The sequence below is a fragment of the Pseudochrobactrum asaccharolyticum genome, from assembly GCF_003314995.1.
Classification (GTDB): Bacteria; Pseudomonadota; Alphaproteobacteria; order Rhizobiales; family Rhizobiaceae; genus Pseudochrobactrum; species Pseudochrobactrum asaccharolyticum.
Map to the genome: position 1 here is coordinate 461,374 of NZ_QNRH01000001.1, position 56,858 is coordinate 518,231.

General features: G+C 50.5%; 58 protein-coding genes and 1 pseudogene (2 of these 59 only partly in view). 24 read left to right on the plus strand and 35 right to left on the minus strand.

Annotated elements, in window-relative coordinates; genetic code table 11:
- From DFR47_RS02060 to rpsF, 6 genes are all read right to left on the minus strand, one after another.
- Positions 1-209 carry the 5' portion of a hypothetical protein gene (locus DFR47_RS02060; protein WP_113942737.1) on the minus strand. Its footprint begins 295 nt before the window's first position, so 209 of the gene's 504 nt are visible here — the first part of the coding sequence; the start codon lies at positions 207-209; its stop codon lies off the left edge, out of view.
- Between the two features lie 155 nt (positions 210-364).
- The gene (locus DFR47_RS02065; RefSeq protein WP_113942738.1) at positions 365-1,654 is read right to left on the minus strand and encodes a cyclopropane fatty acid synthase; all 1,290 of its coding nucleotides are present in this window, start codon (positions 1,652-1,654) and stop codon (positions 365-367) included.
- Positions 1,655-1,998: 344 nt separating this feature from the next.
- On the minus strand, positions 1,999-2,568 hold the full coding sequence (gene rplI, locus DFR47_RS02070; RefSeq protein ID WP_113942739.1) for a 50S ribosomal protein L9: 570 nt from the start codon (positions 2,566-2,568) through the stop codon (positions 1,999-2,001).
- Between the two features lie 42 nt (positions 2,569-2,610).
- Positions 2,611-3,570: a DUF2232 domain-containing protein gene (locus DFR47_RS02075; RefSeq protein WP_113942740.1), complete on the minus strand. Its 960-nt coding sequence runs from the start codon at positions 3,568-3,570 to the stop codon at positions 2,611-2,613.
- Positions 3,571-3,719: 149 nt separating this feature from the next.
- Positions 3,720-3,968 (minus strand): 30S ribosomal protein S18, encoded by a 249-nt coding sequence (gene rpsR, locus DFR47_RS02080; protein ID WP_022712184.1) that lies wholly within the window; start codon positions 3,966-3,968, stop codon positions 3,720-3,722.
- On the minus strand, positions 3,968-4,393 hold the full coding sequence (gene rpsF / locus DFR47_RS02085; protein WP_113942741.1) for a 30S ribosomal protein S6: 426 nt from the start codon (positions 4,391-4,393) through the stop codon (positions 3,968-3,970). Before rpsF ends, rpsR begins: the two co-directional genes overlap by 1 nt.
- 484 nt (positions 4,394-4,877) lie before the next feature.
- Here rpsF and fabD point away from each other — a divergent pair, with 484 nt between their 5' ends.
- The 6 genes from fabD to DFR47_RS02115 all read left to right on the plus strand — a co-directional run bounded on the left by fabD (position 4,878) and on the right by DFR47_RS02115 (position 11,928).
- Positions 4,878-5,822: an ACP S-malonyltransferase gene (fabD, locus tag DFR47_RS02090; RefSeq protein WP_113942742.1), complete on the plus strand. Its 945-nt coding sequence runs from the start codon at positions 4,878-4,880 to the stop codon at positions 5,820-5,822.
- A gap of 85 nt (positions 5,823-5,907) precedes the next feature.
- The gene (gene fabG / locus DFR47_RS02095; protein ID WP_113942743.1) at positions 5,908-6,645 is read left to right on the plus strand and encodes a 3-oxoacyl-[acyl-carrier-protein] reductase; all 738 of its coding nucleotides are present in this window, start codon (positions 5,908-5,910) and stop codon (positions 6,643-6,645) included.
- Positions 6,646-7,197: 552 nt separating this feature from the next.
- A complete protein-coding gene (locus DFR47_RS02100) occupies positions 7,198-7,434 on the plus strand; it encodes an acyl carrier protein (protein ID WP_113942744.1) in 237 nt (78 codons plus the stop codon).
- Between the two features lie 309 nt (positions 7,435-7,743).
- Positions 7,744-9,006: a beta-ketoacyl-ACP synthase II gene (gene fabF, locus DFR47_RS02105; RefSeq protein ID WP_113942745.1), complete on the plus strand. Its 1,263-nt coding sequence runs from the start codon at positions 7,744-7,746 to the stop codon at positions 9,004-9,006.
- 634 nt (positions 9,007-9,640) lie between these two features.
- A complete protein-coding gene (gene mltG, locus DFR47_RS02110; protein WP_113943190.1) occupies positions 9,641-10,882 on the plus strand; it encodes an endolytic transglycosylase MltG in 1,242 nt (413 codons plus the stop codon).
- 122 nt (positions 10,883-11,004) lie between these two features.
- Entirely contained in the window at positions 11,005-11,928 is a 924-nt protein-coding gene (locus tag DFR47_RS02115) for a YicC/YloC family endoribonuclease (RefSeq protein WP_113942746.1), read from the plus strand.
- 63 nt (positions 11,929-11,991) lie between these two features.
- Here DFR47_RS02115 and DFR47_RS02120 read toward each other — a convergent pair whose 3' ends face one another.
- Entirely contained in the window at positions 11,992-12,387 is a 396-nt protein-coding gene (locus tag DFR47_RS02120) for a PRC-barrel domain-containing protein (protein ID WP_113942747.1), read from the minus strand.
- 375 nt (positions 12,388-12,762) lie between these two features.
- Between DFR47_RS02120 and gmk the strand changes: the two genes are divergently transcribed.
- On the plus strand, positions 12,763-13,422 hold the full coding sequence (gene gmk / locus DFR47_RS02125) for a guanylate kinase (protein ID WP_113942748.1): 660 nt from the start codon (positions 12,763-12,765) through the stop codon (positions 13,420-13,422).
- Between the two features lie 48 nt (positions 13,423-13,470).
- Here the strand turns inward: gmk and rsmA are convergent, their stop codons facing one another.
- From rsmA to lptF, 6 genes are all read right to left on the minus strand, one after another.
- Complete coding sequence (gene rsmA, locus DFR47_RS02130; RefSeq protein WP_113942749.1) at positions 13,471-14,298, minus strand: 16S rRNA (adenine(1518)-N(6)/adenine(1519)-N(6))-dimethyltransferase RsmA; 828 nt, start codon at positions 14,296-14,298, stop codon at positions 13,471-13,473.
- A 54-nt stretch (positions 14,299-14,352) separates the two neighbouring features.
- Positions 14,353-15,396: a 4-hydroxythreonine-4-phosphate dehydrogenase PdxA gene (gene pdxA / locus DFR47_RS02135; RefSeq protein ID WP_113942750.1), complete on the minus strand. Its 1,044-nt coding sequence runs from the start codon at positions 15,394-15,396 to the stop codon at positions 14,353-14,355.
- Positions 15,397-15,549: 153 nt separating this feature from the next.
- Positions 15,550-16,503, minus strand: a complete 954-nt coding sequence (locus DFR47_RS02140; RefSeq protein WP_113943191.1) for a SurA N-terminal domain-containing protein — start codon at positions 16,501-16,503, stop codon at positions 15,550-15,552.
- Between the two features lie 467 nt (positions 16,504-16,970).
- Positions 16,971-19,325, minus strand: coding sequence for an LPS-assembly protein LptD (locus DFR47_RS02145; RefSeq protein WP_113942751.1), 2,355 nt, complete (start codon positions 19,323-19,325; stop codon positions 16,971-16,973).
- A complete protein-coding gene (gene lptG, locus DFR47_RS02150) occupies positions 19,325-20,413 on the minus strand; it encodes an LPS export ABC transporter permease LptG (RefSeq protein WP_113942752.1) in 1,089 nt (362 codons plus the stop codon). The genes DFR47_RS02145 and lptG overlap by 1 nt, the downstream gene beginning before the upstream one ends.
- Complete coding sequence (lptF, locus tag DFR47_RS02155; protein ID WP_113942753.1) at positions 20,410-21,615, minus strand: LPS export ABC transporter permease LptF; 1,206 nt, start codon at positions 21,613-21,615, stop codon at positions 20,410-20,412. Before lptF ends, lptG begins: the two co-directional genes overlap by 4 nt.
- A 279-nt stretch (positions 21,616-21,894) precedes the next feature.
- Here lptF and DFR47_RS02160 point away from each other — a divergent pair, with 279 nt between their 5' ends.
- The 4 genes from DFR47_RS02160 to DFR47_RS02175 all read left to right on the plus strand — a co-directional run bounded on the left by DFR47_RS02160 (position 21,895) and on the right by DFR47_RS02175 (position 25,334).
- Positions 21,895-23,382, plus strand: a complete 1,488-nt coding sequence (locus DFR47_RS02160) for a leucyl aminopeptidase (RefSeq protein WP_113942754.1) — start codon at positions 21,895-21,897, stop codon at positions 23,380-23,382.
- Between the two features lie 210 nt (positions 23,383-23,592).
- Positions 23,593-24,201 (plus strand): hypothetical protein, encoded by a 609-nt coding sequence (locus DFR47_RS02165; RefSeq protein WP_113942755.1) that lies wholly within the window; start codon positions 23,593-23,595, stop codon positions 24,199-24,201.
- Between the two features lie 129 nt (positions 24,202-24,330).
- Positions 24,331-24,780, plus strand: coding sequence for a DNA polymerase III subunit chi (locus tag DFR47_RS02170; RefSeq protein WP_113942756.1), 450 nt, complete (start codon positions 24,331-24,333; stop codon positions 24,778-24,780).
- Positions 24,777-25,334, plus strand: a complete 558-nt coding sequence (locus DFR47_RS02175) for a hypothetical protein (RefSeq protein ID WP_113942757.1) — start codon at positions 24,777-24,779, stop codon at positions 25,332-25,334. The genes DFR47_RS02170 and DFR47_RS02175 overlap by 4 nt, the downstream gene beginning before the upstream one ends.
- A gap of 72 nt (positions 25,335-25,406) precedes the next feature.
- Here DFR47_RS02175 and DFR47_RS02180 read toward each other — a convergent pair whose 3' ends face one another.
- Entirely contained in the window at positions 25,407-27,314 is a 1,908-nt protein-coding gene (locus DFR47_RS02180) for an ABC-F family ATP-binding cassette domain-containing protein (RefSeq protein ID WP_113942758.1), read from the minus strand.
- A 78-nt stretch (positions 27,315-27,392) separates the two neighbouring features.
- A complete protein-coding gene (locus DFR47_RS02185) occupies positions 27,393-27,905 on the minus strand; it encodes a DinB family protein (protein WP_113943192.1) in 513 nt (170 codons plus the stop codon).
- Positions 27,906-28,259: 354 nt separating this feature from the next.
- On the opposite strand from DFR47_RS02185, the gene ndk reads away from it, so the two are divergent.
- A complete protein-coding gene (ndk, locus tag DFR47_RS02190; protein WP_075654638.1) occupies positions 28,260-28,682 on the plus strand; it encodes a nucleoside-diphosphate kinase in 423 nt (140 codons plus the stop codon).
- A gap of 188 nt (positions 28,683-28,870) precedes the next feature.
- Here the strand turns inward: ndk and DFR47_RS02195 are convergent, their stop codons facing one another.
- From DFR47_RS02195 to DFR47_RS02220, 6 genes are all read right to left on the minus strand, one after another.
- Positions 28,871-29,665, minus strand: coding sequence for a YbaY family lipoprotein (locus DFR47_RS02195; protein WP_113942759.1), 795 nt, complete (start codon positions 29,663-29,665; stop codon positions 28,871-28,873).
- Positions 29,666-30,081: 416 nt separating this feature from the next.
- A complete protein-coding gene (locus tag DFR47_RS02200; RefSeq protein ID WP_113942760.1) occupies positions 30,082-30,561 on the minus strand; it encodes a molybdenum cofactor biosynthesis protein MoaE in 480 nt (159 codons plus the stop codon).
- A 4-nt stretch (positions 30,562-30,565) separates the two neighbouring features.
- Positions 30,566-30,823 carry a molybdopterin converting factor subunit 1 gene (gene moaD, locus DFR47_RS02205; RefSeq protein WP_113942761.1) on the minus strand — a complete coding sequence of 86 codons (258 nt, stop codon included), beginning with the start codon at positions 30,821-30,823 and terminating at the stop codon, positions 30,566-30,568.
- A gap of 8 nt (positions 30,824-30,831) precedes the next feature.
- The gene (gene pgsA / locus DFR47_RS02210; protein WP_113942762.1) at positions 30,832-31,410 is read right to left on the minus strand and encodes a CDP-diacylglycerol--glycerol-3-phosphate 3-phosphatidyltransferase; all 579 of its coding nucleotides are present in this window, start codon (positions 31,408-31,410) and stop codon (positions 30,832-30,834) included.
- A 274-nt stretch (positions 31,411-31,684) separates the two neighbouring features.
- Positions 31,685-33,781, minus strand: a complete 2,097-nt coding sequence (uvrC, locus tag DFR47_RS02215) for an excinuclease ABC subunit UvrC (RefSeq protein ID WP_113942763.1) — start codon at positions 33,779-33,781, stop codon at positions 31,685-31,687.
- Positions 33,778-34,560: an SDR family oxidoreductase gene (locus tag DFR47_RS02220; RefSeq protein WP_113942764.1), complete on the minus strand. Its 783-nt coding sequence runs from the start codon at positions 34,558-34,560 to the stop codon at positions 33,778-33,780. The genes uvrC and DFR47_RS02220 overlap by 4 nt, the downstream gene beginning before the upstream one ends.
- Positions 34,561-35,111: 551 nt before the next feature.
- On the opposite strand from DFR47_RS02220, the gene DFR47_RS02230 reads away from it, so the two are divergent.
- Positions 35,112-35,762, plus strand: coding sequence for an outer membrane protein (locus DFR47_RS02230; protein ID WP_113942766.1), 651 nt, complete (start codon positions 35,112-35,114; stop codon positions 35,760-35,762).
- Positions 35,763-36,201: 439 nt separating this feature from the next.
- The gene (locus tag DFR47_RS02235) at positions 36,202-36,855 is read left to right on the plus strand and encodes an outer membrane protein (protein WP_113942767.1); all 654 of its coding nucleotides are present in this window, start codon (positions 36,202-36,204) and stop codon (positions 36,853-36,855) included.
- A gap of 110 nt (positions 36,856-36,965) precedes the next feature.
- Here the strand turns inward: DFR47_RS02235 and DFR47_RS02240 are convergent, their stop codons facing one another.
- From DFR47_RS02240 to DFR47_RS02255, 4 genes are all read right to left on the minus strand, one after another.
- Complete coding sequence (locus DFR47_RS02240; protein ID WP_113942768.1) at positions 36,966-37,568, minus strand: glutathione S-transferase family protein; 603 nt, start codon at positions 37,566-37,568, stop codon at positions 36,966-36,968.
- A gap of 23 nt (positions 37,569-37,591) precedes the next feature.
- Positions 37,592-38,221, minus strand: a complete 630-nt coding sequence (locus DFR47_RS02245) for a ribonuclease T2 family protein (RefSeq protein ID WP_374788363.1) — start codon at positions 38,219-38,221, stop codon at positions 37,592-37,594.
- 229 nt (positions 38,222-38,450) lie between these two features.
- Positions 38,451-38,888: a phage portal protein gene (locus DFR47_RS02250; RefSeq protein ID WP_113942769.1), complete on the minus strand. Its 438-nt coding sequence runs from the start codon at positions 38,886-38,888 to the stop codon at positions 38,451-38,453.
- Positions 38,889-38,993: 105 nt separating this feature from the next.
- Complete coding sequence (locus tag DFR47_RS02255) at positions 38,994-39,878, minus strand: 23S rRNA (adenine(2030)-N(6))-methyltransferase RlmJ (protein WP_113942770.1); 885 nt, start codon at positions 39,876-39,878, stop codon at positions 38,994-38,996.
- Positions 39,879-40,059: 181 nt separating this feature from the next.
- On the opposite strand from DFR47_RS02255, the gene DFR47_RS02260 reads away from it, so the two are divergent.
- The 3 genes from DFR47_RS02260 to DFR47_RS02270 all read left to right on the plus strand — a co-directional run bounded on the left by DFR47_RS02260 (position 40,060) and on the right by DFR47_RS02270 (position 43,708).
- A complete protein-coding gene (locus DFR47_RS02260) occupies positions 40,060-40,908 on the plus strand; it encodes a DMT family transporter (RefSeq protein ID WP_113942771.1) in 849 nt (282 codons plus the stop codon).
- 191 nt (positions 40,909-41,099) lie between these two features.
- Positions 41,100-43,244: a molybdopterin oxidoreductase family protein gene (locus DFR47_RS02265; RefSeq protein WP_113942772.1), complete on the plus strand. Its 2,145-nt coding sequence runs from the start codon at positions 41,100-41,102 to the stop codon at positions 43,242-43,244.
- A gap of 17 nt (positions 43,245-43,261) precedes the next feature.
- Entirely contained in the window at positions 43,262-43,708 is a 447-nt protein-coding gene (locus DFR47_RS02270) for a GNAT family N-acetyltransferase (protein WP_113942773.1), read from the plus strand.
- Between the two features lie 66 nt (positions 43,709-43,774).
- Here DFR47_RS02270 and DFR47_RS02275 read toward each other — a convergent pair whose 3' ends face one another.
- The 3 genes from DFR47_RS02275 to purM form a co-directional block, all read right to left on the minus strand.
- Positions 43,775-44,287 (minus strand): DUF992 domain-containing protein, encoded by a 513-nt coding sequence (locus DFR47_RS02275; protein ID WP_113942774.1) that lies wholly within the window; start codon positions 44,285-44,287, stop codon positions 43,775-43,777.
- Between the two features lie 231 nt (positions 44,288-44,518).
- Positions 44,519-45,160 carry a phosphoribosylglycinamide formyltransferase gene (purN, locus tag DFR47_RS02280; protein WP_113942775.1) on the minus strand — a complete coding sequence of 214 codons (642 nt, stop codon included), beginning with the start codon at positions 45,158-45,160 and terminating at the stop codon, positions 44,519-44,521.
- The gene (gene purM, locus DFR47_RS02285) at positions 45,157-46,257 is read right to left on the minus strand and encodes a phosphoribosylformylglycinamidine cyclo-ligase (protein ID WP_113942776.1); all 1,101 of its coding nucleotides are present in this window, start codon (positions 46,255-46,257) and stop codon (positions 45,157-45,159) included. Before purM ends, purN begins: the two co-directional genes overlap by 4 nt.
- 448 nt (positions 46,258-46,705) lie before the next feature.
- Between purM and DFR47_RS02290 the strand changes: the two genes are divergently transcribed.
- Entirely contained in the window at positions 46,706-47,770 is a 1,065-nt protein-coding gene (locus tag DFR47_RS02290; protein WP_342633945.1) for an AI-2E family transporter, read from the plus strand.
- A 220-nt stretch (positions 47,771-47,990) separates the two neighbouring features.
- Entirely contained in the window at positions 47,991-48,719 is a 729-nt protein-coding gene (hdaA, locus tag DFR47_RS02295; protein ID WP_113942778.1) for a DnaA regulatory inactivator HdaA, read from the plus strand.
- Between the two features lie 13 nt (positions 48,720-48,732).
- Here the strand turns inward: hdaA and DFR47_RS02300 are convergent, their stop codons facing one another.
- Complete coding sequence (locus DFR47_RS02300) at positions 48,733-49,575, minus strand: hypothetical protein (RefSeq protein WP_113942779.1); 843 nt, start codon at positions 49,573-49,575, stop codon at positions 48,733-48,735.
- A gap of 301 nt (positions 49,576-49,876) precedes the next feature.
- Between DFR47_RS02300 and DFR47_RS02305 the strand changes: the two genes are divergently transcribed.
- From DFR47_RS02305 to DFR47_RS02315, 3 genes are all read left to right on the plus strand, one after another.
- Positions 49,877-50,308, plus strand: coding sequence for a COG4315 family predicted lipoprotein (locus DFR47_RS02305; RefSeq protein WP_113942780.1), 432 nt, complete (start codon positions 49,877-49,879; stop codon positions 50,306-50,308).
- 106 nt (positions 50,309-50,414) lie between these two features.
- The gene (locus DFR47_RS02310; RefSeq protein WP_113942781.1) at positions 50,415-50,870 is read left to right on the plus strand and encodes a GNAT family N-acetyltransferase; all 456 of its coding nucleotides are present in this window, start codon (positions 50,415-50,417) and stop codon (positions 50,868-50,870) included.
- A gap of 92 nt (positions 50,871-50,962) precedes the next feature.
- On the plus strand, positions 50,963-51,223 hold the full coding sequence (locus DFR47_RS02315; RefSeq protein ID WP_113942782.1) for a DUF2171 domain-containing protein: 261 nt from the start codon (positions 50,963-50,965) through the stop codon (positions 51,221-51,223).
- Positions 51,224-51,287: 64 nt separating this feature from the next.
- On the opposite strand, the gene DFR47_RS02320 is transcribed toward DFR47_RS02315, so the two are convergent.
- Positions 51,288-51,902, minus strand: a complete 615-nt coding sequence (locus DFR47_RS02320) for a methyltransferase family protein (RefSeq protein WP_113942783.1) — start codon at positions 51,900-51,902, stop codon at positions 51,288-51,290.
- Between the two features lie 141 nt (positions 51,903-52,043).
- Positions 52,044-52,376: a YnfA family protein gene (locus tag DFR47_RS02325; protein ID WP_113943194.1), complete on the minus strand. Its 333-nt coding sequence runs from the start codon at positions 52,374-52,376 to the stop codon at positions 52,044-52,046.
- A gap of 248 nt (positions 52,377-52,624) precedes the next feature.
- On the opposite strand from DFR47_RS02325, the gene DFR47_RS02330 reads away from it, so the two are divergent.
- Positions 52,625-53,206 (plus strand): hypothetical protein, encoded by a 582-nt coding sequence (locus DFR47_RS02330; protein WP_245416411.1) that lies wholly within the window; start codon positions 52,625-52,627, stop codon positions 53,204-53,206.
- 74 nt (positions 53,207-53,280) lie between these two features.
- On the opposite strand, the gene DFR47_RS02335 is transcribed toward DFR47_RS02330, so the two are convergent.
- A complete protein-coding gene (locus DFR47_RS02335; protein WP_113942784.1) occupies positions 53,281-54,396 on the minus strand; it encodes a linear amide C-N hydrolase in 1,116 nt (371 codons plus the stop codon).
- Positions 54,397-54,579: 183 nt separating this feature from the next.
- Between DFR47_RS02335 and DFR47_RS02340 the strand changes: the two genes are divergently transcribed.
- A complete protein-coding gene (locus DFR47_RS02340) occupies positions 54,580-55,416 on the plus strand; it encodes a hypothetical protein (RefSeq protein ID WP_113942785.1) in 837 nt (278 codons plus the stop codon).
- Positions 55,417-55,513: 97 nt separating this feature from the next.
- Here DFR47_RS02340 and DFR47_RS22320 read toward each other — a convergent pair.
- The 3 genes and pseudogenes from DFR47_RS22320 to DFR47_RS02350 all read right to left on the minus strand — a co-directional run.
- Positions 55,514-55,627 (minus strand): annotated as a pseudogene (locus DFR47_RS22320) (cysteine hydrolase); the annotation flags it as partial.
- A gap of 35 nt (positions 55,628-55,662) precedes the next feature.
- Positions 55,663-56,043, minus strand: a complete 381-nt coding sequence (locus DFR47_RS02345) for a hypothetical protein (RefSeq protein WP_113942786.1) — start codon at positions 56,041-56,043, stop codon at positions 55,663-55,665.
- Between the two features lie 99 nt (positions 56,044-56,142).
- On the minus strand, positions 56,143-56,858 hold the 3' portion of the coding sequence (locus DFR47_RS02350; RefSeq protein WP_113942787.1) for a GGDEF domain-containing protein. 31 nt of this gene lie beyond the right edge of the window; only the last 716 of its 747 coding nucleotides appear in the window; the start codon falls outside the window, past its right edge; it ends in the stop codon at positions 56,143-56,145.

Consider the following 56,858-nt stretch of genomic DNA (forward strand, 5'->3'; position numbering starts at 1 on the left):
CCGTATTTCTGAAAAATCAGCGCCTGCACCATGCCCAGAAGCAGAACAACAACCTGCGCATTTTCAACCGGACCATTTTCCCACGAAACCCATGAAGGCAATACAAGCGCCAGAGGGTAAGATACGATCAGAACCAAAAGGCCGATTGATAAAGACGTCAGCGTCGTTTTGTTCAGGCGTGGCTGTAGCTTGGTGATTGCGCTGGGCATTAAATTCTTATCCTGTCAGATGTTTCTAATAAGAGAAATGTCTGATGCAGGATCACAGTACAACCACGGAGGCTTCACAAACTCTTGATAAAACCTTCATGAGTTGTGATGTGTCATTAATTTATCACAAAGGCAGAGGCTGAACGAATAGGCTGTCAGTGGAATATCTGTGCAGCCGTGTTTTCATTGGCATATCGCTCCCTGATGATTCTGAACAGGCAGTTTTCCAGTTTTTTTAGCCGTTTTTCTTCCTGCTCAATGTAATTGCGGGTGAGGGGTATAGCCTCCTGCCGATGTGCGAGTTGTATCTGAAACACCATCATATTCTGCCAGCGGAAAGCTGATTCAGAGCCTGCCAGATAGAATTCCCACATCCGGCAGAAGCGCTCATCGTAGAGGGCTTTGGCTTTGTCGCGATTGGCCATAAAGGTTTCACGCCATGCTTTCAGGGTTTCTGCATAATGCAGGCGTAAAATCTCAATATCTGTAATCACCAGACCGGCTTGCTCAATATGCGGCAAGACCTCAGATAATGCCGGTATATAGCCCCCGGGGAAGATATATTTACGGATAAAAGGATTGGTGGAAGAGGGCTCATCACTGCGGCCTATCGAATGCAGTACCATGGAGCCGTCCGGTTTCAGTAGTCGTGCAACCTGCTGGAAAAACTCGGCATAATGCGTGACACCTACATGCTCAAACATACCGACCGAGCTGATCCGGTCGAATTGCTGATCAAGTTGCCGGTAATCTTGTAATAAAAACCGTGCCTGATGATGCAGACCTTGTGCCTGCGCCCGTTGATTGGCGATCTGAAATTGTTCCTGTGACAGCGTAACACCGGTGACATCGGCATCAAGCAATTCTGCGAAATAAAGCCCGAGACCACCCCAGCCACAACCGATATCCAGCAGCTTGTCATCAGGATGAATTTGCAGCTTGGCCGCAATATGACGCTTTTTTGCCAGTTGTGCTTCAGCAAGACTGCTTTGCGGTGTCTCAAAATAGGCGCAGGAATATTGCTTGTCCGGATCGAGAAACAGATCATAGAGATCGCCGCTCAGATCATAGTGACGTTGCACATTCTTCGAGGAGCGGGACAGGGTATTCATCTGTTGCAGCGGGCGAAAGATTTTACGTAGCTTAGCCAGCGCCCGCATCCATGGCTCTTTCGCTGCTGTTGCACCGGTATTTTCAAAAACCAGTTGTAGAAAACTGTAAATATCACCGACCGGAAAACTGATCTCGCCATCCATAAAGCATTCGCCAAGCTTTAACTCCGGATCAAGCGCAATGGCACGTTCAGCGGCTTTTGTATGAAAAGCCAGCACAACATGCGGCGGCGAGCCATTGCCATAGGTTTCAATGCGATTATTCGTATAGTGTACTTTGAGATCGCCGCTCAGGATCAGCTTATTCAGAACTGAATGCAGCATGCCACTCATTGCTCATCCTCCTCCGTTTGCCGTACCGGTGGATATGCGGATGAACGCGAAATTCGGGCGCTTCTATCCGCTCAAAGAGAGTGCCGTTTTATGCGGCAGTCCATGCAATTGGCTTACAAATTCAGAGCGGGCGTCGTGTAACACTATTTATGCGGCGCGCTCTGCAAACACGGTACGCCCTAAAAGAATAGCGGGTTTTCCTGTTCTGGAAAGAGCGGAGAATAAATATTTATCGGCGGGCTGATCATTTCCCTGTGATGAAAAGCACAAATATCGGGCAATAAAAAAGCTGCACCGGAAATCCGGTGCAGCTTTTCAGATATGAGATCTGTGAGAAACGCTGATTATGCGTTTTCTTCACCGTCGAAGTCTTCGTCGAAAACTTCTTCAGCCAGAGGCTCTTCTTCGATGCCGTAGATTGCAGCTGCAGTCGACAGATCTTCACCTTTTTCCTGACGCAGAGCTTCATCAGCTGTACGTGCAATGTTGATGGTGATTGTTGCCGATACTTCAGGGTGCAGAACGATCGAGATTGTGTGAATGCCGATTGTTTTGATCGCGTGGTTCAGGTCAACCTGGTTGCGGTTCAGCGAGAAGCCTTCTGCAGTTACAACATCAGCGATATCGCGTGTGGAAACCGAACCGTACAGCTGACCGGTTTCACCAGCCGAGCGAACAACGATAAAGCTTTTGCCGTCCAGCTTGTCAGCAACAGCCTGAGCTTCGGTTTTACGTTCCAGATCGCGTGCTTCGAGCTGAGCGCGCTGGGATTCAAAACGAGCCATGTTGGCTTCGTTGGCACGCAGTGCCTTGCCCTGCGGGAGCAGGAAGTTACGGGCAAAGCCGTCTTTAACAGTAACAGTATCGCCCATCTGACCGAGGCGGCTGATGCGTTCAAGCAGGATAACTTTCATAGGTCTATTCCTTAAGTGTTTAGTTCTGAATGTATGGTTATGTTATGAATTCTGCGAAGGATCTTTGGAGAGCGGAGCGCCGCGCGACGTATCGAGCAGCCCGAAGACCAAAAATACCAATGCAGAGAATGCGAAGATGATCAGCAGAAAATAGGCGAGCCACAGCGCGAACGGACGCCATGTGGCACCACGTGTCCGCCAGTGGATAAGTGCCAGACCTGCCATAATGAAACCGGCTGCCAGTGCACCGGCAAAAGTGGTGGCGATCATGCTGGCAGGGCCGGACAGAAACATGGAACTGGCAAAGGTGAGCGCAAAAACCAGCAGAGCAGGGCGCGGCATACGCAATGTTGCAGGCCAGTTGTCACGCGGACGACGTAATACGCCGGAGCGTTCAGTGATGCGCAATGCCAGATAGAAATTGGCAGTCAGGAACATTAGGCTGGTTGCTGCCTGAATAGCTGGCAGACCAAACAACAGGAACTGCTGCAGCATTTCACGGAAATCGTCGCTCGCATTGAACTGCGGATCGGAAGCCAGAAGGCTGGCGATCATCGCGCCGGTCAGTTCACGCACCATCTCTTCGCCATAGCCAATGATGGAGCCGACGATAACAAAGCTGACAGAAACCAGCAGAGCGAGGCGGAACATGATGTCCGGCAGCGGATACCAGACCAATGCGTCTTTTGGCCCACCCAGTTCCTGAGCAGGACGCGCAAGACCGGCAAGATAAGCGCCGGTTGCAGCAGGGATGAAACTGGTGAGGGCAATCAGAACCGCAACCATAGGTGCGGCGAAAATCGCAACAGCAATGCTCGCTGTAGCAGCGGCAATCAGGCCTGCGGCAGTGCCCCAGCCAAGTGCGGCGATAAAAATAGGGAGAGGGGTGAGGACATAGAGAACCATAGCAAGGCCGCTTTGGACCAGCACACCAGAAGCCAGCAGCGCGGCTGCAAGGCCCGCCAGAACTCCGGTTCCGATATGTTTGCTATTGTAATTCATCTTAATCCTGCTGTCCTGCCCGGAGTTTTCCGGTTGCAGTTAGAGAACGATCGCTTCAGCGCTCTGTTCCCAACCTGACCTTACGGTCACTCAATCATTTATTCCGAAGAATGAACCGGGGTGTGCGAACACACCCCGAATCAGAAGTCTTATTTCACTACATATGGCAGCAGGCCGAGGAAACGTGCACGCTTGATCGCTTTTGCGAGTTCGCGCTGTTTCTTCTGGCTTACAGCTGTAATGCGGGAAGGAACAATCTTGCCGCGTTCAGAAATGTAACGCTGCAGAAGTTTGATGTCCTTGTAATCGATCTTTGGTGCGTTAGGACCTGTGAATGGGCAGGTCTTACGACGGCGATGGAACGGACGACGGGTCGGGATCTGATTGATATCAACCATTATTCTTCTCCTTCACCGGCAGATTCGTTATCGCGTGAGCGACGCGGACGGCGTGGACGATCATCGTCACGGCCGAAACGGTCTTCACGTTCACGACGGTCATCACGACGGCTCAGCATTGCTGACTGGCCTTCTTCGTGTTCTTCAACACGAATGGTCATGAAACGAAGAACGTCTTCGTTAATACGCATCTGGCGTTCCATTTCAGCAACTGCAGCAGCAGGAGCATCGATGTTTACCAGTGTGTAGTAAGCTTTACGGTTCTTTTTGATACGATAAGTCAGAGGACGCAGTCCCCAGCTTTCGATTTTCCCGACTTTACCACCGTTAGCTTCAAGAACGCCCTTGTACTGTTCTACCAGTGCGTCAACCTGCTGCTGCGAGATATCCTGTCGGGCAAGGATCACATGTTCATAAAGAGCCATTGTCTTTGCCTTTCTTCAAATAACCACCATCCGGATCAACGGCTAAGCCTCTGCGACTTGTCTATTCCGTCTGAAAACGGAGAAGAAAGGACGCGGGTCGAGACGATCGAGAGCGGAGACACGGGAGGCAGAAATAATACTATTTCTCCGGATCTTTAAATCCGGCCTCCGTTCAGCCCCCAGCTGATGCCGGACAATGACGAGTGCCTAATAGTGTCTTTTGAGACAAGTTGCAACCTTTAAAGTCGCTTTAACAGATGTGTATCTGTTGCTGAAAAATGCCTCATGGCTGGTTCACGAAGCCGTTTAACAGCATATTGTCATAGTAATATGCCGGTTTTGCCGGTGGATACTTGACTTGAAACGCAGTGAAAGGCACATGCCTTCGCAATTATAGATAGTTTTTTGTCGTAACGCGCATGGCATTCTTATATACAGGCCATAAGTTGTGACATCAGAACGTATATTTAAGAGAGAGGCTTTCATGACTGTAGCATTTACATTTCCGGGACAGGGCAGTCAGGCTGTCGGCATGGGCAAGGCATTGGCTGAGACCTATCCGGAAGCACGCGCTGTTTTCGAAGAAGTTGATGATGCGCTTGGTGAAAAACTCTCAACCCTGATGTTTGAAGGGCCGGAAGATCAGCTTACTCTGACAGCCAATGCCCAGCCTGCGCTGATGGCTGTATCCATGGCGGTTATGCGTGTGCTGGAATCACAAGGCCTCAAGCTGCAGGATAAAGTGGCTTATGTAGCAGGTCATTCGCTTGGCGAATATTCGGCACTGTGTGCTGCCGGTACATTCTCTATTTCTGATACTGCCCGTTTGCTGCGTATTCGCGGTAATGCAATGCAGGCTGCTGTTCCTGTTGGTCAGGGCGCTATGGCTGCGATCATCGGCCTTGAACATGCTGATGTTTTTGCAATTTGCGAAAAGGCTTCCGCTGAAGGTTCGTGCCAGATCGCTAATGATAATGGCGGCGGACAGCTGGTGATTTCCGGCTCCAAAGCGGCTGTTGAACTCGCTGCAAAGCTGGCATCAGAAGCCGGTGCAAAACGTGCTATCATGCTGCCGGTATCTGCCCCGTTCCATTCCAGCCTGATGGCGCCTGCTGCTAATGCCATGCGCGATGCGCTGGCAACTGTGAATAAACATGCTCCTGTTGTGCCGGTCATTGCAAACGTGCGTGTTGCTCCGGTTAATGATCCGAGTGAAATTGCCGATCTGCTGGTTGAGCAAGTGACAGGACAGGTGCGCTGGCGCGAAACTGTTGAATGGTTTGCCGCACATGACGTGACAACACTTTATGAAATCGGCTCCGGCAAGGTGCTGACCGGTTTGGCTCGCCGCATCTCTAAGGATGTGAGCGGTGTGACTGTCGGTACGGCTGAAGAGATTGATGCAGCCCTTCAGGTGCTGCTGGGTTAAGCGTACAGATTTTGCTGCGCAGAGAATAATGTTATAAAAGGCGGACTACATAGATTTGTCCGCATATCAGATTCAAGAGGATTTCATGTTTGATCTGACTGGCCGTAAGGCTCTCGTTACCGGTGCAACCGGCGGAATTGGTGAAGAAGTTGCGCGCGCCCTGCATGCTCAGGGTGCAATCGTTGCTCTGCACGGTACCCGCGTTGAAAAGCTGGAAGCGCTGGCCAATGAGCTGGGCGACCGCGTTCATATCTTCCCTGCCAACCTGTCTGACCGTGAAGAAGTGAAGGCACTTGGTCAGGCTGTGGAAAAACAGCTCGAAGGCGTCGATATTCTCGTAAACAATGCCGGTATTACCCGTGACGGTCTGTTTGTTCGCATGAGCGATGCTGACTGGGATGCTGTTATTGAGGTTAACCTGACGTCCGTGTTCGGTCTGACCCGTGAGCTGACCCATCCGATGATGCGCCGTCGTTTTGGCCGCATTATCAATATTACGTCGATTGTCGGTGTAACCGGCAATCCGGGACAGGCAAATTATTGTGCTTCCAAAGCCGGTATTATCGGCTTCTCCAAGTCGCTCGCACAGGAAATTGCTTCGCGCAATGTGACTGTAAACTGTGTGGCTCCGGGCTTTATTGAGTCGGCAATGACCGATAAACTCAATGAGAAGCAGAAAGAGACAATCATGTCTGCTATTCCGATGAAGCGCATGGGGCAGGGCTCAGAAATTGCTTCGGCAGTTGTTTATCTGGCCAGCAATGAAGCTGCTTACGTGACAGGTCAGACCCTGCACGTAAACGGCGGTATGGCGATGATCTGATACCAAATCAGCCGGAATTATGTATAATCCGGCTGATGATGTCTAATTTATAGCATTTCCAGCAAAACTGCGAAGCGGTTTTGCGTCGGATAATGCGTAAAATAAACAATTACAGCGGTTCCAACGATTCAGTCTGAACTGGAGCCGCTGTAATTAGGGCATAAAAAGCTGATAATGCAGTCATATTGCCCTTTTTCTGTTGTTTTGTAAGGATTGGCACAGTTTCAGTGTGGCTGATTGTCGAATTGGACTTTGCCAAATTGCAGAACCGTGATAATGCCCCGCATATTGCTGTGCTGCATATTTTGTGCATCGCGGCGGGGGTGGCGATAAATAGCATTGCGCTTCATCGGCGCAGCAGGTAAATCGCTGCAACTGAAATATATTGTATAGTCTGTCTGAAACACATTTCTGTTTGAGGCATTATGCAGTAGAAATATCCACGGGATAGTTTCATTGTGACAAATGTCATAATGTCAGGCTATCTTAAAACTTGATTACAATCAGCCATGCCGCTACCAAGGCTATGGTATTAACAGGTCGAGGTCCGACATGAGCGACACCGCAGAACGCGTCAAGAAAATCGTTGTTGAACATCTGGGCGTAGATGCCGAAAAAGTAACTGAAGGCGCAAGCTTCATTGATGATCTGGGCGCAGACAGCCTGGACACCGTTGAGCTGGTAATGGCTTTCGAAGAAGAATTCGGTGTAGAAATTCCTGATGATGCAGCTGAAACCATCCTGACCGTTGGCGATGCTGTTAAGTTCATCGATAAAGCAGCTGCCTGATTATTGTTATAATCGGCAAGCAGATATCGGGCCGGAAGATTATATCTTCCGGCCCTTATCGTTTGAGCAAAGATATATATTTCAATAAGGCCGGAGCATTATTTAAACAGCTCGTAAGCCTGATATGCAGTTCTATTGGCGGATCTGTAATTAACTACTCCACAAAAGCACTGTAACAATCTATTAATTCTGCGTAATTCTAACGCTTGATCGATTCCGGTCGGGATATTACGCAGTTGATTAATCTGCGCTGCCTGCAACTGATATTGGATCAGTGAGAGACAGGACCAGACGCGGGGAAGGATACATATGAGAAGAGTCGTCGTTACCGGTCTTGGCCTGGTGTCACCTTTGGCAAATGGTGTTGAAGAAACCTGGAAGCGTTTGCTCGCAGGTCAAAGCGCTGCGCGCCGTGTGACCGAATTCGAAGTTGACGACCTTGCCTGTCAGATTGCCTGCCGTATTCCTGTCGGCGATGGCACAGACGGTACATTTAATCCTGATGTCTACATGGAACAGAAGGAACAGCGTAAAGTTGATCCTTTCATCGTTTATGCGGTCGGCGCTGCTGATCAGGCACTGGACGATGCTAACTGGCATCCGGAAAGTGATGAAGACCAGATCCGCACCGGCGTGCTGATCGGTTCCGGCATCGGCGGCATCGAAGGTATTGTTGAAGCCGGTTATACGCTGCGCGACAAAGGTCCGCGCCGTGTTTCGCCTTTCTTCATTCCGGGTCGTCTGATCAATCTGGCTTCCGGCCATGTCTCCATCAAGCACAAGCTGCGCGGCCCTAACCACTCTGTGGTCACTGCCTGTGCAACCGGCACACACGCCATTGGTGATGCAGCCCGCATGATCGCTTTCGGCGATGCGGATGTCATGGTTGCCGGCGGAACAGAATCACCGGTCAGCCGTATTTCTCTGGCAGGTTTCGCTGCCTGTAAGGCGCTGTCCACCAAACGCAATGATGATCCGACAGCGGCTTCGCGTCCTTATGACGACGACCGTGACGGTTTCGTGATGGGTGAAGGTGCAGGCGTTGTGGTTCTGGAAGAACTAGAACATGCGCTGGCTCGTGGTGCGAAAATCTATGCGGAAGTCATCGGCTACGGCATGTCCGGCGATGCTTACCACATCACCGCGCCAAGCGAAAACGGTGAGGGCGCACAGCGCTGCATGGAAGCTGCCTTGCGCAGTGCCAAAATCACACCGGATGCGATTGATTACATCAATGCACACGGTACTTCGACCATGGCGGATACGCTGGAACTGGCTGCTGTTGAGCGCGTTGTCGGTGACTCGGCTTCCAAGGTTTCGATGTCCTCGACCAAATCCTCGATCGGTCACCTGCTGGGTGCAGCCGGTGCCGCAGAAGCGATTTTCTCGACATTGGCTATCCGCGATAATATCGCGCCTGCAACGCTCAATCTCGACAACCCGTCGGTCAGCACCAAGATTGATCTGGTGCCGCATAAGCCGCGCGCCCGTCAGATTGATGTTGCTGTGTCGAACTCCTTTGGTTTCGGCGGCACCAATGCTTCGCTGATCCTGCGTCGCTATCAGGCTTAATAGGTCGAAACTGTCAATTTTATAAAAGGCCGCTTTCTGGGAAGGCGGCCTTTTGTTGAAAAATCATTATTCTGTTTCATTCAGACAGAGCTAGAGCGCATTCTGAAAAGTGTGAAGCGGTTTTCGGTATAAAATGCGCGTAAAAACAAAAAACTAGAGCGGTTTTAATGGTTTAACATTAACTAAAACCGCTCTAGCTTTGAAATATGAGTTCTTTCTGTCGAAAGCTGTGTTCATGGGTTGCGATATTCGTGCTTTTGCCGCAATTATTGTACCCACTGAATAGGAAAGACTGATTGCTGCATGCAGCATGTAAAAGCTGAGATATGAAACAGTTTCAGTCAATTGGTACTCAGGCTTCTTTAAGAGCTGTACCAATCAAAAAAATAAAGAATTCGGAACAGCACTGTCGTTAAATCCGGTGTGAGTGTTCTGGTTAAACCGGAGTGAAAGTGTGACGTCAGACCAATCATCTGAAAAAAAATCTGCTGACCAGCCTGCTGTAACTGATGGTGCTGTGCAGAATAATGCGTCACCATCTCCGGCAGAAAATGCATCCAAGCCTGTTACATCTGATGAAGCGGCTATTGTAGCGCCGGTTTCGCAGGAAATCGCAGAAGCTCCGGCAGCGCCTGTGGCTGCAGCCGTATCTGCACCGGAAGCTAAACCGGCTGTTGATACTGTAAACACACCAGCACAGTCAGAACCGGAAGTCGCTGCAGTACCAGCGCAGAGCGCTGCGGAAGCTGCAACTGGACCTATTGTTCTGAAATCGGCCAGTGAAGCTCTGCGCCCTGAACCAGGCACACCGCCGCCATTGCCGAAGAAGCGCAAACGCTCGCGTCATGCCCGCAGCCAGATTGTGGTTTTTGCGAATTTTATGCTGTCTTTGCTGGTGTTTATGGTCATCGGCGTGGGTGCATTGTTCTATTTCGGCAAAGTACAGTTCACTTCTGAAGGCCCGCTGACGCAGGATTCGACCTTCTTCGTGAAGCGCGGTAGCGGTATTGTCGAAATCTCTGATCAGCTGGAGCGTGCTGATCTGATTACTGATGCGCGTGTTTTCCGCTATGGCGCGCGTATGTCGGGTATGGAAAAGAGCATGAAGGCAGGGGAATATGCTATTCCTGCCCGTGCTTCGATGCGCGATATTATGAATATTTTTGCCGAAGGTAAGTCACTGATGCATCAGGTGACTATTCCTGAAGGTCTGACAGTCCAGCAGATTTTCGACCGTATTTCCAACAGTGATCTGCTCACAGGTGATCTGCCGAAAGAACTGCCGCCGGAAGGTAGTCTGATTGCGGATACGCTGAGCTTCACACGTGGTACAACACGTGAAGAAGTGGTGACACGTCTGAAAACTGCACAGGCCAAGTTGGTTGACGAGGTTTGGGCAAAGCGCCGTGACGGCCTTCCGGTGAAGGACAAGAACGAATTTGTGACGCTGGCTTCGATCGTTGAAAAAGAAACTGGTGTCGCATCCGAGCGTCCGCATGTGGCTTCGGTTTTCGTGAACCGTCTGAATACGGGCATGCGTCTGCAGTCCGATCCGACGATTATTTATGGTATTTTCGGTGGTCGCGGTAAACCGTCAGACCGTCCGATCTATAAGTCGGATATTGAAAAAGAAACGCCTTATAATACCTATGTTATTAAAGGCTTGCCGCCGACACCAATTGCTAATCCGGGTCGCGATGCATTGGAAGCAGTTGCTAATCCGCTGGATACACAAGACCTCTACTTCGTTGCAGACGGTACTGGTGGTCACATCTTCGCGGCAACGCTGAAAGACCATAATGACAATGTGCGTAAGTGGCGTGAGATTGAACGCCAGCGCAAAGAAGGTGCCACAGGCGCACCGGCAGCTCAGTGATAACATTCGTGTTATGCGTTCTCTGCTTTAAGAAATAAACACTATCATGCCGTCCGGTTAGCTGGGCGGCATTTTTGCAAAAGCTGATATTCAATTAATATGGCTTGGAAACGGACTTGAAAATGACAGTACAGAGCATGACAGGCTTTGCCCGCCATATTGCAGTGTTTACGCCTGAAAATGGTGCAGAGACGCGCATTAGCTGGGAAATCCGCTGCGTTAACGGCAAGGGGCTTGATGCACGTTTTCGCACGCCTAACGGTTTTGATGATCTTGAACAGTTATTGCGTACGGCACTGGGGCGCGTATTTTCGCGCGGTTCTTTTCAGGTCAATGTGACAATTGAAGAGCCAGAAGCGCAGGTCAGGCTGGTGATCAATGAGGCCTTGCTGAGTAAGGTCATGCAAACGGCACTGCAATTGCAGAACCAATACGGACTTGCGCCTGCGAGTGTTGATGCCGTACTCAATCTCAAGGGTATTCTGGAGCCACCACAGACAGAAGCAGATGAAGCCGCCAAAGCTGCTTTAAAGGCTGCGTTGTTGTCATCTTTTGATGAGGCGCTGGAAGCTCTGAAACAGATGCGCTTACAGGAAGGCAAGCGCTTGTCTGATCTGCTTGGCAGTCATGTTGACCGGATTGCGGAACTGGCAGTACAGGCACGTCAGGATGGTTCTCGTAGTGCAGATGCCATTCGTGAGCGTCTTGCGGGGCAGGTGTCTCTGTTGCTTGAGGCCGTCAACAGCAACCGCAGTTCCGCTATTGTGCTGGATGAGCAGCGCTTGCATATGGAAGCTGCATTTCTGGCCACCAAAGCGGACATTCAGGAAGAGCTGGACCGTTTGGATATGCATGTGGCGGCAGCTCATAAATTGCTGACAGATGGCGGGCCGGTTGGCCGCAAACTCGATTTCCTGTCACAGGAGTTTAACCGCGAAACCAATACGCTGTGCTCGAAATCCAATGCCGCATCAATTACGGCGATCGGTCTGGAGCTGAAAGCGGTTGTGGATCAGTTCCGTGAGCAGGTTCAGAACCTCGAATAGATGTGGTTATGAAATGAAAAAAGCCCTGCATGTAGCAGGGCTTTTTATTTGAATGGTACAAAATTAGCGACCCCAGCGGCCTTCATATTTAAACTCAGGCGCGGTTTTCAGCTGATCCTTGGTAATGGTCATTGTCGCCAGCCATTTCTTATCGGTTTCCATATAGTCGATTTTAACGGCAGAAGGATCAACGATCACATAGCGTTCTCCCATGCCAAGAAAGCCACCGACAGAAATAATATAACCGGTGAGCTTACCGTCAGAGATAATCAGATCTTTAATTTCACCAACTGTCTCATCTTCAGCATTGGTAATATTCAGTCCGACAAGATTATAGCTCAGCACATCAGTCGGCTGCGCGGTAACGAATAGCTCAGGTGTCGTTGTTACTGCGGTCTGGGCGTAAGCTGCACCCATGAGAGTGCCGGATGCGACAAGTGCGATAATAAGACGACGCATGATCTTCTCCAATTTTTTAATTTCAAATTACTAAAATAAAACACGTGGCTTTTATAATTGTTCCGAACTTTTAGAAAAAACTTATACTCGCAATGCTGTGTCAGCTATTTTTGAGCCTTAATTATATGGCAAAAGAGCTGCGGCAAAATGGTTTTCGGTAAAGCTTTAATAACTAAAAATGATAGACATTTGCCGGATTATAGATAACAACGCGACATCAGAGTGGCGGAGTGATATCAGTCACCTGAGGTGCATCCTGAGAAGTGCTAAACGGCTTTCGAAAAGATGCGCAACATAGAAATAACAGGGCATTTCCAAAGTGTAATGAGACTTTGGAGTGTTCCGGTGAGTTCAGAATCTGGAGCAGAATAGATTATGGCCATCTCCTTCGTGGAAAATGCTGTTGCACGGCGCGGTCTAATGTTGGTCATTTCTTCACCGTCAGGCGCGGGCAAATCAACGATTGCGCGACTGTTGCTTGAAGATCGCGAGATGGATCTTTCCCTGTCTGTCAGTGTGACTACCCGTCAGCGCCGTCCAAGCGAAATTGAAGGTGTACATTATCATTTTGAAAGTGTGCGCGAATTTGAACGCCTGCGCGATAGCGATGCACTGATTGAATGGGCTGAAGTCCATAGCAATTATTACGGTACACTGCGTGAGACTGCCGAAAACGCTTTGGCAGATGGTCGCGATATGCTGTTTGATATTGATTGGCAGGGGGCGGAACAGCTTCAGGCTAAAATGCCTGCCGATGTGGTTTCGATCTTCATTCTACCACCGACGATGAAAGAGCTGCAGATGCGTCTGAACCGCCGTGCGGAAGACACTGCGGAAGTCATTGAAACTCGTCTGAACAATGCCCGTTTTGAAATCCAGAAATGGAGCAAATACGATTATATCGTCATCAATGAAGATTTGAACCAGTCCTATGCGGCGGTCAAATCCATTGTTATGGCGGAGCGTCTGCGCCGTGATCGCCGTCCGGGTTTGTTTGAATTCGTCAATGGATTGCTGGAAGAGCAACCATCCTGATTTTGATTGAACCAATAAAAAACCGCCGTGAGGCGGTTTTTTTATATCTCAGATCTGATTGGCGAGATGCACAAATTCCTCAACGCTGAGCGTTTCAGCGCGACGTGTCGGGTCAATGCCTGCTTTGTTGAGCAGGGCTTCACCGCCAAGCGGCTTGAGGCTCTGACGCAGCATTTTGCGGCGCTGGCCAAAGGCCGCCTGCGTTACGCGCTCCAGCAGATGTGGCGGGCATTCCAGTGGCTGCTCACGCGGGATCATATGCACCACGGCAGAGGTGACTTTAGGTGGCGGTGTGAAAGCCTGTGGCGGCAGGTCAAAGGCGATCTTCGACTGGGTGCGCCATCCGGCCAATACACCAAGGCGCCCATAGGCATCATCACCGGCATGAGCCACAATACGCTCGGCCACTTCTTTCTGGAACATCAGTGTCATGGAACTGTAAAACGGCGGCCATGGATCGCTGAGCAGCCAGCCGATCAGCAATTGCGTGCCGACATTGTAAGGCAGGTTGGCAATGATCTTCGGCTTTTTCGCCGGATCAGGAAACAGAGTGGTGAAGTCCTGCTGAAGCGCATCACCGGAGATCACCCGTAAGCGTCCCGGATATTCCGCTGCAATTTCCTCCAAAGCTGGCAGGCAGCGCTCATCGCGCTCAATAGCTGTGACAATGCCGCCCTGAGCCAGAATGGCGCGTGTCAGGCCGCCTGGGCCCGGACCAACCTCAATCACCGGCTGATCCTGCAAATCTCCGGCTTGACGGGCAATTTTGGAAGTCAGATTAAGATCGAGCAAAAAATTCTGGCCGAGTGATTTCTTGGCGTTCAGTTCGTGACGTTCGATCACGTCACGCAGGGGCGGCAGATTATCAATGCTCATAGAGGGTCTCTGTTGATTATTTATCAGTCAGCCTGCCGGAAGCGGGCGTGCTGTTTATTTTGAAAATGTTTGATTATTGGCGGCCAGTTCTGCGGCCAGTTTGAGTGCGGCAATCAGACTGTCGGGTCTGGCAATGCCACGCCCTGCAATGTCGAAAGCTGTGCCGTGATCAGGTGAGGTACGAATGAATGGCAGGCCGAGTGTAACATTGACAGTCTCGTCAAAAGCCAGCGCTTTAGCCGGAATAAGCGCCTGATCATGATACATGCAAATGGCTGTATCATAGGTGGTCAGTGCCTGTTTGTGAAACATCGTATCTGCAGGCAAGGGGCCGCGGATATTCATGCCTTCCGCTTTCAGTAATTCAATGGCAGGGCGGATCACGGCATCATCCTCATGGCCAAGCGCACCGCCTTCACCAGCATGCGGGTTCAGGCCGGAAACGGCAATACGCGGGTTTTTGATGCCGAAACGTGAACGTAAATCATGTGCAGTAATGCGGATCGTTTCGAGAATGGCATCAGTGGTGAGTTGTTCGGGCACCTTATGCAGCGGAATGTGAATAGTCACCGGCACGGCGCGCAATTGCGGGCCTGCGAGCATCATCACGGGGCGGACTTCAGTGCCGAGATGGCGCGATGCCAGATGGGCAAGAAATTCTGTATGGCCTGGAAAAGCGAAGCCCGCTTCATAAAGCGGCTTTTTAGCAATAGGGCAGGTTGTAACAGCGCTGGCCTGACCATTGAGAACATAAGTGGTTGCCCGTTCAATCGCTTCGATAATGCCGGCGGCATTGGCGGATTGCGGTACGCCCGGTTTGTCTGTCAGCCGATTGTTAAGTGGCACAACCGGCAAATAATGGCAAAACCGCTGAACGGCTTCCGAAGGCTGGCAGACACTGAAAGGAATATCGAGACCAAGCTGTCGGGCTCTGGCAGTCAGCAGAGCCGGATCGGCAAGGATAAAAAATGGTGGCAGCCCATGCTTTTCGCGCAATAACCATGCAGCGAGAGCAATATCGGGGCCGATACCTGAAGGATCCCCGATGCTCAGAGCAACCGGAGCGATGGAAGCCTCTCCATGATGCGGAAAAACCATTTGATGCTCCGGTCTTGCTGTTTAAAGGCTGCTGATAAATTACAACTTATAGCATTTCCGGCAAAAATGCGAAGCGGTTCTGTGCTTCAATTTTAACCGAAACTGCTCTGCAGGAAGATAATCGCGCAAACAGAACTTTGCGCGATATTTCGTCTAGCGATTAACGATTTTCGCTTTTTCGCGCAGTTCTTTGACGTATTTTTTGCTGATCTCTTCAGCCTTTTTCTCCTGATCGGAGTTGTTGCTTGTCCCTTCCATGGAGAAGGTCAGCTGGGCAACACGGTCATCGGAGACACTGCGTTTGGCGCAGACAGCGAGGAACTCAACGCCTTTATCGGTATCCTGCACAGCAGTTGCACGGCCAACGGCGGTGGCTTTCAGCTGGGTTGTCCATTCCGGCGGCAATTGCAGTTCGAGATGCTTGCCGAGATCGCGCACGGTCACATCCATCATGCCTTTGGTCAGGGAACGTGTGGCATCACAACCGGAGAAGCGATTGCGCAGAGTATTGGCTTCCTGACGGCGTTTGGCCATCACACCCGCTGAACGGTTAGCCGCAGGCACAACAAAAATGACCTGCTGCAGGGTATATTCATTGGTGGAAGGTTTCTTGCCACCCTCTTTGAGCATACGCTGAACCGCATCCTGCTCGCTCATCATGCCTTCAGAACGGAAACGTGCACCAATTGCGCGGTTCCAGCCCATCTGCACCATGATAAAGGTTTTAAAGTGCTTTGGTGTAATGCCGGTTTGGTTCATCAGCTGATTAAGCTGCGCAACACTCATTTTGTTGCGTGACGCAAAGCCTGCATAGGCAGTTTCGAGTTCCTGATCGGAAACAACAATACCGCGCGATTTCATTTCCACGCGCTTGAGCATTTCTTCAACAAGTTCATCCTGCGCCAGCTTGTTCAGATTGCCACTGCGGCGCTGAAGTTTGAGAAAGGCAACGCGGTTGGCGATATCAACATTGGTAATCGGGTTGCTGTTGACGATCACTTTAATTTCGGCTGCATTGGCTGCGCCGGTCATTTCGGTGATGCTAAGGGCAGTGAATGCAACTGTACCGGCAATCATTGCAGCCAGAATGCGTTTGTTCATATTCATGCTCATGGTGGTCAGTTTCATACCTGGTTTCCCGTTACGCTTTTCAGGATGCGCTCCTCTCCGAACACGGAGAAATAATAGATAAAACGCTTTGCTCAGTCACATCCTGTCAGGATTTTCGTTCTTGTATAAATGAGCAGGTGCAGTGAAACAATCTCTCATATGATGAAGAATGCATTAAAACTGTAAATTTTAATCCTTCTTAGCCCGATTTCTGTTACCAGACAGAAGAAGAGACATACTCAATCTTCACACCTTCTGCTTTTGCCAAGCTAAATAAAGCACAACTACAATTTGTATGCTGTCCGATCAGCGCTATAGATGTAAAACTGTTCTAAATAGTAAATCGTACGATTTTATGTTGCGTTTGTGGCTCGTCATTATGTTGATTGAACGATCGGCAAGGCGTGAATAAAATTACGGCCCGCATAAAGCGAGCCGTAAAAACTATCTTATTTAGAATGAGATCAGAACGAATTGCCGACTTCACCCAGTGTGCGGAAGGAAATATTAAATCCGACCGAATGGGAAATCTTGTCCTGACCAGGGCTGCGTGTCTGGATATAAGCCATGGAATAAGTGAAGCACTCATCGTCATAGGCCAGACCAGATTGTGCACGCACCAGCGTGTCGGACACGATATCATAAGTACCGGAACCAAATACGCGCCAGTTTTCCTTGAAGCGGGTTGAGCCGCTCAAACTGATTTCCTGACGATTTTCAGCGTAACCATAATCAGGCTGCTTGGTGATATAAGCATATTTCACAGAAGCCTGAACAATTTGTCCGCTATGGCTGGCTTCAACCTCACCGCGTTTAACGGCCAGATTGTCTTTGTCGAAGCGACCGCGGGCAGCAAAAGCAAGGCCGGAATTATTGGACATGCCGAGCATAGCCACATAATCGGAACGCTTGCCTTCGAGACCGGAATCAGCACCGGCACCAACGAAGTCACTTTCAGCAAAGGAATTCAGACCGCCAAGCTGGAAGGACTGACCTGCCAGTCCGTGAATTGACCAGCCATTATTCATGTTACCGGAATAACGCAGACCGAGATTGGCACGTGTGCCGCCTTCAACGCGATCGTAACCGGAAAATTTGTCACGCTGGAAAAGACTGGTTGCGTCAAACACAAAGCTCTGGGCGTCTTCATTCGGCAGACGACCTGCATAAGGTTCATCATTACGCACAAAGATTTGGGCAGTCGGTTCCAGAATTTGCGTCATGCTGGTCGTTGAGAACAAGATCGGCCAGCGTACTTCAAGACCGGCTGTTGCCATGCCACGGAAAGCTTGTGAACGGATTTCATCAACCGTGTTGAATTTATCATTGCTGCTAATACCAATGGCATCGCCGCGCAGAGCGAAAAGAGGAGTGATAACCAGCCCCTGTTCAGTGATGAAAGTCCGTTTCCATTCGGCTTCCGTAGTCAGACGGGCACTGGTGCCTTTCATACCGCGAATGAAGTCACGCATGTTTCCGTTGTTGTTCAGCTGGAACACATCGGATGTCTCACGATAAATACCCTGCAGATTGCTGGTGATTGTCAGTTCACCGCCATAAACAGAGCCCGGAACCGTGTAGAGATAGTCGATGCTTGGCAGAACCCAAGGCTGTTTTGTATCAACGGCATTCGGGCTGCCATTGAGTACATCTTCCTGAACCTTGAATTTATAGAGGTTAATATCAAGGTGATTGCGACCGGATATACCGCGCAAATAAACATTCGATGTCAGTGTTTCAGAGCCGTAACCGCTGAGCTTGTAAGTGCGGCTGAAATTCTTGTCGGTCTGCGCAATCACATCCCAGCCGAAACTCCAGCGCGGATTGATTTTGAAATCACCTTTAGAGGAAACCATGGCGCGCATGCGTTCCTGAGCGTCAACTTTATCAGAGCTGAACTGACCCGGATTCGCCTGATAAATACCCGCAACACGAATATTGTAGGTGCCGTTCTCAAGGCGATGACGCCACTCGGTTTCACTCAGGAAACCCTGTTTGCTTAAAGCTGTGCCATAAGTGGTGATGTCGTAATTCGGTGCCAGATTCCAGAAATAACCACCGCGCACACCAAAGCCGAGCTCGTCTTTATACATGAAGCTCGGGAACAGAAAACCGCTCTTACGCTTGGTAGACGGATCAGCAATTTCAAATGCGGGCAGGGCAAACAGTGATTTGCCGAACATTTCAAAACGGCCGCCTTCAAAACGAACTGTTTTCTTGGTGCCGTTCCAGATAATTTTCTTGGCTTTTACCTGCCAGAGAACCGGTTTGTTCGGATCTGTGGCGCAGGCGCGACAAGCTGTGTACACGCCGTTATTAAAGGTCGTAATTTCGCCGAGGCTGCGCTCCGCGCTTTCCGCGGCAAAACGTGTGTCATCAACGGTTTCAACGCGCAGGCCGTTTACAAAGCCATCGCGGAAATCGTCAGTCACGTCCATTTCATCAGAGTAAATGCGATTGCCGTCTTTTTCGACAATTTCAACATTGCCTTTAGCGACCATGCGCTTGGTTTTCTGATTATAGACAACCTGACGCGCAACCAGACGATTGCCGTCATATTCAATCTGAACATTGCCCGCAGCAGTCACTGTATTCTGGTCGCGGTCGACAATCAGATTGTCGGCCTGCAACAGCATTTTAGCATCAGGATTGGACTGATACTGACTGCCAAACTCGCCAGAAGCCAAGCCTTCCTGACTATAGGCCATGGAAGACAGGGAAATTATTGCAGAGGTGGAAAAAATGCACGCCAGCGCAGTCCCGCGTGCGAGACGCGAGAGATACTCAGAAACTGTCGTGCGGGAGCTACTCAATCCCACTAACCATCCTCCTTATGGAGCAAAAAGGAGATTCCAAAAAATGTTGCAATCAATACCGGAACCCACGCCGCCACAAAAGGTGGCACGAATCCTGCCGTGCCAAAAGCTTTAGCAAGGACTGTGACGACATAAAGCACGAACCCGGCAACGATGCCACCCAGAATCATCGCTCCGGACTGGCCGGAACGAACAAATTTTAATGATACTGTTGCAGCAATCAGCGTCATGGCCATCAAAAGCGCAGGCAAAGCCAGTAAAGACTGGAATTGCATGTCAAATGCAGTGGCCGAAAAGCCGAAAGAACGGGCGACTTCGATTTTGCGGGGTAATTGCACAAACGGAATCGTATCGGGTGAAGAAAGTTTTTCTTCAAGGAATTCCGGCTTTAACTGAGACGGAATTTTTGTGGATAAAAGCTCTTTCGGTTCCTGACCTTCGACAATATGCGTCACATTGGTCAGGCTCCAGTAGCCTTCTTTCAATTGGGCGTCACGGGCATCAAAGCGTTCTTTGATTGTTTTGTCTTCATTGAACACAAAGAAGCTGACATCGGTCAGATGTGTGCCCTGTGCAAGAATGCCTTTGGCGCCGATAATTGTTTCCTGTCCGTCAGATTTCTGACGCAGCCACGGATCGCGCAGAGCAGTAACCTGATTAACATTACCATTTTGCCATTGTGTGCTGATTTCCAATGATTTTTCGAAACCATAGGCAGCCAGCGGATTAATGACGAATATGGTGATTAGGCCAAACAGAAAGGCGCCCAGACAGGCCGGCAACAGGAATTGCCATGCGGAAACACCGACAGAACGCGCAACAACGAGCTCATAACGACGGTTCAGCGAAATGAGGGTGGCCATTGCCGAAAATAGTGCAACAAACGGAATGATCTGTTGCATGATAAAAGGAATACGCATGGCTGAAAGTCCCAGCGCCGCCCATACCGAATAATCGGGGAGGTTGGCCAGCTTGCTAGCATTTTCAGTGAAATCAAGCAGAAGCGACAGTGCAAAAATACCCAGCAGAAAATACAGGGTTGTTTTTACATAACGCATGAAGAAATAGCGTCCGAGCGTCCAGCCGATCATGATTGACCTCCGGAAGTATTCTTGCGACCGGTAATGCGTTCAGTAATGCCGCGGAACCGGGATGCCGTTTGTTCTGAGATGTCCTGAATTTTATCTGACCATGAAGCAGGCAGGCTGAGTGAGCGTCCGCTGAACAAGATATAGAGACAGAGAGCAATCACACCAAGCGGGATCAGATACATGACGGGTATGAGGCTTGCATTTTTCTCCGCACGGTCTGACACGAAATAACCTGCCCAATAAACAACGAGTGACAGTGAAATTGCTGAAAAGGACGCAGATACACGGGCTTCACGATGGGAGCGTGCATCACCGGCCAGAACCAGTGCAATCATAGCGAAGACAAAAGGATAGATCCAGTTTGACAGACGTTTGTGCAATTCAGCGCGATATTGCAACGGTTTGGTCTGAAATGTCGGGTCATTTTTATCGGGATTCATCAGATAAGACAGGTGACGGTCTTTGGCGTAGAGCACCATATCACCGCTTGCATCGGTAAACTGGCTGAGATCAAAAGCATATTGATCGAATTTAATAATGGAAACGCTGCCCGTTTTGACATCACGGCGCTGAATCTCACCATTATTCATCAGCAGCACATCACTGCCGTTATTATTGACGATGCTGCCGTTCAGAGCATAATAGACCAGATCAATATTGGCATCGCGGGAATCGGCAATAAACATACCGCCGATGCTGCCGTCAGTATTACGCTCTGCAATCTGCACATAGAGATTGTCGGAGAGTTTGCGGAAATTGCCTTCCTGCACCACAACATTCAGCAAGTCCGCGCTCGCATTGGCGAGCATGGAACGCATATTATAGCGTGCATAGGGATCAACAAAATTCGCAACCAGAAATGAAACCACGGAAAGCATCGCCGCAAACAGCAAAATCGGACGGATCACGGCGGTGCGCGGGCTGCCGGATGCGTTGATTACCACCAGCTCAGAATCCTGATTCATGGTGGAAAGCGTCTGAGTAATCGCAATAACCAGCGCAAAAGGCATGACCAGAGGAATAACGGACGGAATAAACAGCGAGAAAAACTGAATAGCTGTTGCAAGCGACTGACCGCTGGAAGTCAGGAAGTTGATGCGCTGCAATACCTGAACAGTCCACGTAATGCCGATGGCCGCGCAGAACACGGCCAGAAACATAATCCCTACGCGGCGCAGGATGTATCGCTCAATCAGTTTCATGCGCTGAATTTACATCCTGAACCTTAGGGGCTGAACCTGTTATTATTTGCAAGATATGCAGAGTTGATGTCGCCTTATAGTGAAATAATCTTAACGCGCAAACTCTTGTCATAATCTCAGTGTCTATCATAAATCCGTCTTGGCTAAAAATAGACGAAGAAATTAGGTTAACAAAACACTTATTCGTCAGAGACGATAATTTATGGCTTGTGGTTTAGGTGGGATAGCGCCACACAATAAATAAGTTATGCGACTCTGTTTTTACCTGTTGGAGTTATTATGTCCAAAAATCCAGTCATCAAGTTCTCGAATTTTTCAGAAAAGCTGAAAGATGTCGTGATTGTTCCTGTCAGCAAAGACGGTTCGGTTGCCGCTCAGGCTGCCCATGTCGGCGGTGAAGGCTTTGTTTCCGGTCTGATTGCGAAAGCCGGTTTCAAGGGCAAGCTTGGTGCAACGCTTGAAACTTATCTCGCAGAAGGTGCGGGCGCAGAGCGTCTGGTGCTTGTTGGTATCGGTGATCCTGCCAAGCTGAAAAATGACGACTGGCTGAAAATCGGTGGCGCTGCTTTTGCCAAAATCGGCAAATCCTCAGAAGCCAATGCGATTCTCGCTGTTGAAGGTCTGGAAATTTCCGCAGAAGCGGCTGCAGACTTTGCGCTTGGTGCACAGCTGCGCGCCTATCGCTTTGATAAATATAAGACCAAGAAAAATGAAGATAAAGCAGACGCTAAAGACGTTAAGCTGACCATTCAGGTTGCTGATGCTGCAGGCGCTGAAAAAGCTTATGAAGCTGCCGCTGAAATCGGTGAAGGCGTCTTGCTGGCACGTGATCTGGTCAATGAACCGGCCAATATTCTCGGTCCTGTTGAATTTGCTGCCGAAGCAGAAAAGCTTGAAAAGCTTGGTGTAAAAATCACCATTCTCACCGAAAAAGAAATGAAAAAGCTCGGCATGGGCTCGCTGCTCGGCGTTGCTCAGGGTTCCGTTCGTCCGCCGCGTCTGGTGGTTATGGAATGGAATGGCGGCAAGGCTAAAGACAAGCCGGTTGCTTTTGTTGGTAAGGGCGTTGTGTTCGATACCGGCGGTATCTCCATCAAGCCTGCGCTGGGTATGGAAGATATGAAGGGCGATATGGGCGGCGCGGCTGCTGTTACCGGTCTGATGCGTGCACTGGCCGGTCGTAAAGCCAAGGTCAATGTGGTTGGCGTCATCGGTCTGGTAGAGAATATGCCTGACGGTAACGCACAGCGTCCGGGCGATATTGTCACAACTATGTCCGGTCAGACCATCGAAGTGATCAATACCGATGCGGAAGGCCGTTTGGTTCTGGCCGATGCGCTGTATTACACCGCGAAGACCCACAAGCCACGCTTCATGATCAATCTGGCAACACTGACCGGCGCAATCGTGATTGCTCTGGGTACACAGCATGCCGGTCTGTTCTCGAACGATGATGAACTGGCAGGTCAGTTGTTTGATGCCGGTCAGAGCAGTGGTGAAAAACTGTGGCGTCTGCCGCTGACCAAGGAATATGACAAGATTATTGATTCCAAGTTTGCGGATATGCGTAACTCGGCCGGTCGTCCTGCCGGTTCGATCACTGCGGCGCAGTTCCTCAAGCGTTTTGTCGGCGATACACCTTGGGCGCATCTGGATATTGCCGGTACCGCAATGGATTCACCTGCAAGCGACTACAATGAATCCTGGGGCTCAGGCTTTGGCGTGCGTTTGCTGGATCGTCTGGTTCGCGACCATTACGAAGCGTAATAGCATTCCAATCACGAGAAAAGCCGGTGCATTGCACCGGCTTTTTTAATGCTTGTCTTTCCGCGCTCAACATTAATTGAAGTCGCTGCGTGGATTTTTGATATGTTTTGCAGCAAGTTTTTGTTAAGATGTCACAAATAATTCATTAAGCCGCTTTGTCACCCGCAGTCATTTTCACACGGGTAAAGCCTTCTTTATCCGGATAGTCCTGTGTTCCCATCTTTTTCTTCGCGCGGTTTTATCAGCCTGACAATCGGGCTGCTGCTGATCAATGCTTTGTTCTTTTATCTTGTCACCGATCTGAACAATCTTGCGGTTGAGATGGGGGAAGAGGGGCTGCTGGAAAATCTGCAGCTGATCTATCTGGGGCTTGCAGCGCTTGCATTCCTGATCGGCGGCTTGCGCAGTGAGGGACCGGCACGCATGTTTGCTATCGGCATGTGTCTGCTGATGCTGATCTTCTTCTTCCGCGAGCTTGAGGTCGAGCCGACCGGACCGGTCAGCGGCTATATCAAATCCCATGCTTTCCGCTGGCATGAAGCGATTTTGGTGATTGGCTTTGCCGCAGTTTATATTTTCCTGCATTCTGCCTATGTGCGTCCGGTGCTGCAATTTGTGTTCAGCCGCAAAGCATGGCCGTTTTACCTGGCCGCTGCTCTGATCCTCTTTGGCGAAGTTTTCGAAAAGATGGATGGTTTTGCCTATAATGAGTTTTTTGAAGAGGTGCTGGAAAGCCTGAGCTATTTCATGCTGCTTTGCCTTGGTGTTCGCAGCATTGTTGCGGCACCTGCTCAAAAACAGAGTGTCAAAGCTGCATAATTCACAGCTTGCATAGTTTTTATGTATGAAACGGCCTGTCTGATCGACAGGCCGTTTTGTTTCTGGTTTAAGCTTTTATCCGGTGTTTTGAGATGTGAGAGGTAAGGGAAATTCTCCCTGTATTGGTCGATGGCTGAAATTCTGTTTTATCATCTGACAGAATCCGTTCTGGATGAGGCTTTGCCGGGGCTGGTTGACCGCTCGCTGGAGCGCGGCTGGCGTGTGGTGATTCAGATGACCTCGGAAGAACGACGGGAAGAACTCGACCGGCTTCTATGGACGTGGAACAATACATCCTTTCTGGCACATGGCACGGATGTGCAGCCCAATGCAGAACATCAACCAGCACTGCTCACAACCACCACAGACACTCATAACGGTGCGACTGTACGCTTTGTCGTTGAGGGGGCAGATATTGTCGGTGCGGAAAATTATGATCGTCTGGTGGTGATGTTCGACGGTCATGATGCCGCTCAGCTGACCAAAGCGCGCGAGCAGTGGAAGAGCCTGAAAGCGGCCGGCCATCAATTGACTTATTGGCAGCAGAATGCGGATCGCCGCTGGGAGAAAAAAGCATGATGCGCATTTTCTGTATTTTGCTGTTTTTGGGCGGTCTGGCGACCGGTGTGATCTGGCCATGGGCGCAACGTCATTTTGGCGGTGAGGAAATCGGCACATGGGTGCTCTATCAGCGTGAGGGCGGCTATCAGACTGCGAAGGTACAATTAAAGCCTGAAGATGCGCCGTTGCGGATCTTTGTTGATGCCAAGCCGATGCAGGGCGCTATCAGTGGTCAAAGACCGTCTGTGCTCAATCTCGCAGTCTCACGCGATGGCGTGCCGGTGCTGGCTGAACGCCTCAGCTACAGCCCGAAAAGCGGTAATGAACAGCGTGATCTTCCGCAAAGCGGCGCCGTGATCCGTCAAGACGCGAAAGATATGGAGACACTGCAAACAGGGACTTACGAGTTCAGTGTGCGGGCAGTGGAAGATGGTTTGTCGCTGACACGGGCTGATCTGGTTTTACGCCGTGGTGCGCCACCGGTTGATGAGAACTATGTCACGCTGGGCGTGGTTGTCATGGTGGCAGGTCTTTACGGATTTATGCGTTTTCGCAGACGTCCGAAAGCTTAAAATCCTTCAATAAATTAAGCCCGCCGGTTCACTGAAACGGCGGGCTTAAATTTAAACAGAGCAGAAACTGTTTTACTCGGCCATAGCCTCTTCATATTCCGCAGAATAGGTCAGCCATTTTTCTTCAGCGTCAGCCAGTTTGGTTTCCGCGGCTTTCAGATCAATGTTGAATTGCACAGCTTTCTGGGCATCCTTGGTATAAAGTTCAGGGTCTTCCAATTTGTTTTTCAGACCTTGAATCTCTTTCTGCAGTTTCTGCATTAAAGACTCGGAATCATTAATCTTTTTCTGCAGCGGCTTAAGCTGGTCACGCTTCTGTGCAGCCAGTTTACGCTGCTCAACTTTACTGAGTTTCGGCCCTTCATCAACGATAGCGACCTCCTGAACAGCCTCAACGGTGCTGTTCGGTGTGCTTTTGTCGCTGAGCACCAGTGAGCGGTAATCATCCAGATCACCGTCATAAGGTTTGACTGTACCGTTACGCACCAGCCAGAGACGATCCATGGTTGCTTCGATCAGATGGCGATCATGGGCGATGAGGATAACAGCACCTTTGAAATCATTCAGCGCGTGAACGAGTTCTTCGCGGCTGTCGATATCCAGATGGTTGGTCGGCTCATCGAGGATCAGCAGGTTCGGGCCGTGGAATGTTGCCAGCCCCATCAGCAAGCGTGCTTTTTCACCACCGGAAAGCTCTTTGGCTTTGGTGAGCATCTTTTCCGTTGCCAGTCCCATTTGCGCGACGCGGGCACGCACTTTCGCTTCCGGTGCATCCGGCATCAGCTTACGCACATGCTCGATGGCATTGTCATCCGGCACCAGATCATCCAGCTGATGCTGGGCAAAGAAAGCCACTTTCAAGGCAGGCGAAAGAGTGAGTGTGCCGCCTTCCGGTTTCAACCGTCCGGAGATCAGCTTGGCCAGCGTAGACTTACCGTTACCATTGGAACCGAGCAGGGCAATGCGGTCGTCATTATCAATACGTAATGAGAGATTGCGCAGGATCGGCTTGCCGGTTTCATAGCCGACATCGGCATTTTCCAGCGCGATGATTGGCGATGCTGCCACTTTTTCCGCTTCAGGAAATTTGAACGGCTGCACATGCTCATCATAATGCGCGGCAATCGGCTTCAGCTTTTGCAGGGCTTTCAGGCGGGACTGTGCCTGACGTGCCTTGGAAGCTTTGGCGCGGAACCGCTCTACAAAGGATTCCATGTGCTTGCGATGGGCTTCCTGCTTCACACGTTGCTTCTGTTGCAATTCCAGCATTTCGGCGCGCTGGCGCTCGAACTGGTCATAATTGCCTTTCCAGAAGGTCAGCTTTTTATTTTCCAGATGCAGAATGGAGCTGGTAGCCGAGTTCAGCAGATCACGATCATGGCTGATGATGATGACGGTGTAAGGGTAGCGCTTGATATAATCAATCAGCCACAATACGCCTTCAAGGTCGAGATAGTTGGTTGGCTCATCGAGTAGCAACAGATCAGGCTGGGCGAAGAGCACAGCCGCCAGTGCCACACGCATACGCCAGCCGCCCGAGAACGACGAGGCAGGGCGCAACTGCGCTTCCGCATCAAAGCCGAGGCCGGAAAGAATAGCACTGGCACGGGCTTCTGCTGAATGAGATTCAATATCGGCAAGGCGGATATGAATTTCAGAAATACGTGCCGGATCAGTCGCCGTTTCGGCTTCTTGCAACAGAGCCAGTCGCTCTTTATCCGCTTTCAGCACGATCTCGATCAGAGATTCCTCTGTGCCGGGGGCTTCCTGCGCAACCTGACCGATGCGGGTGTTTTTCGGAATAGAGATATCGCCGGTATCCGACGATAATTCACCGGTAATCACCTTGAATAGCGTTGATTTGCCCGTGCCGTTGCGGCCGACAAAACCGGTCTTTGAACCAGATGGCAGTGTTGCACTGCCATGGTCGATGAGGACGCGTCCGACCATGCGGACGGTTATATCATTAAGGATCAACATAGAGCGGTTTTGCACGGGATATTGCATTTGTGCAAGAGGCAAAAATGCCCGAAAGAGACAGCAAATGAGCGGAAAATATCAGACGAAGCGGCGACCGCTTTCTGATTTCTGAAAAATCATCATGTCCAGATCCGGTGCCGGATGTTTCAGCATGGTGAGTGCGGCGTGAACCTGCCCGCGATAATGGGTCTGATGATTGAACAGATGGGCAAGGGCAGGGGCAAGTCGCTGGCTGATCGTGCGCATATCGCTCATATTAAGAAACACGAAGCGGCCGGATACCTCTGCGGGAGAGAGGCCTTCCAGCCACTCCAGAATACGCGCATCTTCCTGCATACGTGCTGCACGCAAATCAGCTAAGGCCAGATAGAGAATAGCATCAGGTGTTTTAGGGGGATCACCTTCTCCGGTAAACCGTTTCATCCATAGCCGGTCATTGCCCAGCAGATGATTGAGTGTGGCGTGGATGGACTTGTAAAACAGGCCGGCATCCTGCCGGTATTCGCTTTCGCTTAAAACTGAGACACCATCAAACAGCTGTTTATTCGCCCAGCCATTATAGGCAGCAAGCATTTGAAAATGTTGCTTCATCATTCAGCTTTCTTCAAAATTTAAAGTAGCTTTATCCCGCTTGAAAAAGCAGAATCGCGGCCATCCCGTTCACACCCGTTAACTATAACCTGTCTTGGCGGTTATAGCAGGTTAAATCGCTGTATTATCAGTGCTTTGTCATTTCATTGTATTATGTAGAAGTTATGTATGGCAGTGCAGATAAAATGATGCTCAGAACGGCGAGGCCGGATTGAGCTGTCAGAAACAGAACAGGGCGCGTATTTATAGCGTTTTCAGTCGCATTTTACGGCAGATTTAATGATCTTATTTGACTGTAAATGGCTGTGAGGGTATAGAACGGCACCTTTCCTCAAAATATATACAGGACAACCAATGGCCATCGAACGTACCTTTTCCATGATCAAGCCAGATGCAACCAAGCGCAACCTGACCGGTGCAATCACCGCCAAGCTCGAAGAAGCTGGTCTGCGTGTTGTTGCTTCCAAGCGCGTATGGATGAGCAAGCGCGAAGCTGAAGGCTTCTACGCTGTGCATGCTGCACGTCCTTTCTTCGGTGAGCTGGTTGAAACCATGACTTCCGGCCCGACAATCGTTCAGGTTCTGGAAGGCGAAAACGCCATCCTGAAAAACCGCGAAGTTATGGGAGCAACCAATCCGGCAGATGCTGCTGAAGGCACAATCCGTAAAACCTTCGCTCTGTCGATCGGTGAAAACTCCGTACACGGTTCCGATGCTCCTGAAACAGCTGCTCAGGAAATCACCTACTGGTTCTCTTCGACAGAAATCGTTGGCTAATCTGATTAGCTGCTGATTTTATAGCATTTACGAGCCAAAAGCGGGTACCGGTTTTGCGTTGAATAATGCTTCAAAGAAAATGAAAAAAGCGCTGCAGTGATGCGGCGCTTTTTTTATGCGGTGTGAGTTATAAAAAAACGGGCGCTTATTCTGAATAAGCGCCCGTTGTCATAAAACTATAGAGTGAATCAGCCGTTGCTGGCGAGCCGTGCGAGTTCCTGCCCGTTATCACCCAGCAGATAGAGTTTGCCATTGCTGATATTGAACTGACGGGTCTGTTTCAGCACATCCAGAAATTTGGTTTCCTGATCCATCAATGCCGGCGGGCACTGCATGAATGTGGAGCCTATTGTGCCAAAGCTCAATGCTTCACCGGTAATTGTTGCTTTGCCAAAATAGCCGTTGCAACCGCCGGAGCCGGAAACTTCACCGGTTGGCGAAATCGACAATGTGGTCTGCGCCGTATCAATCACGCCTGCACCACGAATGTCTTCGGTCAGCCATTGGTGGTTTTCCAGTGTCAGCGGTGTCTGTACCGCAGCATTATTGCGCACATTGACAACGCGGATTTCATACGGGTTTTTGAATTGCTCCGGATTGAATTCATGCCGTGTATCATTGATGAACCATAGCGTATCACCGGCACTGATACGTGCCTGCAGCGCATAGGTATGACCTGCCTCTAGTTTGGAGGAATCAAACTTCAGTTCAAACGGAATAGGGGCGGAAGGAATAGTGGTGAGCTGCTGCTCAGCAATAATCTTCGCAGGCGCATCTGCCAAAGAGACATCCTGCAACTGCACAGTCAGCGTTGCTTCCGGCGGCAGGGCAATGCGTTCGCGATACATCACTGTACCGCGGATGCTCTTTTCAGACGCGATGCTTTGCGTTGGCATGGCCGAGGACAGGATCAAAACGCTGCCACCCAGTACGGCAAGACCGACCAGAGATGCTGCAATAATCCGCGCTTTACCAATCAACATAGTTCGTCCTGTTTGTTGTTTAGTCTGTCAGAGCACTTCTTTTGCGGAAATGATCAAGACAAACATATTAGCCGGTAATCTATTAACGGCGAATGATTAAACACAACATTGTGGTTAAGATTTAACCTTAACCGGTTTTAGTCAATATTTTTCTACGGCTTTATGCTTGGAAAAATCTTTAGTGCTATTTGTAATAACTGAATTTCTATTGCGGCATCAGTGCTAAAATCAGCAACCTGATCACAAATCAGAAAGACAATGATTCATGCTGGCATGATTGTACGGATTTTATGGTTTACTTATGGCAATGCAAGCTGCTGTGAATAATTTCATATGATTGTTAAAATCATCTAACCGCTTGTAAAAGTTTATTCTTTTTTATGGGAGAGATCAGCGTGATCAGCCCTGCGGAATGATTACTTATCCTGCCAGCGTTTTTTCAGGTTTTCGTCGCTGGCTTTGGCTTGTACCCAGGCAGATTGCGGATCGGTATCTGTGCGGGCAGGGGCTGCTAAATGCTCTTTTTTCCAGAACGGGGCATCGCTTTTCAGATAATCCATCAGAAACTCTGCCGCTTCAAACGCCGCCTGACGATGTTTGCTGGCGGTGGCGACAAAAACAATCTGCTCACCTGCCTTAATCATACCGCTGCGATGCACAATGGTAACGGCCTGTAGCGGCCAGCGTTGCAGGGCATTTTCCGCGATGCGGGTGAGTTGCGCCTCCGCCATGCCCGGATAATGTTCGAGCTCCAGCGCTAGTAGTGTTTTATTTTCATCGCGGCAATAACCGGTAAAGCTGACAATGGCGCCGATATCCGTGCGCCCGTCAGTCATGTGCGAGGTCAGAGCAGCCGCATCAAAATCATCCGTTGAGACGAGGATATACGGCTGCATGTTATTAGCCTCCGGTCATCGGAGGGAAAAGAGCAATCTCACGGGCATCAGCAAGAGGCGTATCGTGATCGACATGCTCCTGATTGATCGCGACACGAATAACATCGGCGAAACGTAAGGCTTGCGCATAGTTTTCGCCGAGACCGGTCAGATGTTTCAGGAGGTCAGACACAGTTATAACACTGTCCGGCAGGCTAAGCGTTTCTTCCTGCTTGCCGATCTGCTCCCGAACCCACGCGAAATAAACCAGTTTGACTGTCATGGCTTTGATCAGATCATGTGTTTGATACCGGCACGGAAATAATCCCAACCGGTATAGAGTGTCAGAATAGCCGATACCCAAAGCAGAACCAGTCCGGTTTCAGTGGTGTAAGGCAGGATTTTGTCACCGGCAGGGCCTGCGAGCAAAAATGCCAGCGCGATCATCTGCACAGTGGTTTTCCATTTAGCGAGCTGTGAAACCGGTACGCTGACTTTAAGATCAGCAAGATATTCACGCAGGCCTGAAACCAGAATTTCACGGCAGAGAATGATAATCGCAGCCCAGAGCGTCCAGCCGGCAATTGTACCGTCAGCGGCCAGCAGCAGCAGAATAGCGGAGACCAGCAGCTTATCGGCAATCGGATCGAGCATACGCCCGATATTCGATGTCTGTTTCCACATGCGGGCAAGATAGCCGTCAAAGAAATCGGTAATGCTGGCTGCCGCAAATAGACCAAGCGCCCACCATCTCGCGGTGTCGCTGCTCTTTAAATGGCCTTCCAGAAAAAAGCACAGAACCACAAGTGGCACAGCAACGATACGTGCATATGTAAGGATGTTGGGCAGTGATAATGTGTGTTTACTCATAGTCCTCTGAAATCCGCCTGAAATTCGCTCGAAATCCGCATTCCGGAAAGACACCGGCCAAGGCCATTGTCGGGAGAAATCGAACCCTGAGGTTCATATTAGTGCAATTATTCAGAGACTGCCTTCGCTCATAGAACCAAGGCCGTACTCTCAGATTTATGCTATACGACAAATCATTGTCAGCTGGTTACCATCAATCCCGCTATAGGCTAAAAAGCAACCGCCTGACTGTATTTAAAAGCCTTATTATGTGTATATTGCGTCAGATAACCCATTATTGATCACGGAAGTGGTCATAAATGGTTTGCGCCAACGCTTCCGAGATACCTTCCACTTTACGCAGATCAGCGAGAGCTGCGCCCGCAACGGCTTTTGCCGTGCCGAATTCATGCAGCAAAGCGCGCTTGCGTGAAGGGCCGATACCACCGATCTCATCCAGCGGACTTTTAATCATTTCTTTTTTACGTTTTGCCCGATGGGTGCCGATGGCAAAGCGGTGTGCCTCATCGCGCATACGCTGGATGAAATATAAAACCGGATCGCGCGGCGGCAGCGTAAAGGACGGTTTGCCGCTGACAAAGAACCGCTCACGTCCTGCTTCACGGTCAACGCCCTTGGCGATACCGATGGAGATAACCTTATCATTGATGCCAAGCTGGGTGAGGATATCGCGCACGGCGCCGACCTGTCCCTGACCACCATCGATCAGAATAACATCCGGCCATGCCGGGAAGCTGTCATCCGCAATCTCCTCAGCATCTGTTTCACCTTCAGTGAGCGCTTTGGGAGCCTGTGTTTCCAGTTCATTCATATGGTCTTTGATCAGGCGGCCAAAGCGGCGTTCGATCACTTCACGCATCATGCCAAAGTCATCGCCCGGTGTAATATCGGTCGAGCGGATATTGAACTTGCGATATTGGTTTTTAACAAACCCTTCCTGTCCGGCAACGATCATGCCGCCGACCGCATTGGTACCCATAATATGGGAGTTATCGTAAACCTCGATGCGCCGCGGAACAAACGGCAGTTCAAAGGTTTCTGCCATTGCCTTGAGCAGTCTCGCCTGTGAGGATGTTTCAGCAAGTCGGCGCCCCAGCGTTTCGCGGGCATTGGTCATGGCATGATCGACGAGATCTTTCTTTTCACCACGCTGCGGTACATTGATCGTCACGCGGCGACCGGCAGAGGCCGACAGCGCTTCACCAAGCAGTTCCTTCTCTTCGACATTCTCTGAGAGCAGGATCAGCTGCGGGCAGGGTTTGTTATCGTAAAACTGGGTGATGAAAGCGCCAAGCACTTCCGCAGCCGACAGGGACGGATCAGCTTTCGGGAAATAAGCGCGGTTGCCCCAGTTCTGGCCGGTGCGGAAGAAGAAGACCTGAATACAGGCCAGCCCGCCTTCCTGATGAATGGCAAACACATCTGCCTCGTCCACGGTCTGCGGGTTGATGCCCTGATGGGACTGAATATGCGACAGCGCAGAGAGGCGGTCACGGAATATCGCCGCGCGTTCAAAATCCAGTTCTTCCGAGGCTGCCGTCATGGCATCGCGCATTTGTTGCTGCACGGCTTTGCTGCGGCCTGAGAGAAAGGCTTTAGCCTCACGCACCAGACCTGCATAATCCTCATCGCTGATTTCCTGCGTGCAGGGGCCTGAACAGCGTTTGATCTGATGCAGCAGGCAAGGGCGCGTGCGGCTTTCAAACATGGAATCGGCGCAGCTGCGCAGCAGGAAAGCACGTTCAAGCACGCTGATGGTACGTGTTACCGCGCCAGCAGATGCGAAAGGGCCGTAATATTCGCCTTTACGCGAGCGGGCACCGCGATGTTTGAAAATGCCGGGTGCGCGGGTATCGCCGGAAATCAGAATATAGGGAAAAGACTTATCATCCCGAAGCAACACGTTAAAACGCGGGCGTAAACGCTTGATCAGATTCGCTTCCAGCAGCAGCGCCTCTGTTTCGGTACGGGTGACAACAAATTCCATTGTTGTCGTTTCGCGGATCATACGGGCAATACGATTACTGTGTCCCTGACCGCGCGCATAATTGCTGACGCGTTTTTTCAGACTCTTGGCTTTACCGACATACAGCACATCGCCTTCGCCATTGAACATGCGATAGACGCCGGGGCTGTTCGGCAGTTTTTTCACAAAAGCATTGATGACATCAGGACCACTCAGGTTCTGTGTGGAGGCATCAAATTCATCCAGCGCAGAATCCCAGCGGATATTGCTGGCCAGCTCCGCGGCCGAACTGGTTTCCTCGGTAAAACCTTCGTCGTCGTCACCACTATCATTGCTCAGCAGGATATCTTCTTCCGTGTCATTCTCAGGAAGTGCAATATCCGTACTGTTCATGCTGTTTGTCATTCCGAAATACCTGCAATATCCGGCGTTTCCCATGCCAGATGCTGTCCGCCGTCCAGTGCAATCATTTGTCCGGTGACGGAGCGTGTTTTCCACAGATAGTCAATCGTGGTGGCAAATTCATCCAGCAGCGGTGCTTTTTTTAATAACACGGCATCAACCTGTTTTTCAAAATCACCTGGCTGTTGTCTTTCGCTTGGCAAGGTCGGCCCCGGTGCAATGGCATTGACGCGGATAGCGGGAGCGAGTGCCTGAGCCAGTGTGCGTGTTGCAGTCCAGAGTGCGGTTTTCGACAGGGTATAGGAGATGAATTGCGGGTTGAGCTTTTGTACACGCTGATCGGTGATATTGATGATCAGCCCTTGCTTATCTTCCGGCAGAGCCTCTGCCATGGCCTGCGCCAGAAAGACCGGCGCTTTGACATGCACTGCAAAATGGCGATCCCAGAGATCATGGGTGAGGGAGCCGATACGGTCATCCTCAAAGACGGAAGCATTATTGACCAGCAGTTCGATAGAGCCAAAAGGCTGTGAAGCCTGCTCCATCAGGCTCGCGACCTGTTTATCGTCTGAGAGGTCTGCGGATACAACAGCCGCTTTGCCGCCCTTGTCGCGGATACGCTGCGCCAGTGTCTCTGCCTGTGTGGTTGACCGATTGCAGTGAATAATAACCGGATAGCCGCGTGCGGCCAGATCCTGCGCAATATGGCTGCCAATACGCTTTGCACCACCGGTAATCAGGGTGACAGGTAAGACCTCAGACACAGTCCGCATGGCAGTCATTGGGCGCAGGCTCCTTAAGCGTTGTACGATAGACTGTTATGTATCCGTCATTGTTGCGAAAGCAAATCAGCGGTTATGAATAATTCTATCACGGATCAGATTATTTTGCCGCACTGACGTAAAAAAGCGCACAGCCAGACACAGTTTTCGGTTGAGAATCGCATTGCAGATTCTGAGCGCTGAAAAACTCAGAAACAGCATGTGCTCACGACGGGAAATACGATCCTGCGCTGCCGGATTGTTTATGAGAGACATGCAGTAATTTCTTACGATAGAAAAGAAAAAATAAAGAAATGATGTGAGGCATAAATTATTTTATTATTTAAAGTAGGTAGTTGATTTAAAATAGAATGTTGTAAATTTGTACCATTGCATTTCCTTCATTTTATTGTCGTATTTTGATCTTGTTTTTGAGTTTTAGACAGTGTTGATCTGTGTTGCCTGCCTTTGCATGAGCAGCTTAATGCAGGAATAAACTGCGCCGTAATTATTGGAATGCTTGTTATCGTTTCAGGCGCTGATTTTTTAAATATATATTGTTAGGAAATATTATGACGCATTTTAAAACTCTGGCTTTGATGTCCGCGGCTTTAATGCCTGTAGCTGTTCCGGCTTTTGCTGCTGATGCAATCGGTGCGCTACCAATGGAGCCGGTGCCGGTTGTACAGACTGCGCCACAGAATAATTGGGAAGGTGGTTATATCGGTGGCTATCTTGGAGGTGCTATAAACACTTCCAAAAACGACTTTTCTGATAGTACGGGAAAAAAAGGTAGCGTGAAGCTAGGCGGTTATGCAGGCTGGAACTTTCAAAACGACAATATCGTTTATGGTGTTGAAGGCGATGCCGGTTACAATACTGTTAAAGAAAAAGATGACGAATTGAGCGTTAAGGGTGGTTTTGAAGGTTCCCTTCGTACACGTTTAGGTTATGACATGGGAACCGTCATGCCTTACATAACAGCCGGTGTTGCCGGAGCGCAATTTAGCGCTAAAACGCCTACAGATAGCGTAAAACAGTTTCGTGTTGGCTGGACCGCCGGTGTTGGTGCGGAAACTATGCTGACAGAAAAAGTCAGTGCCCGTCTGGAGTACCGTTTTGCAGATTTTGGTAAAAAAGATGTTCGATTAGACAATGAAGTCTTTTCAGGTACCAAACTCCAGAGCCACGATATCCGTGTTGGCGTTGGTTACAAGTTCTGAAGGGCACTGAATAGTCGCAGATTCGCTTCTAGCCATTCGGTTGAGAAAAAGCGTCGTCGCTTTATCGCGGTGCCGCCGGTCGGTAAAATGCGAATATTGAGGCTTAGTTAAGCTATGATGAAGAAGGTCGGGTAATCCCGGCCTTCTTTTTTGTTTTGAGATAAGATTATATATTTAATATCAATAGGTTATCTATTTTTGAAGCGAATTTTCCGTGAAAATCCATGTCACTTTTCAGACATAATAAGGCCGGTTTTTTTCCACGGTGCTGCATTTCTGCTGCCGCAATCAGGAGTCATCTTTTGCTGTGTCAGGCAATCTTCTTTCTCTGAAACGAAAATGAGGAAAGAAGGTGTCTGGAGCATTCAGTTTTATCTGCGGCTTTAGAGAGCGGAGGTAAGCTGAAAGACAGTTTTATAAATTTATAAGGACAACCTGTATGCGTATTATCAAATCTATGGCACTTGCATCTGTTGCGCTGTTGCCGCTCTCGGCTACAGCTTTTGCCGCTGATGCGATTCAACCGCAGACATATGAGCCAGTTGCACCAGTTGTTGATGTTGCTCCTCAGAGCAGCTGGGCAGGCGGTTATACCGGTCTTTATCTCGGCTATGGTATCAATAAATATAAAACCGATACCGGCCTTGGCGATCTGAAAGACAATAATGCCAAATTCGGCGGTTATGCTGGTTGGAACTTCCAGAACGACAATATTGTCTACGGTCTTGAAGGTGATGCCGGTTATAACTGGGCGAAAAAAGAAAAGCTCGGCGTAACAGCGAAAAGCGGTTTTGACGGCTCGCTGCGTGCCCGTCTCGGTGTCGATATGGGACCGGTTATGCCTTACGTAACCGCCGGTGTGGCCGGTACGCAGGTTAAGTTCTCTGATGCAACCTCGTCGGAAGATAAGTTCCGCGTGGGCTGGACAGCCGGTGCCGGTGCAGAAACCTTCCTGACACAGAATGTAACAGCGCGTCTGGAATATCGCTACACCGATTTCGGTAAGAAAGACTTCCAGCTGAACAGTGGTACTGTCAGTGATGGCGGTCTCCAGAGCCACGATATCCGTCTGGGTGTCGGCTACAAGTTCTGATGAAAAAAGCCGGGAAGCAATTCCCGGCTTTTTCTTTATGCTGTAACTATTGGTTTTTACGCATTATCCGACGCAAAACCGGTTCCCACTTTTGCTGGAACCGCTGTAACTCAGGCAGCTTTCGGCAATTGAGCAGCCAGTTCCGGATGCAGTTCTGCAAAACGCTTGAACCAGCGTTTCAGTTTCGGACGACCGCGTTCCCAGCCATTACCAAAACGCAGATTGAGATAGCCAAGTGTTGAAGCAATTGCGATATGACCGGTATGAATTTTAGCGCCGATACGCGGAGCTGTTTCATTGAGCAGGTCAAGCGCGCGTTCTGCTTTTCTCCAATGCCAGTCGAGGATCGGCTGATGCACGATTTCTTCCGGACGTTTGATACGCTCATAAACATGAGCAACCAGTGCATCTGCCAGACCATCAGCAAGTGATTCAAATTTCTCCGCATCCAGACGTTTCTCAGCATTGCGCGGAAACAGCTTGTTGCCGGAGATACGGTTGAGATACTGAGTGATGACACGGCTGTCAAAAACCGCTTTGCCTTCCGGCGTAACCAGTGTCGGGATTTTACCCAGCGGATTAGCGGCAAGCAATTCTGCCGGTTCGTCGCTGGTAACAACAATATGTTTTTCTAGTTCAATACCGGCATAAAGCGCTGCAAGACGCACTTTGGCACTGAAAGGTGAGGCAGGCGAAGTATAAAGCTTGTGCATGGGTTTGAGCCTAATTTAAATCATCAGCGATTAGGAAGCAGGTTAACAGAACGGCTGCGGCAGGAGTTGCGGTCAACTTCCCCGCAGGTACGGAATTTCAAATTTTTATCCATACAAATACGCACTTCCTGCAAGCGTCTGCGGTTGCAGGTGACGGCAATTGCATCGGCGGGCAGTCCCGGATTAGCAGCAATAAATGCCTTTTCAACAAGCTGCGGATCGACACTGCGCGGGCTGCTGACAGCGCGCAGGGCAGGCGGAATCGTTACAGCCTGATAAGCATTGCGCATTGTCGTGAAGTAATCGCGCTGGCTGATCCCTGCACATGTACCATGCTTGCGCCATTGATAGCGCATCAGTCCGGCTGCGGGCATGATGTCCGACAGCGATGAAACGAGATCACGCGGCACCTGATTATTGGCCTGGTCATGCCTGCAATTTTCAGGAAAACCCCGTTCAAATTGCGGCCACAGTCCATGGACAACAAAGCCGTAATTGCGACCGTTGCCGCATTGCTGGCGGGCATCAGAACGGTTGCCGTTATCAGCGCAATAGCTTGGCGACCAGCTCAGTGCCAGTACATAGAAATCAAAATTTGCAGAGGATGGTGCAGCGGGCACATTTTGCGGATGAGCCGGTATACGTTGCGGAATTTTGTTTTCCGGCCTGAGAGAAGGACGTTCGGGACTAGTCTGCGGTGTGAGTTTGCGCAGATCATTGCCCATGCTTTGCATCAGCTTGTCGGACAGTGATTGGGCAGATACCGGTGCGGCAAAGAGTATTGCACCGGCAAGCGCAAGACTGACTATAGAAAAACAGCCCGATTTGCTGCGTGCAAACGGGCTGTGTGGTTTCAATCCCTGAACGGACATAGCGAAAATATCAACGAAGAACGCGACAGCGGCCATCATAGACGAACCACTTGTCAAAACCGTCGACGCAGGATTCCACATTGCTGCCCATCGAAGCGAAGCCCTGTGTTTTTTCAACCATGTACCACATATTGCGGTTTTCACCGTTGGAAAGCACTGCCGTTGCGCGGCAATAATGACGCTCAATACCTGACGGATAGGTTTTCGGATCAAAGCGGGTCGCGCTGACATTGCTCACAGCGTTGATTTTAACTGCAGGCATTTCCGGAACGCCGCGAACAAGGCGGTCAAACTGGGCTACAGCGCGGTTGATAACGCCCTGTTCCTGACAAGCAGGAGAAATGGCAGCAGGAGAGGTTGCCAAATAATCAGCAGCCTGTGCCTGCGAAAACGATGCTGCTGACAGACCTGCAAACAGTGCGAAAGCAAAAGCGGTGCGTAATGACATGAATCTGTCCTTATTGAAAAACTGTTAACCAGAGTTTTTGCCATATTCCTGTGTCGGGTCAAGCCTCAACCGTGCACAAGACAGTGATCACGAAGAAATGAGCTGTTATTTTTCTGCCCGTTCTTCGCCGGTGATCCATTCAATCTTGTAACTGCCCTGATTGTTTTCGCCAAACAGCGAAGCCAGCCATGGCGAAATTTTGGTCATTTCTTCCTGCAACAGATAAGGCGGGTTGACGACAATCATGCCTGTGCCGTCAAAACGCGGTTCCTGCGAAGGGGCGCGGACGGACAGTTCCAGACGCAGAATTTTCGGCAGGCCGCTTTCTTTCAAATTCGCAATGAAACGGTTGACCTCACGGCGGTCTTTAACCGGATACCACAAAGCATAAGTACCGGTCGCAAAGCGCCGGTGCGCTTTCACCAGTCCTTCAACGAGACGGTCAAATTCTCCGGCGATTTCAAAAGGCGGATCAACCAGCACAAGGCCGCGTTTCTCTTTTGGCGGCAGATGCGCCCCCAGAGCCAGCCAGCCATTGAGTTCTGTCACACGTGTCTGGTAGTCGCCTTCAAACAAGGCGGCCAGTGTTTTGTAATCCTGCGGATGCAGTTCCAGCGCCGAAAGGCGATCCTGTTCACGCATCAGATGGCGGGTCAACAGCGGAGATCCCGGGTAATAGCGCAGGCTGTTATCTTTAACCGCGCTGTTTTCTTGCTCAATCACATCGAGATAAGGCGCAATCAGCTCCAGCATTGCGGCAGGAATGCTGCCTGCAGCTTTGGCATCAAAAACCTGTTCAATACCGCTGCGCCATTCCAGCGTTTTACCAGCTTCCACACCACTTAAGTCATAGCGGCCGATACCGGCATGAGTGTCGATCACGCGCAGGGCGGCTTCCTTGCGCTGCATATAAAGCAATACGCGGGTCAGCACGATATGTTTGAACACATCGGCGAAGTTTCCGGCATGATAGGCGTGACGATAATTCATATTCAGTTCAATCCGGCTCTAGTCTCATATGATCCTGAGAATGAAGAATTCAAAGCATCATGTTTTGTAATATCTCATGGCATATATCTGTTCGGGCATGATTATGCCATAACCAGCATACCGGATATGCAGTGAATAGATTCTGCTTTTTCATCCGGCTCTATAATAATCCGGTGATATCATGTCTGGTTTTGTCGTTCTGATCGTTCTCTTCGGTGCTTTGCTGCATGCGAGCTGGAATGTGATTGTCAAATCCGGTACGGATAAATATCTCAGCGCTGTCATGGTGAGCGGTTCGGCAGGACTGATTGCGCTGGTTTTTCTGCCCTTTGTGCCGCTGCCACTCTCGGCCAGCTGGCCCTATATGTTCACCTCTACGGTGTTTCAGATCATCTATATGTTTCTGGTTGCTGCGGCCTATAGCAACGGTGATATGAGCCTTGCCTATCCGCTGATGCGCGGCACACCGCCTTTGCTGGTAGCGGTCATATCTGGGCCGTTGATCGGTGAAGTGCTTGGCTCAATGCAATGGCTGTCTGTCGGCCTGATTTCCGGCGGTGTACTGGTAATGGCACTTGGCCGCTCTCAGGCACTTGCTGCTGGTCGTAACAGCCGCACAGTTATCATTGCGCTGATCAATGCGCTGTTTATCGCCGGCTATACGCTGGTTGATGCGGTTGGTGTGCGTTTATCCGGTAATGCGGTGTCCTATGTGCTCTGGGCATTTTTGTTTAATGCGATACCGGTGATAAGCTGGGGTATCTGGCATTATCGCGGGCATCTGCTCACACATATCAAAAAGCGCGGACATCTGACGATTATTGGTGGTGTAAGCACACTTGGTTCCTACGGGCTGGCACTTTGGGCGATGACCATGGCGCCGGTGGCGATGGTGGCCGCCTTGCGGGAGACCTCAATCTTGTTTGGTGTGATCCTGTCGCTGGTTCTGTTGCGTGAGAAGATCAGTATCCAGCGCTTGCTGGGTGCGGTGCTGATTGTCGGCGGCACAATGATGATGCGGCTGAGTTAGAGCATTTGTGAGCCAAAGTGCGAGGCGGTTTGGCGTTGGATAATGCGTAAAACAAATAGTTACAGCGGTTCCGACGATTCAGTCTTAACGGGACCGCTGTAAAACCTGATTGTAACTGTGCGGAATTGGCTTATATCGTCGCAAACCATTTTTGCTATTCTGTTGCAATATGACTTTTCAGGAATACGTCCATGACGCTGCGCGCAACGCCCCAAATCGGCCATTCGGCCTGTCCGCATGACTGCCCGTCCACCTGTGCACTCGATGTGGAAATTCTCGACAGCCATACAATCGGGCGTATTCGCGGAGCGAAGGACAATAGCTATACAGCAGGGGTTATCTGCGCCAAAGTCGCCCGCTATGCTGAGCGTGTGCATCATCCTGACCGGTTGCTGAAACCGCTGATCCGTAAAGGCGCTAAAGGCGGCGGCGAATGGCAGGAGATTTCCTGGGCGGATGCGCTGGATCTGACCGCAGAGAAGTTTCTCAAAGCTGAGGAAAAATACGGTTCCGAGACGGTCTGGCCTTATTATTACGCGGGGACGATGGGGCTGGCACAGCGCGATTCTATCAACCGGCTGCGCTATGCCAAAAAATACTCGAATATGTTTTCCAGCTTCTGCACCAATCTGGCATGGACCGGCTATATGGCCGGTACCGGTGCCTTGCGTGGGCCCGATCCGCGCGAGATTGCCAAATCGGATTGTGTGGTAATCTGGGGTACCAATGCTGCGGCCACGCAGGTCAATGTGATGACCCATGCGGCGCGTGCCCGAAAAGAGCGCGGTGCAAAGATTGTTGCGATCGATGTTTATGAGACGGCAACTGTCCGTCAGGCCGATATCGGCATTGTTCTGAAACCCGGCACAGATGGCGCTTTCTCCTGCGCCGTGATGCATGTGCTGTTCCGCGACGGTCTTGCCGATTGGGATTATCTTAACCGCTATACTGATGCGCCAAAAGAGCTGGAGCAACATCTGCAAAGTCGCACACCGCAATGGGCGGAGGCGATTACCGGTGTTTGCGTTGAGGATATCGAGGCTTTTGCGCGACTGGTGGGGACGACAAAGCGCACATATTTCCGTTTAGGCTATGGTTTTTCCCGTCAGCGTAATGGTTCGGTCAATATGCATGCAGCGTCTTGTATTGCTGCGGTCACCGGCGCATGGACGCTTGAAGGCGGCGGCGCCTTCCATTCCAATTCCGGTATTTTCGGCATGGATAAATCCGAGATTGAAGGTTCTGCTTTTGCTGACCCGTCAATCCGTGCGCTGGATCAGTCCAAAATCGGCCGTGTACTGACCGGTGACGCGCAAGCGCTCTATAGCGGCGTACCGGTCACTGCGATGCTGATCCAGAACACCAATCCGGCCAATGTGGCGCCAGAGCAGCGTCTGGTGCATCAGGGCTTTATGCGTGACGATCTGTTTACTGTCGTGCATGAGCAATTCATGACCGATACGGCGAAAATGGCCGATCTGGTTTTGCCTGCCACTATGTTTCTGGAACATGATGATATTTATCGTGGCGGTGGCCAGCAGCATGTGTTGCTGGGTGCCAAACTGATTGAGGCCGCAGGTGAAGCACGGGAGAATCTCTATGTGCTCAATGAGTTGGCCAATCGCTTAGGCGTCGGCCATATGGCTGGTTTCAACCTGTCTGCGCGCCAGCTGGTGGATAATCTGCTGACCAAAAGCAATATGCCGGATTTCGAAACTATGCGGCAGCAACGCTGGCTGGACAAGCAGCCGGATTTTGAGACATCGCATTATCTCAATGGTTTTGCATGGCCGGATGGCAAATTTCGTTTCCGCGTTGACTGGCAAAAGCAGACTTCGCCGGATCGTCCGCCACAAGCCATGGGATTGCAGGGACCCTTTGCCGATATGCCGGAATTCCCGGATTATTGGGAAGTTAACGAACAGGCTGATCCGCAACACCCGTTCAAACTGACCACATCACCGGCGCATAACTTCCTGAATTCCAGTTTCAGCGAGACACCGACATCGCTTGCCAAAGAAGTGCGTCCGCAATTGCTGATCCGCGATGACGATGCCGCAGAGCTGGGGCTTGCTGACGGTGCGCGGGTCGAGATTGGTAATGAACGCGGTGCGCTGGTTCTGTATGTGAAAATTCAACTCGCTGGTGGCGCCAAGAAACTGCGCCGTGGTGTTGTCGTTTCGGAAGGGCTGTTCCCGAATTCTTCTTTTGAAGGCGGTGAGGGGATCAATATTCTCACCGGTGCAGATGCGGCGGCACCTCATGGTGGAGCGGCTTTCCATGATATTAAAGTCTGGATCCGGCCTTGTGAGGATCAAGCGGCACAAGCAGCTTAGGTTGCGGGAGTGTAGTGATGCTTGTCAGAACCTTGACTGAAAGTGATATGCCGCATTTGCAGAAGCTTTATCGCTATCTGGACGCGGATAATACCGAGATACCACTCAATGAGGCATTGCAACGCTGGGAAATGTTAAAGGGCTATCCGCACAGCGATATTTTCGTTGCTTGTAAAGATGAGGTGCCTGTTGCGTCCTGCAGTTTGATTGTCATTCCGAATTTGACGCGTATTGGTGCGCCCTATGCATTGATTGAGAATGTCGTGACGCATCCGGATCATCGTAAGCAAGGTTTGGGAACGGCAGTGCTGCATGCTGCGGTTGAGAGGGCATGGCAGGCCGGTTGTTACAAGGTCATGTTGATGACCGGCTCTAAACAAGCATCTACGCTGAAATTCTATCAGGATGCAGGCTTCGAGCAAAGCAAGACCGGATTTCAGATCAGAAGGCCGCAAGCAACTTAAGATTTATTCAAACAAAAAAGCCCGCGCTGGTGACAGCGCGGGCTTTTTAAATTCGAGAGCTAAAATTTAGCCTTCGTATTTCAGGCGGAAGTTGGACAGGCCAACAGCAGCATTCAGACCCTTCTGGCCCTGAATGGAGATCGGCTGCAGGGAGATGTTCTTCCATGTGCCGCCGGTCAGGATGTTGGTGCCTGCACCGATACCGATTGTGGCATTGGCAGATGCGCCGACATAGCTGCCGCGCAGAGCGCCTTCAGGGCGAACTGTTGGTGCCCATACAGCCCATGCGAGCTGGCCGCCATTGTAGAAACCAACATCGACACCGATTTTGGTGATCTGGCCGGAATAACGCTCAGCAGGTGCACCGCGCTTTGAAGGCTGGAACACGCAATCCATTTCCTGACGGCTGCCGATGATGACGCCGATCGATGGCTGGAAATCGCAGGTCAGAACGCCGACTTCCGAGCGAGGCTGGGTAACGGCGCTGCGGGAGGAGACCATGTCGGCAGCTGATGCGGAAACAGCAAAAGTACCGGCGGCAAAAGCAGCCATAAGAGCAACTGAGTTACGGAGAGACATGATATCTTCCTTTTCTTATTCTTTAAGTGTGCATCGGGAGGATGAAAACCATCTTCGGAAAATGCACATCGTTACAAGGTTTAAAAGCGTTAGATCGCTTGAAAATATGCTGCCTGAAAAACATCACTGACGGGAATCATATGATTATCGCCAGACAGCAAGAACGTGATATTCGTTCATTTAGGGCATTATCGTGGCACGTTAAGGGAAATTTAACAATTTGTCATTTTGTCAGACACTAATCAGCACCGGTGTTGCCAAATTGTCATGTTTTTCCGGTGCCGTACCGGCTGCGAAATGACGTAAAGCCTGCGGATAAAGCTGGTGTTCCGCAATCAGAACGCGTGCCGCAAGTGAGTCTGCTGTGTCATCATTATGAACAGCAACAGCACCCTGTGCCAGTATCGGACCTTCATCCATACCTTCGGTCACCAGATGCACTGTGCATCCGGCGAGTTTCATGCCGGCCTCAAGCGCACGCTGATGTGTGTGCAGACCCGGAAACAGCGGCAGCAATGAAGGATGAATATTGAGAATACGCCCTGCAAAAGGAGCAATAAACCGGCCGGAAAGCAGGCGCATATAGCCTGCAAGACAAATAATATCCGGTGCGATCTGTGCCAGTTGCTCAAGAATGGCATCTTCATGCGCTTGCTTGGAGCTGTAATCTTTGCGGGCATGAACATAGGTGGTGATACCTGCGGCCTGCGCTTTCGCGAGGCCGCCTGCATCATGCTTGTCTGAAAATACGGCAACAATCTCTGCCGGATAATCCGGTGCCTGTGCCGCACGGATCAGCGTCTCCATATTGGAGCCGCCGCCCGAGATAAAAATAACGACCCGTTTACGCGGAGCTACAGAGGCAGGGCTCATAGGGAGAGCGTACCCTGATAGACAACACCCTGCTGATCTGCATCACGTGCGATCATACGGCCGAGAGTGACAACAGTTTCACCTTCAGCTTTCAGTGTGTCTGCAACCAGTTCTGCCTTGTCAGCCGGTACAACAACAATCATGCCGACGCCACAGTTGAAAGTGCGCAGCATTTCATGCGCCTCGACGCCACCGGTTTTCGCCAGCCATGAGAAAACAGCCGGAACCGGAATAGCCGAAAGATTGATTTCTGCTGCCAGTGTTTCAGGCAATACACGCGGAATATTGTCAGGAAAACCACCGCCGGTAATATGTGCCAGCGCTTTGATTGCACCGGTTGAGCGGATAGCGGAGAGCAGGGATTTCACATAAATGCGGGTCGGGGTGAGCAGGGCTTCACCAAGTGTCTGACCAGCTGCAAATGGTGCCGTATCCTGCCAGCCAAGGCTGGACAGTTCGACAATGCGGCGCACCAACGAGAAACCGTTGGAGTGAACACCGGAAGAACCGAGGCCGAGAATAACATCACCGGCTTCCAGATCACCGGCAGGCAGCAACTGACCACGCTCTGCCGCACCAACGGCAAAACCGGCCAGATCATAGTCGCCGTCACGATACATGCCCGGCATTTCTGCGGTTTCGCCGCCGATCAGTGCACAACCGGATTGCAGGCAGCCTTCGGCAATACCTTTAACAATCGCTGCACCCTGTTCAGGGTCGAGTTTGCCGGTGGCAAAATAATCGAGGAAGAACAGCGGCTCCGCGCCCTGTACCACGAGATCGTTGACGCACATCGCAACGAGGTCGATACCAACAGTGTCATGGCGGTCTGCATCAATAGCGATTTTCAGTTTGGTGCCAACACCGTCATTGGCGGCAACCAGAACCGGATCTTTAAAACCGGCCGCTTTAAGATCAAACAAACCGCCGAAACCGCCGATTTCACCATCCGCACCCGGACGGCGCGTAGAGCGCACCAGTGGTTTGATCTTATCGACCATGCTGTTGCCTGCATCAATATCCACACCGGCATCGGCATAGGTCAGGCCATTTTTCGCGTCAGCGGCTGAAGTGGATGGGGTTTTCGACTGTGGCATTGGTAGCTCCCGATACACAGCGCAGAGCCGTAAGGCCGATGGAAGAACGGCAGGGCAGGCTGCGGTTAATGCTTCAAGCAGGCGCAATGACACGAGATTACTTTATCCGCAAGCATCTTTCGTCATTTTTAACTGATAAACACCGTGTTATGAGTGGAGCAGAGTAAATGTCGCAGCCGGTTGGTCTGTCCGGCGATCTGTATGTTCTCATAATTGAGTGATCGGCAGCATCTTGACCAGTTGTGGCGGTGCGACATATTCAAAGTTTTTAGTCCATTGGCGGTTTTATATGAGCAAATCAGCGAGCACTCCCCCTAAGGCGCCGTCATCACGCGCGGCGCATGCGAAAGGTGAGGCATTAGTCTCGACAACGGAGCAGCAGGTTGTTGTTCCTACGGGTGAGCATGAGGTGCGGCTGGATGTTCAGGTCACTGCGATCGGTGCGAGCATGCGAAAACAGGCATTTTTCTGGCTGTTTGCAACAATTGTATTCGTGTTGTTCCTGACCGTTTTCAGTTCAATTTTGCTGCCGTTTGTAGCGGGTCTGGCGCTGGCTTACTTTCTGGATCCGGTGGCAGACTGGCTTGAACGCTTTGGCATGTCGCGCTTGCTGGCGACCTGCGTCATTCTGATTACCTTTGTCGTTGTGCTGGTTTTGGGATTGATCATCATCGTGCCTGTGCTGGTTACGCAGATGGCTGAGTTCATTTCCAAATTCCCGGGTTACTTCACCCAGCTGCAGGCTTTGATTGCACATCAGGATTCGGAATGGCTGAAGAAATATCTCGGCATGAACAGCACGGTCATTCAGGATAACCTAAGCAGCTTTCTCAAGCAGGGCGCGAGTTTCCTCACCACATTGCTGCAATCACTGTGGAATTCCGGCAAATCCCTGATCGATCTTGCAGGTCTGTTTGTGGTGACACCGGTGGTAGCTTTCTACATGCTGCTCGACTGGGATCGCATGGTGGATACGATTGATTCATGGGTGCCACGCGATCATGTGAAAACCGTGCGCCAGATTGCCCGTGAGATGAACGAAGCGATTGCCGGTTTTATCCGCGGGCAGGGTACATTGTGCCTTATCCTTGGTACCTATTATGCGATTGGTCTGACACTGACCGGACTGAATTTCGGCCTGTTGATTGGTCTGTTTGCCGGTCTGATCAGCTTCATTCCTTATATCGGGTCTATCGTCGGGCTGGTGCTGGCGATTGGTGTGGCGCTGGTGCAGTTCTGGCCGGATTGGATTATGGTTGTTGTCGTGGCCTGTGTGTTCTTCACAGGGCAGTTTATCGAAGGCAATATTTTGCAGCCGAAACTGGTTGGTAAATCCGTTGGCTTGCATCCGGTCTGGCTGATGTTCGCGCTTTTCGCGTTTGGTTCGCTGCTGGGCTTTACAGGGATGCTGATCGCCGTTCCTGCCGCTGCTGCTGTCGGGGTGCTGGTACGCTTTGTGATAAACCGTTATCTGGAATCTCCGCTCTATAAGAGCAGCAACAGCGAGAACTGAGATAAAGTTTTCAACAGGTCTATCCACAGGCATGTGTGTCACGGGGATAAGGTTGAACAACCGGCGCAAACGCGCCGGTTGTGCTTTTCTAACCGCTGCAAAGCAGCTACTGCTGGTATCAGGCCGCGCATATGCGAATATCGCGCAAGCGGCACAAAATTGAGTACAGCTTAAACACCGTCCTGAAAGCAAATAATATGGGACGGAACTTTGGGTAATTATGTCTGCAGAGCACCGACAAATTCCGCTCATTCTTCAGCATGAGCCGGGCTTCACACGCGATGATCTGGTTGTCACCGGATCGAACCGTGCGGCAGTTGATCTGATTGATCGCTGGCCGGACTGGCCGTCGCCTGTGGCATTGCTTGTCGGCCCTGCCGGTGCCGGAAAAACCCATCTGGCCGCCATCTGGCGCAGCCAGAATGATGCTGCCATTCTCGATCCCCACAATATTGATGCGCAGTCACTGGAAATCGCAGCACAGCGTCCGGTGCTGATTGACGATATCGGCGCGGAAGATTTTGACGAAACAGGTCTGTTCCATCTGATCAACACTATCCGCCAGACTGCGGGAAGCTGTGAGAACGGTCAGTCGCAGGCATCTTTGCTGATGACCTCGCAATTGCAGCCTTCGCAGTGGAACGTTTCACTGCCCGATCTGATCTCACGCCTTAAAGCAGTGACGATTGTCGATATTTCCGAGCCGGATGATTATCTGCTGAGCACTGTGATTTATAAGCTGTTTGCGGATCGTCAGGTCAGCGTTGATCCGGCTGTGATCAGCTATATTGTCAGCCGCGTTGAGCGTTCGCTGGACAGTGTGATTGTGCTGGTGGATTTGCTTGACCATATGGCATTGCAGCAGAAAAGCCGCATTACCAAAGCGCTGGCGACACAGGCTTTTCAGGCAATGGCAAATGCACTGCCTGAAAGCTCTTCTGAAGACTGATTTTCCGTATAGATTATTTGCCGACCGGCTGCTGCGGATAGACCGGAGCGATTAAGCCGGTATTTTGCGGCTTGTCGCTGGTGGTCTTTACGGCCGGCGCAGGACGGACTGAGCCTGTGGTAATCGCCGATTGCTGAGTAGGAATGGGACGCGAAGCGGCGGCTTGCCTTGGCTGATTTTTGAAGATCAGCTGATCCTCCTGCACCCAGCCGATAATATTGGTGGATGGCACTACCACACGATGCCAGCGCCCGACTTTGGCATAGGAGCGCATTTCACGCCCTTTCTCCACACGACCGACTGTTTTGGCCTGATCCCATGCTTTTTCACGGATTGTCAGAGCTTGTTTGGCAACAATGGCTTTAGGAATTTTGAAGGCACCGCTTGCATGGCGGCTGTTATCATCCGGTGCGGTTCTGCCGACCGGCGGCAAAGCGGGCATAGCGGATTGCGCGGCAGGTTTCGGCGGGATGATCTGTACAGCAGGTTTGTTTTCAACACGCGGCGCAAGCATGGCGACTTGTTTTTGCTCGCCGACATTCACCTGTGGCCTGCGGATCGGTGCAGGTGCTGTGACCTCCGGCGTACGGGTCTGCACCTGAGCAGTTTTGCGCTCTGATGATGGCGTGCTGGTCCTAGGTGCAGGCGGATTTGTGCGTGCTACAGAGCTGCCGCTGTTTGAGCGGAACAGTCCGGAAACGCTTGCTGTCGGGCTGCGGCTTTGTGATGTTGCCCAAAGAGCTGCCGCACCCAGAGCAACAATGGCGCCGACTGTTACAACAGCCGCAGCCGATTGGCCGGAGCTTTTGCCACGGGCGGGGCGTTTCTTGCGGGAGGTGGACTTTCTCGGAGCCATATGTCTGCGCCTTTATACCGGTCAGCATTCAGATGCACTGAACCAAGCTGAGTATTTCGAATCTGCTTGCATCCAAGCTACCGCCTGAATCTTCGTATTTGGTTACTATGCTCACCTTTTGTTCTGGGGGTCGCGGATAAAATAACTTATTTTCGGCACAAATTCGGCCAGAAACTGTCCCGAAGCAGGCGCAGCATTTTTGTGCGACCAATGCTGGCCGCTCCCGATTTAACCTGCCCTCTGTTGCTGTGTCTTACACAGGAAAGAAGCACTGAGGGCACTATGGAGCGAATGAGACAAAATGAAAAAGCTTGTTTTGGCATTAAGTGTTCTGGGACTTTCAGCTGCGCCGGTGTTGGCGGCGCAGAGCTCTGCAACGAAGAGTGAAGCAAAAATAGAGCAAGTGGCCGAGACCTTGGCTGGCGGCCATGGAAAAATGACAGAGACAGCCAGCGGTAAAATCCTCACCACTGCGGCAGGCCATACCCTTTATACCTTTGATAAGGACAAAAACGGTGCGTCGAGCTGTGATGCAGCTTGCCTGAAAATTTGGCCGGCTTATCATGCCTCTGCCAAGGTGAAAGCGGCAGCCCCGTGGTCGAAGGTAAAAGCCACCGATGGCAAGGATATGTGGGCTTATAACGGCAAGCCGGTTTACACCTATATTAAAGATAAAAAGACCGGTGACACGGAAGGTGATGGTGTCGGCGGTAACTGGCACATCATCAAATGATTTGACGCTGAAGAGCGCACAGGCAGCATATTTGCTGTGCGATCTTCACACTTTTGGCTCGCAAATGCTATAGACAGGCAGATATCTGACAAATGGAGGGGAAGATATGCAACCTGTTTTCCGGCGTGCTGAGGCGCGCGATCTCACCGCGATTATCGCAATGCTGGCTGATGATGTTTTGGGTGCAGCCCGCGAAGATCCATCGCTTCCTCTGAATAATACCTATCTTGATGCCTTTGCCGCAATTGAGCGCGACGAAAATCAGTTTCTGCTGGTGGTCGAGTGTGATGGCGTGGTTGCCGGTTGCCTGCAGCTGAGTTTTATCCCTGGTCTTTCAAGGCTCGGTATGTGGCGCGGGCAGGTGGAGAGTGTACGCATTGCTGCGGCTTTTCGCGGGCAGGGACTGGGCGAGAAAATGCTGCAATGGGTGATTGCAACATGCAGGGAAAAGAGCTGTGGTCTGGTGCAGTTACATACGGATGTGACGCGCAATGATGCGATCCGCTTCTATGAAAAGCTCGGCTTTAAGGCCAGTCATGCGGGCATGAAACTGGCATTATAAAATTATTTCCAAAAGCCTGCATCGAATATAGGATTGCTGCGTTACTTTAAAACAGAGTTTCTCTGAACAGCTTTGAAACAGGAGATACAGCAATGGTTGATACTGCCAAGATCAAAGAACATTTTGAAGTTATCGGTGCAGATGGTGTTCATGTCGGCACGGTAGATCATATCGACGGAGACCGGATCAAACTGACCAAAAAGGACAGCGGAGCAGGCGCGCATCACAAGCACCATCACTATATTTCGCTGGGGCTGGTTGCTGATGTTGAGGGCAATAAAGTCCGCCTGTCAGCCAATGCCGATGTTGCTATTACCTTTGAGGAAGAGAAAGACGGCAAAGCGACAATGTAACGCCATGCCGTTCTGACCGTGATCAACCCGCCATGTGAATGGCGGGTTTTATTATGCGCAGGGTTTAGTAGGTGTAGAGCAGGATTGGAATGAAACCGGCAGTTTGCAAATGCTCAATTGTTTCAAAGAATGGAAAGGCGACAAAAAATACCAGACCATCAAAGAACGTATTGTAGAGCATTTTAGGGCGAACGGTCAGGCTTTCAACATCTTGATACCCTGAAAATCGAGGGAAAAAGCGTGGTACATCACGTTTGTAATCGCGGTATGGCTGCCCGAAATTATTCTCAAGATAGCCTTCCTCTGCCAGAATAACGAACAGGAAGGTGACATAGCAGGCGACTGCAAGCAGGAAGGCAACGCCAAGGCTGCCGGTCAGACAGCCAATGCCAAATGCGCCGATGGCACTGAAAACATAAAGTGGATTGCGGCTCAAAGAATAGGGGCCGGTGCGGATGATCTGAGCGCCTTTGTGCCCGCCGATATAGAGGGTGCACCACATGCGCCCGAGAATAGCGACAATGATGAAGCCAAGGCCGAAGGCTTCAATATATTCGTGAATACCGCTCGCCCAGGCGGAGCGTACAAACAGCAGAGCAAGAAACAGAAGAGCAATAATAATTGCCACAGCGATGCGTCGGCGTGCCTGATAGCGGCTCATTTCTTTCATGGATTGCATAAGACAGAACCTGTTAAGCTGGATTATGAAATGCTCAATAGTTTTCTTAAAACAGACCACTGTTGAGAATGGTCTGTTCTCGTATTTCCTTAAAAGAAGCTAAATTTATGTTCGCAACATTAAGGGATCATAATGTTGGCACTAACCGCGCGGGCCAAACAAAATAATACCCGCTCCTGCAAGCGCCAGTACCCCGCCTGCGATGTCCCATTTATCGGGAGAGAAATCTTCTGCCAGTTTCAGCCATAACAGTGAGGCGATGATATAAATCCCGCCATAGGCTGCATAGGCACGCCCCGCTACCTCAGCATCAATAAATGTGAGCAACACGGCAAACAGGATCAGTGAGGCAATTCCGGGGAAAAGCCACCAGACAGATTTATCCAGCCGCAGCCATGCCCAGAATGCGAAACAGCCTGCAATTTCTGCAAGGGCTGCAAGGGAGTAAATCAGAACCTGCGCTACGGGTTTCATAAGAGCGAAATTTCCTGCTGTCTGTGATGCTTTGTAAGACATGATAAACATAGCGGATTAATAAATTTCTTTATCATTTCATAACGGAACAGAGAGTGATGAGATTGTTCATTTCCTGTTCAAATTCCGTATTCTAGAAACAGTGCCAAGAGCATATATTGCTGTAAAAATTCGGGTGATTTGGTTCTGGTTCTGAAACTGAACGCCTCTGTTACGAAGAATAAAACTCATATGTTGAGGAAGATAAAATGAACACAGCGTCGATTGCGACTAACTTGTCCCGCATTATGCTGTTTCTGGCTTTTGCAGCCGGTATTTATACCATGGATACCGGAACCGCTTCGGCACAGGAAGTCCAGCTATGTGCACGGGAAGGCGGTGTTTGCCGGATTCCTTATCCGACTGAAGTGATCTACGGCAATGGCCGTCGCGTCACATCGCGCTTTATCAATCAGCCGGAAGTGCGTTGCTCGAATTCTGTTTTCGGTGATCCTGCACGGGGCGCAGGTAAGGCTTGTTCCTATGTCGTGCGCGATGAAGGACGCAATCGCGGCGGCTATCGCGGCCGTGACGATTACGGGCGCAATGATTATGGCCGTGGTCGTCATGATTATGGCAATGGCGGTTACGGACGAGGCCGTGATCGCGGCCAGTGGCAACAATGTGCCCGTGAAGGTCAGTATTGTGATTTCTCCGGTCGCAAACGCGTACGCTACGGCACAACAGACCGCTATGTAGAGCGTGAATTCCGCAATGGTGTACGTTGTGACAACCGTGCCTTCGGTGATCCGGATCGCGGTACAGCAAAAGGCTGTTATGTACTGAATTAGTTCAGCATACAGAGATTGAGATATAAAAAACCGGAGCCTTTCAGCTCCGGTTTTTTGTTCATTATGCCTGTTTCTTATTTGGCAAATTCAACTGCCGGCGGTGTGAGTTTTGGTGCCAGTGGTGCTTTTTTCAGCTCTTTGGCATCAAGGTCAAAGCTATTGATATCAATACCGCGCAGAACCTGATCATCATACATTTTGACGTAATAAGTATGGTTTTTCAGATCAGCAATTGTTGACCATTGGGTATATTCCAGCGGAATTTTCAGTTCTTTGGCAGTCTGAATCCAGCCCTTCGGAATATCGAAATTATTGAGAATGTGCTCGGTCAGACGCACACCTTCCGCACCGCTTGCCTGTTTTTCTACCGTCTGAACATAGGCGGTGGCGCGTACAAAGCGCGATGGCGGTGTTGAATCGCCCGGAATACCGAGCAGACCGGAACCCTGACCAAGCGGGGTGAAGGCCATGCCGCCGATTTTCAGCGTGTCGGCATTGAGCGGAGACATTTTCAGATAGTTTCGGAGATTGGTCAGGTGCCAGTCAAAGGACGGCGAGTTGGTCATGACACCAACCGGATTGTCATAAATTTTGAGTTTGCCATCAACCGGCTCAATCACAATGGAGGCACCGCTCGCATCATGAATGGTGTAGTGAAGCGGCGGAACAAAACCCATTTCCGGCTGCACAAGGTTGATAATGCTCATATCCTGAATAGCGGTTTTGACTTCTTCAACCGTCGCAAAATTGGTCAAAATCCAGCTCAGCACATCCCATGGTGCCAGCGATTTTTCTTTGTCGGTTTTAGTGCCATCCGCATAACCGGCAAATTCAGGAAAATATAGGACGCCGCCTGCAAGACCTTTTTCATTCATGCCGTCAACAAGCGTGGTTTCTCCCAGTGCATTCATGCCGATAGCGCCGTATTTGCCTTTCCAGCTCATGCCCGGTTTGCCATCCGCACCGGTGGTATGCAGCGTATAGGCGCGCGGAATAACCAATGCATTGGATTTCAGCTCAATGCCAAATTCCATAGTGCGGGCATAAATACCGCTGCCATCAGTGGTTGGCAGCAGGAAGCTTGTGCAGGCAGCCGCCGCATAAGGGGCTGAAACCGCAGCAATCACTGTGAGTGCTGTCGCTGATTTAAGCAATTTGCTCTTGAGGAAGTTCGGGAAACGCGCGTTCAAAAGTGTTCTCCTTCCAGAAAATAATCCAATCTTCTAACATGCAGTGTGTAAATCAGATATGAAGAAATCTATTGAAGAATTTGATTTAATCTTGATTTTATTTGCCGGATTTTACAAGATGTAAATATAAATATTGCTGATTTATTGTTTTAAAGTAAATACTTATTGAGGGGCAGCAAAAACATGAAGTGTTTATCAAGTAAGAGCGCTGCGCATGTTATATTAGCGGCATGTATAATTACTGTCAGTGTGATCAGTTGGCAGGCTATTGCGGCTGATATATTAACGCCGCAACCCGTCAGTAAATTTGATGAGCGGCGCTGGAGGGTGATAGTCAGTCCATATATTTGGGCGGCCTCACTGGATGGCCATGCGAATATTCTCGGGCGTCGAACAGATATTGATGTGCCTTTTTCGGATATTTTCAAAAATCTTGATTTCAGCGCTATGGGAAATATCGAAGTCACCAACGGGCTTTATGGTGTTTATTTTGACGGGCAATATACGAAAACCAGTCAGGATGAGCAGTTCCATTCTCAAACCTTGGGTGCAGATATCACCATGACGTCTTTGTCTGCCGGTGCTTTCTTCCGAGCCTATGAAATGCCGCTGGAGGGCGAGACTGTTTTTGGCGGGCAACGGGTCTTCGCAATTGAACCGACTGCCGGTGTGCGCTGGACCCAGCTCAAAGTCGATTTCATGCTGGATCGCTGGTCAGAGAAGCGGAAGCTGCAATGGACAGATCCGTTTATCGGAGCCCGTATTCAGGCTGATTTGAGCGATCGCTGGAATCTGTTTGCTGAGGCCGATATTGGCGGTTTTGGTGCAGGTACTGATTTGAGCGCTCAGGGGCAGGCTTATCTCGGTTACCGTACACATATCTTCAATCAGCCGGCTTTACTGCGCTTCGGCTATCGGGCGCTGTATCAGGATTATGAAGGCGGGGATATTCTCGGCCATAGCTTCAAGTGGAATGTCACGGAACATGGTCCGGTTGCCGGTATTTCATTGGTTTTCTGACGGAGCAGGAACCGGTTCATGAGTGCTATATGAAGAGTGTGAGCCGGACATATTCCGGCTAAATGCATTCCGCTGGTGGCTGTAAAATCTACAGTGGTCAGAATGTAATGTCAGCGGCGGGTTTGACGGTGATCGTAGCTTCACCCGCATCAAATCCGTCCAGCGTTTCAGTGTCCGCCGTCATGTGACCGTCAGCAATCAGTTTATAATCCGGCAGAACCTGCAGGTCTGCCGGATAGTATGAGCTTATTTTTTACGACGCAACAAAGTGCCGACACCGCCCAGCAGAAGGCCGATGCCTGCGCCGATCAAGCCAAAGCTCAGGGCATTGGAGCCGATATCGGACTGATTGGCCGAAGCTATAGACTGAGCCGCGCTGGCTGCACTTGAATTATTGGCCTTTGCATCCATCATTGCGACCATGCCTGGTTCATTGCATTTTGGCAGCAACGCATTTTTTGCTTCTTCGCTGTTCCCGTAAGTGTCGAGAATAATTTTCTCACAGCGCTGCTGATCGGCAGAGGATACTGCGCTGGTGCCTAACTGCATGTAAAGGCCGCCTGCAAGGGCGAGGGCGCCAACGATCGCAAGAACCATGGAGCGGGAGGAGGAATTTGCCTGAGCCATCAGGATTACCTTTTTAATATTATTATACGGGATAAAATCTGATTTCTGCCTGTGGTGCAGGCAGTTTTGCGAAACTGCGGTGTTAGCAGATAATTATTGTTAAGCAATAATAAGATTGCGCCCCTGACGTTTTGCCAAATACATTTTCTTGTCTGCTTCAAGTAATGCCCGCTCAGGATTGAAGGCTGTGTCACAAATAGTTAGCCCGATACTGGCGGTTATCCTGACATTCTCATTATTGGGTGCGACGATGCGTAAGGCACTGATCTTTTCACGCAGTTCTTCTGCATAATTATATATGTAATCGGGATGGGCATTTTTAATAAATACCCCGAATTCTTCGCCGCCCAATCTGCCGGTAATTGCCTTTTTCTCAGTCAGTCGTTTCAATAATTGTCCGAGACGCCGCAAGGCAGCATCACCGGTGGCATGGCCGTAAGTATCATTGATGGTTTTGAAGTAATCCAGATCAATAAACAGCAAACCTCCGGCTTGTCCGGTTTTGCTGAGTGCAAAAAACTCATCGAGAAATGTCGCGCGATTAAGGACGCCGGTCAGACTATCTTCTCTCGCGAGTTTCCGGAGCAATATATTGGCTTGTTCTAATGCATCTTTCGCTTTGAGTGCCTCATTCTTCGCAATTCTGAGCCGCTCGGAATTAAGATAATGAAGCGCAGACATCGGGATTGCTGTGGCCAGAGGGCATACAATCGTCATGACCAGTCCGGCACCTGCGAGCTGACCACCCATCATCGGCACAAAAATACTGGTTATCAGCAGTGTAAATGTGAGGGCGAGCACACCAGTCAAAACTG

Bases quoted from the DNA above. Each gene is read 5' to 3' on its own strand.
- DFR47_RS02065 (WP_113942738.1), bottom strand. From the start codon at position 1,654: ATGAGTGGCATGCTGCATTCAGTTCTGAATAAGCTGATCCTGAGCGGC.
- rplI (WP_113942739.1), bottom strand. From the start codon at position 2,568: ATGAAAGTTATCCTGCTTGAACGCATCAGCCGCCTCGGTCAGATGGGC.
- DFR47_RS02075 (WP_113942740.1), bottom strand. From the start codon at position 3,570: ATGAATTACAATAGCAAACATATCGGAACCGGAGTTCTGGCGGGCCTT.
- rpsR (WP_022712184.1), bottom strand. From the start codon at position 3,968: ATGGTTGATATCAATCAGATCCCGACCCGTCGTCCGTTCCATCGCCGT.
- rpsF (WP_113942741.1), bottom strand. From the start codon at position 4,393: ATGGCTCTTTATGAACATGTGATCCTTGCCCGACAGGATATCTCGCAG.
- fabD (WP_113942742.1), top strand. From the start codon at position 4,878: ATGACTGTAGCATTTACATTTCCGGGACAGGGCAGTCAGGCTGTCGGC.
- fabG (WP_113942743.1), top strand. From the start codon at position 5,908: ATGTTTGATCTGACTGGCCGTAAGGCTCTCGTTACCGGTGCAACCGGC.
- DFR47_RS02100 (WP_113942744.1), top strand. From the start codon at position 7,198: ATGAGCGACACCGCAGAACGCGTCAAGAAAATCGTTGTTGAACATCTG.
- fabF (WP_113942745.1), top strand. From the start codon at position 7,744: ATGAGAAGAGTCGTCGTTACCGGTCTTGGCCTGGTGTCACCTTTGGCA.
- DFR47_RS02115 (WP_113942746.1), top strand. From the start codon at position 11,005: ATGACAGTACAGAGCATGACAGGCTTTGCCCGCCATATTGCAGTGTTT.
- DFR47_RS02120 (WP_113942747.1), bottom strand. From the start codon at position 12,387: ATGCGTCGTCTTATTATCGCACTTGTCGCATCCGGCACTCTCATGGGT.
- gmk (WP_113942748.1), top strand. From the start codon at position 12,763: ATGGCCATCTCCTTCGTGGAAAATGCTGTTGCACGGCGCGGTCTAATG.
- rsmA (WP_113942749.1), bottom strand. From the start codon at position 14,298: ATGAGCATTGATAATCTGCCGCCCCTGCGTGACGTGATCGAACGTCAC.
- pdxA (WP_113942750.1), bottom strand. From the start codon at position 15,396: ATGGTTTTTCCGCATCATGGAGAGGCTTCCATCGCTCCGGTTGCTCTG.
- DFR47_RS02140 (WP_113943191.1), bottom strand. From the start codon at position 16,503: ATGAATATGAACAAACGCATTCTGGCTGCAATGATTGCCGGTACAGTT.
- lptG (WP_113942752.1), bottom strand. From the start codon at position 20,413: ATGATCGGCTGGACGCTCGGACGCTATTTCTTCATGCGTTATGTAAAA.
- lptF (WP_113942753.1), bottom strand. From the start codon at position 21,615: ATGAAACTGATTGAGCGATACATCCTGCGCCGCGTAGGGATTATGTTT.
- DFR47_RS02160 (WP_113942754.1), top strand. From the start codon at position 21,895: ATGTCCAAAAATCCAGTCATCAAGTTCTCGAATTTTTCAGAAAAGCTG.
- DFR47_RS02170 (WP_113942756.1), top strand. From the start codon at position 24,331: ATGGCTGAAATTCTGTTTTATCATCTGACAGAATCCGTTCTGGATGAG.
- DFR47_RS02175 (WP_113942757.1), top strand. From the start codon at position 24,777: ATGATGCGCATTTTCTGTATTTTGCTGTTTTTGGGCGGTCTGGCGACC.
- DFR47_RS02180 (WP_113942758.1), bottom strand. From the start codon at position 27,314: ATGTTGATCCTTAATGATATAACCGTCCGCATGGTCGGACGCGTCCTC.
- DFR47_RS02185 (WP_113943192.1), bottom strand. From the start codon at position 27,905: ATGAAGCAACATTTTCAAATGCTTGCTGCCTATAATGGCTGGGCGAAT.
- ndk (WP_075654638.1), top strand. From the start codon at position 28,260: ATGGCCATCGAACGTACCTTTTCCATGATCAAGCCAGATGCAACCAAG.
- DFR47_RS02195 (WP_113942759.1), bottom strand. From the start codon at position 29,665: ATGTTGATTGGTAAAGCGCGGATTATTGCAGCATCTCTGGTCGGTCTT.
- DFR47_RS02200 (WP_113942760.1), bottom strand. From the start codon at position 30,561: ATGCAGCCGTATATCCTCGTCTCAACGGATGATTTTGATGCGGCTGCT.
- moaD (WP_113942761.1), bottom strand. From the start codon at position 30,823: ATGACAGTCAAACTGGTTTATTTCGCGTGGGTTCGGGAGCAGATCGGC.
- pgsA (WP_113942762.1), bottom strand. From the start codon at position 31,410: ATGAGTAAACACACATTATCACTGCCCAACATCCTTACATATGCACGT.
- uvrC (WP_113942763.1), bottom strand. From the start codon at position 33,781: ATGACAAACAGCATGAACAGTACGGATATTGCACTTCCTGAGAATGAC.
- DFR47_RS02220 (WP_113942764.1), bottom strand. From the start codon at position 34,560: ATGACTGCCATGCGGACTGTGTCTGAGGTCTTACCTGTCACCCTGATT.
- DFR47_RS02230 (WP_113942766.1), top strand. From the start codon at position 35,112: ATGACGCATTTTAAAACTCTGGCTTTGATGTCCGCGGCTTTAATGCCT.
- DFR47_RS02235 (WP_113942767.1), top strand. From the start codon at position 36,202: ATGCGTATTATCAAATCTATGGCACTTGCATCTGTTGCGCTGTTGCCG.
- DFR47_RS02240 (WP_113942768.1), bottom strand. From the start codon at position 37,568: ATGCACAAGCTTTATACTTCGCCTGCCTCACCTTTCAGTGCCAAAGTG.
- DFR47_RS02250 (WP_113942769.1), bottom strand. From the start codon at position 38,888: ATGTCATTACGCACCGCTTTTGCTTTCGCACTGTTTGCAGGTCTGTCA.
- DFR47_RS02255 (WP_113942770.1), bottom strand. From the start codon at position 39,878: ATGAATTATCGTCACGCCTATCATGCCGGAAACTTCGCCGATGTGTTC.
- DFR47_RS02260 (WP_113942771.1), top strand. From the start codon at position 40,060: ATGTCTGGTTTTGTCGTTCTGATCGTTCTCTTCGGTGCTTTGCTGCAT.
- DFR47_RS02265 (WP_113942772.1), top strand. From the start codon at position 41,100: ATGACGCTGCGCGCAACGCCCCAAATCGGCCATTCGGCCTGTCCGCAT.
- DFR47_RS02270 (WP_113942773.1), top strand. From the start codon at position 43,262: ATGCTTGTCAGAACCTTGACTGAAAGTGATATGCCGCATTTGCAGAAG.
- DFR47_RS02275 (WP_113942774.1), bottom strand. From the start codon at position 44,287: ATGTCTCTCCGTAACTCAGTTGCTCTTATGGCTGCTTTTGCCGCCGGT.
- purN (WP_113942775.1), bottom strand. From the start codon at position 45,160: ATGAGCCCTGCCTCTGTAGCTCCGCGTAAACGGGTCGTTATTTTTATC.
- purM (WP_113942776.1), bottom strand. From the start codon at position 46,257: ATGCCACAGTCGAAAACCCCATCCACTTCAGCCGCTGACGCGAAAAAT.
- DFR47_RS02290 (WP_342633945.1), top strand. From the start codon at position 46,706: ATGCGAAAACAGGCATTTTTCTGGCTGTTTGCAACAATTGTATTCGTG.
- hdaA (WP_113942778.1), top strand. From the start codon at position 47,991: ATGTCTGCAGAGCACCGACAAATTCCGCTCATTCTTCAGCATGAGCCG.
- DFR47_RS02300 (WP_113942779.1), bottom strand. From the start codon at position 49,575: ATGGCTCCGAGAAAGTCCACCTCCCGCAAGAAACGCCCCGCCCGTGGC.
- DFR47_RS02305 (WP_113942780.1), top strand. From the start codon at position 49,877: ATGAAAAAGCTTGTTTTGGCATTAAGTGTTCTGGGACTTTCAGCTGCG.
- DFR47_RS02310 (WP_113942781.1), top strand. From the start codon at position 50,415: ATGCAACCTGTTTTCCGGCGTGCTGAGGCGCGCGATCTCACCGCGATT.
- DFR47_RS02315 (WP_113942782.1), top strand. From the start codon at position 50,963: ATGGTTGATACTGCCAAGATCAAAGAACATTTTGAAGTTATCGGTGCA.
- DFR47_RS02320 (WP_113942783.1), bottom strand. From the start codon at position 51,902: ATGCAATCCATGAAAGAAATGAGCCGCTATCAGGCACGCCGACGCATC.
- DFR47_RS02325 (WP_113943194.1), bottom strand. From the start codon at position 52,376: ATGAAACCCGTAGCGCAGGTTCTGATTTACTCCCTTGCAGCCCTTGCA.
- DFR47_RS02330 (WP_245416411.1), top strand. From the start codon at position 52,625: ATGAACACAGCGTCGATTGCGACTAACTTGTCCCGCATTATGCTGTTT.
- DFR47_RS02340 (WP_113942785.1), top strand. From the start codon at position 54,580: ATGAAGTGTTTATCAAGTAAGAGCGCTGCGCATGTTATATTAGCGGCA.
- DFR47_RS02345 (WP_113942786.1), bottom strand. From the start codon at position 56,043: ATGGCTCAGGCAAATTCCTCCTCCCGCTCCATGGTTCTTGCGATCGTT.